55 protein-coding genes and 3 pseudogenes (1 of these 58 running past the window's edge) are annotated in these 57,671 nt (G+C 54.2%); 25 read left to right on the top strand and 33 right to left on the bottom strand.

The genetic code is table 11. The annotated features are described in order from the left end of the window. The 3 genes and pseudogenes from ACUTSU_RS17230 to ACUTSU_RS17220 form a co-directional block, all read left to right on the top strand. A protein-coding gene (locus tag ACUTSU_RS17230) for a helix-turn-helix transcriptional regulator (protein ID WP_445654436.1) crosses the window boundary here: on the top strand, positions 1-429 show its 3' portion. Its footprint begins 177 nt before the window's first position; the window shows 429 of its 606 coding nt (coding positions 178-606); its start codon lies beyond the left edge, outside the window; its stop codon occupies positions 427-429. Continuing rightward, positions 426-1,394 (top strand): threonine/serine dehydratase, encoded by a 969-nt coding sequence (locus ACUTSU_RS17225; protein ID WP_445652621.1) that lies wholly within the window; start codon positions 426-428, stop codon positions 1,392-1,394. The genes ACUTSU_RS17230 and ACUTSU_RS17225 overlap by 4 nt, the downstream gene beginning before the upstream one ends. Next, a pseudogene (locus ACUTSU_RS17220) lies at positions 1,381-1,491 on the top strand (ornithine cyclodeaminase family protein); the annotation flags it as partial. The gene ACUTSU_RS17225 and the pseudogene ACUTSU_RS17220, both read left to right, overlap by 14 nt. A gap of 156 nt (positions 1,492-1,647) precedes the next feature. On the opposite strand, the gene yidA reads toward ACUTSU_RS17220, so the two are convergent. The 5 genes from yidA to dnaA all read right to left on the bottom strand — a co-directional run bounded on the left by yidA (position 1,648) and on the right by dnaA (position 8,761). Further along, the gene (gene yidA / locus ACUTSU_RS17215) at positions 1,648-2,463 is read right to left on the bottom strand and encodes a sugar-phosphatase (RefSeq protein WP_445652620.1); all 816 of its coding nucleotides are present in this window, start codon (positions 2,461-2,463) and stop codon (positions 1,648-1,650) included. Positions 2,464-2,584: 121 nt separating this feature from the next. Continuing rightward, positions 2,585-4,999: a DNA topoisomerase (ATP-hydrolyzing) subunit B gene (gene gyrB / locus ACUTSU_RS17210; RefSeq protein WP_445652619.1), complete on the bottom strand. Its 2,415-nt coding sequence runs from the start codon at positions 4,997-4,999 to the stop codon at positions 2,585-2,587. An 18-nt stretch (positions 5,000-5,017) separates the two neighbouring features. Beyond that, positions 5,018-6,103: a DNA replication/repair protein RecF gene (gene recF / locus ACUTSU_RS17205; RefSeq protein WP_445652618.1), complete on the bottom strand. Its 1,086-nt coding sequence runs from the start codon at positions 6,101-6,103 to the stop codon at positions 5,018-5,020. 161 nt (positions 6,104-6,264) lie between these two features. Then, on the bottom strand, positions 6,265-7,365 hold the full coding sequence (gene dnaN, locus ACUTSU_RS17200) for a DNA polymerase III subunit beta (RefSeq protein WP_445652617.1): 1,101 nt from the start codon (positions 7,363-7,365) through the stop codon (positions 6,265-6,267). 4 nt (positions 7,366-7,369) lie between these two features. Further along, a complete protein-coding gene (dnaA, locus tag ACUTSU_RS17195) occupies positions 7,370-8,761 on the bottom strand; it encodes a chromosomal replication initiator protein DnaA (RefSeq protein ID WP_445652616.1) in 1,392 nt (463 codons plus the stop codon). Between the two features lie 682 nt (positions 8,762-9,443). Between dnaA and rpmH the strand changes: the two genes are divergently transcribed. From rpmH to ACUTSU_RS17135, 12 genes and pseudogenes are all read left to right on the top strand, one after another. Further along, entirely contained in the window at positions 9,444-9,584 is a 141-nt protein-coding gene (gene rpmH, locus ACUTSU_RS17190; RefSeq protein ID WP_000831330.1) for a 50S ribosomal protein L34, read from the top strand. An 18-nt stretch (positions 9,585-9,602) separates the two neighbouring features. Continuing rightward, entirely contained in the window at positions 9,603-9,962 is a 360-nt protein-coding gene (rnpA, locus tag ACUTSU_RS17185) for a ribonuclease P protein component (protein WP_025123954.1), read from the top strand. Next, positions 9,926-10,183 (top strand): membrane protein insertion efficiency factor YidD, encoded by a 258-nt coding sequence (yidD, locus tag ACUTSU_RS17180; RefSeq protein WP_012004505.1) that lies wholly within the window; start codon positions 9,926-9,928, stop codon positions 10,181-10,183. The genes rnpA and yidD overlap by 37 nt, the downstream gene beginning before the upstream one ends. A gap of 2 nt (positions 10,184-10,185) precedes the next feature. Further along, entirely contained in the window at positions 10,186-11,823 is a 1,638-nt protein-coding gene (gene yidC, locus ACUTSU_RS17175; protein WP_445652615.1) for a membrane protein insertase YidC, read from the top strand. 104 nt (positions 11,824-11,927) lie between these two features. Next, positions 11,928-13,292, top strand: a complete 1,365-nt coding sequence (gene mnmE / locus ACUTSU_RS17170) for a tRNA uridine-5-carboxymethylaminomethyl(34) synthesis GTPase MnmE (RefSeq protein WP_445654435.1) — start codon at positions 11,928-11,930, stop codon at positions 13,290-13,292. A 29-nt stretch (positions 13,293-13,321) separates the two neighbouring features. After that, positions 13,322-14,122, top strand: a complete 801-nt coding sequence (locus ACUTSU_RS17165; protein ID WP_445652613.1) for an MBL fold metallo-hydrolase — start codon at positions 13,322-13,324, stop codon at positions 14,120-14,122. A gap of 133 nt (positions 14,123-14,255) precedes the next feature. After that, positions 14,256-14,321, top strand: a pseudogene (locus ACUTSU_RS17160) (SidA/IucD/PvdA family monooxygenase); the annotation flags it as partial. Positions 14,322-14,372: 51 nt separating this feature from the next. Further along, positions 14,373-14,558 (top strand): annotated as a pseudogene (locus ACUTSU_RS17155) (SidA/IucD/PvdA family monooxygenase); the annotation flags it as partial. A 14-nt stretch (positions 14,559-14,572) separates the two neighbouring features. Continuing rightward, positions 14,573-14,695: a hypothetical protein gene (locus ACUTSU_RS17150; RefSeq protein ID WP_445654434.1), complete on the top strand. Its 123-nt coding sequence runs from the start codon at positions 14,573-14,575 to the stop codon at positions 14,693-14,695. Between the two features lie 108 nt (positions 14,696-14,803). Then, complete coding sequence (locus ACUTSU_RS17145; protein WP_445652611.1) at positions 14,804-15,529, top strand: 4'-phosphopantetheinyl transferase family protein; 726 nt, start codon at positions 14,804-14,806, stop codon at positions 15,527-15,529. Between the two features lie 174 nt (positions 15,530-15,703). Continuing rightward, positions 15,704-16,270 (top strand): NADPH-dependent FMN reductase, encoded by a 567-nt coding sequence (locus tag ACUTSU_RS17140; RefSeq protein ID WP_445652610.1) that lies wholly within the window; start codon positions 15,704-15,706, stop codon positions 16,268-16,270. 94 nt (positions 16,271-16,364) lie between these two features. Continuing rightward, positions 16,365-17,417 (top strand): hypothetical protein, encoded by a 1,053-nt coding sequence (locus ACUTSU_RS17135; protein WP_445652609.1) that lies wholly within the window; start codon positions 16,365-16,367, stop codon positions 17,415-17,417. A 330-nt stretch (positions 17,418-17,747) separates the two neighbouring features. Here ACUTSU_RS17135 and ACUTSU_RS17130 read toward each other — a convergent pair whose 3' ends face one another. Then, positions 17,748-19,085 (bottom strand): NCS2 family permease, encoded by a 1,338-nt coding sequence (locus ACUTSU_RS17130; RefSeq protein ID WP_445652608.1) that lies wholly within the window; start codon positions 19,083-19,085, stop codon positions 17,748-17,750. 348 nt (positions 19,086-19,433) lie between these two features. Between ACUTSU_RS17130 and yieH the strand changes: the two genes are divergently transcribed. Next, entirely contained in the window at positions 19,434-20,099 is a 666-nt protein-coding gene (yieH, locus tag ACUTSU_RS17125; RefSeq protein WP_445652607.1) for a 6-phosphogluconate phosphatase, read from the top strand. Here yieH and ACUTSU_RS17120 read toward each other — a convergent pair. The 8 genes from ACUTSU_RS17120 to pstS all read right to left on the bottom strand — a co-directional run bounded on the left by ACUTSU_RS17120 (position 20,092) and on the right by pstS (position 27,186). After that, complete coding sequence (locus ACUTSU_RS17120; protein WP_445652606.1) at positions 20,092-20,832, bottom strand: amino acid ABC transporter permease; 741 nt, start codon at positions 20,830-20,832, stop codon at positions 20,092-20,094. The genes yieH and ACUTSU_RS17120 overlap by 8 nt on opposite strands. 1 nt (position 20,833) lies before the next feature. Further along, positions 20,834-21,547 (bottom strand): amino acid ABC transporter permease, encoded by a 714-nt coding sequence (locus ACUTSU_RS17115; protein ID WP_445652605.1) that lies wholly within the window; start codon positions 21,545-21,547, stop codon positions 20,834-20,836. A gap of 78 nt (positions 21,548-21,625) precedes the next feature. Next, positions 21,626-22,465 carry an ABC transporter substrate-binding protein gene (locus ACUTSU_RS17110; protein ID WP_445652604.1) on the bottom strand — a complete coding sequence of 280 codons (840 nt, stop codon included), beginning with the start codon at positions 22,463-22,465 and terminating at the stop codon, positions 21,626-21,628. Between the two features lie 168 nt (positions 22,466-22,633). Beyond that, positions 22,634-23,368 carry a phosphate signaling complex protein PhoU gene (gene phoU / locus ACUTSU_RS17105; protein WP_085120124.1) on the bottom strand — a complete coding sequence of 245 codons (735 nt, stop codon included), beginning with the start codon at positions 23,366-23,368 and terminating at the stop codon, positions 22,634-22,636. 11 nt (positions 23,369-23,379) lie between these two features. After that, a complete protein-coding gene (gene pstB / locus ACUTSU_RS17100) occupies positions 23,380-24,156 on the bottom strand; it encodes a phosphate ABC transporter ATP-binding protein PstB (RefSeq protein ID WP_012004491.1) in 777 nt (258 codons plus the stop codon). 48 nt (positions 24,157-24,204) lie between these two features. Next, complete coding sequence (gene pstA / locus ACUTSU_RS17095) at positions 24,205-25,095, bottom strand: phosphate ABC transporter permease PstA (protein ID WP_153858586.1); 891 nt, start codon at positions 25,093-25,095, stop codon at positions 24,205-24,207. A 1-nt stretch (position 25,096) separates the two neighbouring features. After that, positions 25,097-26,053: a phosphate ABC transporter permease PstC gene (pstC, locus tag ACUTSU_RS17090; RefSeq protein ID WP_135344788.1), complete on the bottom strand. Its 957-nt coding sequence runs from the start codon at positions 26,051-26,053 to the stop codon at positions 25,097-25,099. Positions 26,054-26,145: 92 nt separating this feature from the next. Next, a complete protein-coding gene (gene pstS / locus ACUTSU_RS17085; protein WP_445652603.1) occupies positions 26,146-27,186 on the bottom strand; it encodes a phosphate ABC transporter substrate-binding protein PstS in 1,041 nt (346 codons plus the stop codon). A 217-nt stretch (positions 27,187-27,403) separates the two neighbouring features. Here pstS and ACUTSU_RS17080 point away from each other — a divergent pair, with 217 nt between their 5' ends. Beyond that, positions 27,404-27,784, top strand: coding sequence for a hypothetical protein (locus ACUTSU_RS17080; protein WP_445652602.1), 381 nt, complete (start codon positions 27,404-27,406; stop codon positions 27,782-27,784). Positions 27,785-27,829: 45 nt separating this feature from the next. Here the strand turns inward: ACUTSU_RS17080 and glmS are convergent, their stop codons facing one another. The 15 genes from glmS to asnC all read right to left on the bottom strand — a co-directional run bounded on the left by glmS (position 27,830) and on the right by asnC (position 43,150). After that, the gene (gene glmS, locus ACUTSU_RS17075; protein WP_153858537.1) at positions 27,830-29,659 is read right to left on the bottom strand and encodes a glutamine--fructose-6-phosphate transaminase (isomerizing); all 1,830 of its coding nucleotides are present in this window, start codon (positions 29,657-29,659) and stop codon (positions 27,830-27,832) included. Positions 29,660-29,935: 276 nt separating this feature from the next. Continuing rightward, the gene (gene glmU / locus ACUTSU_RS17070; RefSeq protein ID WP_445652601.1) at positions 29,936-31,309 is read right to left on the bottom strand and encodes a bifunctional UDP-N-acetylglucosamine diphosphorylase/glucosamine-1-phosphate N-acetyltransferase GlmU; all 1,374 of its coding nucleotides are present in this window, start codon (positions 31,307-31,309) and stop codon (positions 29,936-29,938) included. A 296-nt stretch (positions 31,310-31,605) separates the two neighbouring features. After that, positions 31,606-32,025 (bottom strand): F0F1 ATP synthase subunit epsilon, encoded by a 420-nt coding sequence (locus ACUTSU_RS17065; RefSeq protein WP_445652600.1) that lies wholly within the window; start codon positions 32,023-32,025, stop codon positions 31,606-31,608. Between the two features lie 20 nt (positions 32,026-32,045). After that, positions 32,046-33,428 (bottom strand): F0F1 ATP synthase subunit beta, encoded by a 1,383-nt coding sequence (gene atpD, locus ACUTSU_RS17060; RefSeq protein WP_012004485.1) that lies wholly within the window; start codon positions 33,426-33,428, stop codon positions 32,046-32,048. A 32-nt stretch (positions 33,429-33,460) separates the two neighbouring features. Further along, a complete protein-coding gene (gene atpG, locus ACUTSU_RS17055; protein ID WP_174354830.1) occupies positions 33,461-34,324 on the bottom strand; it encodes a F0F1 ATP synthase subunit gamma in 864 nt (287 codons plus the stop codon). 58 nt (positions 34,325-34,382) lie between these two features. Next, positions 34,383-35,924, bottom strand: a complete 1,542-nt coding sequence (atpA, locus tag ACUTSU_RS17050) for a F0F1 ATP synthase subunit alpha (RefSeq protein ID WP_012004483.1) — start codon at positions 35,922-35,924, stop codon at positions 34,383-34,385. Between the two features lie 12 nt (positions 35,925-35,936). Further along, positions 35,937-36,470 (bottom strand): F0F1 ATP synthase subunit delta, encoded by a 534-nt coding sequence (atpH, locus tag ACUTSU_RS17045; protein ID WP_445654433.1) that lies wholly within the window; start codon positions 36,468-36,470, stop codon positions 35,937-35,939. Positions 36,471-36,484: 14 nt separating this feature from the next. Beyond that, complete coding sequence (gene atpF / locus ACUTSU_RS17040) at positions 36,485-36,955, bottom strand: F0F1 ATP synthase subunit B (protein ID WP_004950476.1); 471 nt, start codon at positions 36,953-36,955, stop codon at positions 36,485-36,487. Between the two features lie 57 nt (positions 36,956-37,012). Beyond that, complete coding sequence (atpE, locus tag ACUTSU_RS17035; protein WP_004093904.1) at positions 37,013-37,252, bottom strand: F0F1 ATP synthase subunit C; 240 nt, start codon at positions 37,250-37,252, stop codon at positions 37,013-37,015. 49 nt (positions 37,253-37,301) lie between these two features. Beyond that, positions 37,302-38,078, bottom strand: a complete 777-nt coding sequence (atpB, locus tag ACUTSU_RS17030; RefSeq protein ID WP_445652598.1) for a F0F1 ATP synthase subunit A — start codon at positions 38,076-38,078, stop codon at positions 37,302-37,304. A gap of 21 nt (positions 38,079-38,099) precedes the next feature. Next, a complete protein-coding gene (gene atpI, locus ACUTSU_RS17025) occupies positions 38,100-38,483 on the bottom strand; it encodes a F0F1 ATP synthase subunit I (RefSeq protein ID WP_445652597.1) in 384 nt (127 codons plus the stop codon). A gap of 640 nt (positions 38,484-39,123) precedes the next feature. Continuing rightward, positions 39,124-39,744, bottom strand: coding sequence for a 16S rRNA (guanine(527)-N(7))-methyltransferase RsmG (gene rsmG, locus ACUTSU_RS17020; protein WP_445652596.1), 621 nt, complete (start codon positions 39,742-39,744; stop codon positions 39,124-39,126). 135 nt (positions 39,745-39,879) lie between these two features. Next, the gene (mnmG, locus tag ACUTSU_RS17015) at positions 39,880-41,769 is read right to left on the bottom strand and encodes a tRNA uridine-5-carboxymethylaminomethyl(34) synthesis enzyme MnmG (protein ID WP_445652595.1); all 1,890 of its coding nucleotides are present in this window, start codon (positions 41,767-41,769) and stop codon (positions 39,880-39,882) included. Between the two features lie 381 nt (positions 41,770-42,150). Continuing rightward, entirely contained in the window at positions 42,151-42,591 is a 441-nt protein-coding gene (gene mioC / locus ACUTSU_RS17010) for an FMN-binding protein MioC (RefSeq protein ID WP_445654432.1), read from the bottom strand. Positions 42,592-42,688: 97 nt separating this feature from the next. Beyond that, the gene (asnC, locus tag ACUTSU_RS17005) at positions 42,689-43,150 is read right to left on the bottom strand and encodes a transcriptional regulator AsnC (RefSeq protein WP_004950461.1); all 462 of its coding nucleotides are present in this window, start codon (positions 43,148-43,150) and stop codon (positions 42,689-42,691) included. 155 nt (positions 43,151-43,305) lie between these two features. Here asnC and asnA point away from each other — a divergent pair, with 155 nt between their 5' ends. Further along, entirely contained in the window at positions 43,306-44,298 is a 993-nt protein-coding gene (gene asnA, locus ACUTSU_RS17000) for an aspartate--ammonia ligase (protein ID WP_261152985.1), read from the top strand. Between the two features lie 3 nt (positions 44,299-44,301). Here the strand turns inward: asnA and viaA are convergent, their stop codons facing one another. Continuing rightward, a complete protein-coding gene (viaA, locus tag ACUTSU_RS16995) occupies positions 44,302-45,765 on the bottom strand; it encodes an ATPase RavA stimulator ViaA (protein ID WP_445652593.1) in 1,464 nt (487 codons plus the stop codon). A gap of 2 nt (positions 45,766-45,767) precedes the next feature. Then, positions 45,768-47,276, bottom strand: coding sequence for an ATPase RavA (ravA, locus tag ACUTSU_RS16990; protein WP_445654431.1), 1,509 nt, complete (start codon positions 47,274-47,276; stop codon positions 45,768-45,770). 283 nt (positions 47,277-47,559) lie between these two features. Between ravA and kup the strand changes: the two genes are divergently transcribed. From kup to rbsR, 7 genes are all read left to right on the top strand, one after another. After that, positions 47,560-49,428, top strand: coding sequence for a low affinity potassium transporter Kup (gene kup / locus ACUTSU_RS16985; protein ID WP_445652591.1), 1,869 nt, complete (start codon positions 47,560-47,562; stop codon positions 49,426-49,428). Positions 49,429-49,618: 190 nt separating this feature from the next. Continuing rightward, positions 49,619-50,038, top strand: a complete 420-nt coding sequence (rbsD, locus tag ACUTSU_RS16980) for a D-ribose pyranase (RefSeq protein WP_445652590.1) — start codon at positions 49,619-49,621, stop codon at positions 50,036-50,038. A 7-nt stretch (positions 50,039-50,045) separates the two neighbouring features. Further along, a complete protein-coding gene (gene rbsA, locus ACUTSU_RS16975; protein ID WP_445652589.1) occupies positions 50,046-51,551 on the top strand; it encodes a ribose ABC transporter ATP-binding protein RbsA in 1,506 nt (501 codons plus the stop codon). Between the two features lie 6 nt (positions 51,552-51,557). Continuing rightward, the gene (gene rbsC / locus ACUTSU_RS16970) at positions 51,558-52,523 is read left to right on the top strand and encodes a ribose ABC transporter permease (protein WP_442232695.1); all 966 of its coding nucleotides are present in this window, start codon (positions 51,558-51,560) and stop codon (positions 52,521-52,523) included. A 23-nt stretch (positions 52,524-52,546) separates the two neighbouring features. Continuing rightward, a complete protein-coding gene (gene rbsB, locus ACUTSU_RS16965) occupies positions 52,547-53,434 on the top strand; it encodes a ribose ABC transporter substrate-binding protein RbsB (protein ID WP_445652651.1) in 888 nt (295 codons plus the stop codon). A 67-nt stretch (positions 53,435-53,501) separates the two neighbouring features. Continuing rightward, on the top strand, positions 53,502-54,428 hold the full coding sequence (rbsK, locus tag ACUTSU_RS16960) for a ribokinase (RefSeq protein ID WP_445652588.1): 927 nt from the start codon (positions 53,502-53,504) through the stop codon (positions 54,426-54,428). 5 nt (positions 54,429-54,433) lie between these two features. After that, on the top strand, positions 54,434-55,435 hold the full coding sequence (gene rbsR / locus ACUTSU_RS16955; protein ID WP_445652587.1) for a ribose operon transcriptional repressor RbsR: 1,002 nt from the start codon (positions 54,434-54,436) through the stop codon (positions 55,433-55,435). Here the strand turns inward: rbsR and mdtD are convergent. Continuing rightward, positions 55,432-56,847 (bottom strand): multidrug transporter subunit MdtD, encoded by a 1,416-nt coding sequence (gene mdtD / locus ACUTSU_RS16950; RefSeq protein ID WP_445652586.1) that lies wholly within the window; start codon positions 56,845-56,847, stop codon positions 55,432-55,434. The genes rbsR and mdtD overlap by 4 nt on opposite strands. Positions 56,848-56,905: 58 nt before the next feature. Continuing rightward, positions 56,906-57,595, bottom strand: coding sequence for a FadR/GntR family transcriptional regulator (locus ACUTSU_RS16945; RefSeq protein ID WP_445652585.1), 690 nt, complete (start codon positions 57,593-57,595; stop codon positions 56,906-56,908). Between the last annotated feature and the right edge of the window lie 76 nt (positions 57,596-57,671).

Genomic DNA, 57,671 nt, shown 5'->3' with positions numbered 1-57,671 from the left:
CAGGTGATCGGCCCCTATCTGAAGCGCAATTGGGATGGCAGCCAACTGCGTTCTATCAGTGCGGTATTGCGCGACGATAACGGTGCCCCCATTGGCCTGTTGTGCATCAATCTTGATATCACCGTGCTGGAAAGCGCCAAAGCCGCGCTGGAAGTCTTCCTGGGTGGCAATGCCCTGCAACCACAGCCGGACGTGCTGTTCCAGGATGACTGGCAGGAACGCATCAACACCTTCATTCACCAATGGTTGCAACAACGTCAACAAACGCTCGGTACCCTTAACGGTGCGGGCAAGCGGGCAATGGTGGAGGCGCTCTATCACCAGGGGGCTTTCAAAGGAAAAAACGCCGCCGGCTATGTCGCCAAGATCCTTGGTATCGGCCGTGCTACCGTTTACAACTATTTGAAAAATATAAAGGAGTCTGTATGAGTCAGCTATTTGACGCGATTGTTTCCGCCCATCAGCATTTGCGCCCGCAGGTTCGCGTGACCCCGCTGGAACACAGCGTATTGCTGTCACAGCAGTTGGGTTGCGAGCTATATCTGAAATGCGACCATCTGCAGCATACTGGCTCTTTCAAATTTCGTGGTGCCAGCAACAAACTGCGGTTGCTGAATGAGCAACAGCGCAGCCATGGAGTGATCGCCGCCTCGACCGGGAACCACGGCCAGGCCGTCGCGCTGGCAGGCAAACTGATGGGTGTCAGCGTGACGGTGTATGCCCCGGAAACGGCGGCAGCGATCAAACTCGAGACCATCCGTGCGCTGGGTGGCAAAGTGGAACTGATACCGGGCGACGCACTGAATGCTGAGCAGGCGGGAGAAAAGGCAGCCACTGAGCAAGGCAAAGTCTATATCTCACCCTATAACGACCCACAGGTGATTGCCGGTCAGGGCACCTGCGGCATGGAGTTGGTAGAGCAGCAAGCAGATTTGGATGCGGTGTTTGTTGCCGTGGGTGGCGGTGGTTATATTTCAGGAATTGGTACCGTTTTGCAGCAATTGTCGCCGAAAACCCAACTGATTGCCTGCTGGCCGGAAAATGCCACCAGCATGTATAGCGCACTGCAGGCGGGCCATATCTATCCGGTGGAAGAACAGGACACGCTGTCAGATGGAACCGCTGGCGGCGTTGAGCCTGGAGCGATCACCTTCCCACTGTGTCAGCAGGTGATTAACCGCAAAGTATTGGTCAGTGAAGCGGAAATCAAACAGGCCATGCGCCAGATTGCCACCAGCGATCGCTGGATTATTGAAGGTGCTGCCGGAGTGGCCTTGGCCGCTGCCATCAAACTGGCACCGGAATTCCAGGGCAAAAAAGTGGCGGTGGTACTGTGCGGGAAAAACATTGTGCTGGAGAAATACCTCAAGGCAATCGCCGATGAAAATCATTAATAAACGGCAGATCCTTGAAGCTTTCGATGCAGATGCCGTCACATTGTTACTAAAACAGGGATTTATTGCCTATTCCCAACAGCAGGTGCAGTACCCACATCACCGCCGTCGTCGCTGACGCCCAGGGCAAGCAGGAGCTGGCGGCCGATCTGACCGGGCTGGCGATTCAGGACGTACAGATTGTGAAGGGTATTTTGGCTTGGATATAGAATGTTTTTAGGGCGCGACTGCGCCCCTGTAAATCGAATCACTGTCAGGCATTCAGCACAAACTTCTCGATCGCGCGGGCTACACCGTCTTCAGTATTGGTGCTGGTAACAAACTGCGCTACCGCTTTCAGTTCCGGGATAGCGTTACCCATCGCTACGCCAACGCCGGCGTATTCGATCATCGCCGTGTCATTGGCCTGATCGCCCAACGCCATCACATTTTCCTGCGCAATACCGAGGTGTTCTGCCAGCATTCTGACTCCGGCACCTTTATCGACGTTTTTGTGCAGAATTTCCAGGTAATAAGGCGCGCTTTTCATGATGGTGTAACGCTCCCGAGTCTCAGGAGGAATGCGCGCAATAGCGCGATCCAAAAGTTCCGGCTCGTCTATCATCATCACTTTCGGGAAACGAATCTGACGATCCATTTCTTCCACGCTGCGGTACTTCAGCGGAATACCGGTCATCTCCGACTCATGCACGGTGTATTTGCCGATATCCTTGTTCGGGGTGTACAAAGTGTCAAAATCAAATGCCTGGTAATGGACGCCCAGTTCGCGGGCCATCTGCTCGAAATAGAGATAATCCTCAAAACCCAGCGTTTCCTGCAGGGTACAGGCACCGTCTGCCGCCTGTAAAACCAGTGCGCCGTTATAGGTAATACAGAAATCACCGGGCCCCTGAATATCCAACTGTCGCAGATAGTCCTGCACGCCGACATAGGGCCGCCCGGTTGCCAGCACCACATGCACCCCTTTGCGGCGCGCCTCGGTAATGGCCTGCTTCACCGCAGGCGTTATCTGGTGCTGCGGATTAAGCAACGTGCCATCCATATCAATCGCGATCAGTTCAATAGCCATTCGAGCTTCTCCCAGTGGTTTTTCCCATGCTAACGCGTTTCAGCCCACGCTGTCAGCGCCAAAAAGGCGTAAAAAAATCCGCGCAAGTCACCCGGCGCGGATTTTCATGGCCATCAATGCGTTAGATATCGATATTTGCCGCTTTCAGGGCATTTTCTTCGATAAAGGCCCGGCGAGGCTCAACTGCATCACCCATCAGGGTGGTAAACAGTTGGTCAGCAGCAATGGCGTCCTTCACGGTCACGCGCAGCATGCGACGACTTTCCGGATCCATGGTGGTTTCCCACAGCTGCTCTGGGTTCATTTCACCCAGACCTTTATAACGCTGTACTGCCAGCCCACGGCGTGACTCTTTCACCAGCCACTCCAATGCCTGCTCGAAGCTTTCAATCGGCTGACGACGCTCACCACGTTCGATGAAGGCATCTTCTTCGATCAGGCCGCGCAGTTTCTCACCCAGCACGCAGATTTTGCGGTATTCGCCGCCGTGGATGAAATCGAAGTCCAGCGCGTAGTCGGTATCCACACCGTGGGTACGGATGCGCAGTACCGGCTCAAACATCTGGCGCTCACGGTTCTCAAAGAGAACCGAGTCATAGCTGCTGCCGTGCTGTTCTTTGTCGTTCAGCAATTTCACCAGTGAATCAATCCAGGTCTTAACCTTGGTCTGATCGCTCAGATCGCCCTCTGCCAAAGTTGGCTGGTAGATCAGGTTGTTCAGCAGTGCACGCGGGTAGCGGCGCTCCATACGACCGATCAGCTTCTGCACACTGTAGTGCTCCGCAACCAGTTTTTCCAATGGCTCACCGGCAAGTGCTGGGGCGGCTCCGTTGGTGTGCAGGGTTGCGCCGTCCATCGCGATGGCGATTTGGTACTGATCCATCGCTTCGTCATCTTTGATGTACTGTTCCTGCTTGCCTTTTTTCACCTTGTACAGCGGCGGCTGAGCAATGAAAACGTGGCCGCGCTCGATGATTTCCGGCATCTGACGGTAGAAGAAGGTCAACAGCAGCGTACGGATGTGCGAGCCATCGACGTCGGCATCGGTCATGATGATGATGTTGTGGTAACGCAGTTTGTCCGGGTTGTACTCATCGCGGCCAATGCCGCAGCCCAGCGCGGTGATCAGCGTCGCCACTTCCTGCGAAGACAGCATCTTGTCGAAGCGTGCTTTCTCAACGTTAAGGATTTTACCTTTCAACGGCAAGATTGCCTGGTTCTTACGGTTACGCCCCTGCTTGGCAGAGCCGCCCGCTGAGTCCCCTTCCACCAGGTACAGTTCGGACAGCGCCGGATCGCGTTCCTGGCAATCCGCCAGTTTGCCCGGCAGGCCAGCCAAATCCAATGCGCCTTTACGACGGGTCATTTCACGCGCTTTACGCGCCGCTTCACGGGCACGAGCCGCATCGATGATTTTACCGACGACAATTTTCGCATCGCCCGGGTTTTCCATCAGATAATCGACCAGCTTTTCGTTCATCAGTGTCTCAACCGCGGTTTTTACCTCGGAAGAAACCAGCTTGTCTTTGGTCTGAGAAGAGAACTTGGGATCCGGAACTTTCACCGAAACCACGGCAATCAAACCTTCGCGCGCATCGTCACCGGTGGCACTGATTTTGGCTTTTTTGCTGTAGCCTTCTTTATCCATGTAGCTGTTCAGGGTACGGGTCATCGCGGTACGGAAACCGACCAGATGGGTACCCCCATCACGCTGTGGGATGTTGTTGGTGAAGCAGTAGATATTTTCCTGGAAACCGTCGTTCCACTGCAGCGCCACTTCTACACCGATATCGTCTTTCACGGTTGAGAAATAGAACACGTTTGGATGAATCGGGGTTTTGTTTTTGTTCAGGTACTCAACAAACGCCTTGATACCGCCTTCGTAGTGGAAGTGGTCTTCTTTGTCCGTGCGTTTGTCTTTCAGGCGGATAGACACGCCAGAGTTCAGGAATGAGAGTTCGCGCAGGCGCTTGGCCAGAATGTCGTACTCAAATTCGGTATTGTTGGTGAAGGTTTCATAGCTCGGCCAGAAACGCACCGTGGTACCGGTCTGATCGGTTTCACCGACCACTTTCAGCGGCGCCTGTGGTTCGCCCATGGCGTAGGTTTGTTCGTGCACCTTGCCTTCACGACGGATAACCAGTTCCAGCTTCTCGGACAGGGCGTTAACGACAGAAACGCCCACGCCGTGCAGACCGCCGGAAACCTTGTAGGAGTTGTCATCAAATTTGCCGCCGGCATGCAGCACGGTCATGATCACCTGCGCCGCAGAAACCCCTTCCTCTTCGTGAATACCGGTCGGGATACCACGACCGTCATCCTGTACCGAAACGGAGTTGTCGGCATGGATGGTCACCTGGATGTCACTACAGTGGCCAGCGAGTGCTTCGTCGATAGCGTTGTCCACAACCTCGAATACCATGTGGTGCAGACCGGTGCCATCATCGGTGTCGCCGATATACATGCCCGGGCGCTTACGCACCGCGTCCAGCCCTTTTAATACCTTGATACTTGAGGAGTCATAAGAATTCGACATCAACGTTTCTCGCTCATTTTAGTCCTGTGGTTGAACCTCTATTTTACCTTGTTCCACGCGGAACATCTTGCCCTTTTCACCGGCCATATCGGTCACTTGTTCAGCACTTACGGCACTGACAAAGACCTGGGCCTGGGTGGCTTTCAGGCGATCGGCCAGCAACCGGCGACGGCCGGTGTCCAGCTCGGAGGCAAAATCATCAATCAGATACAGGCAACGCCGCCCGCTCTGCCGGGTGAGAAACTCACCCTGCGCTAAGCGCAACGCGCACATCAGCAACTTCAACTGACCGCGCGATAACAAATCCTCTACCGGCGTGCCGTCGGCACGAATGCGAAAGTCCGCTTTATGCGGCCCCACCGCGGTATAGGTTAACGCTCTGTCACGCTCAAACTGGCGCTCCAGCAGCTCTCCGTAGTCGCTCTCTTTGTCCCAGCCACGCTGGAAAGAGAAACTCAGGGCAAATTCGGGCAAAAACTGCGCGCACGTCGCGGTAATATCCGCGGCAATCGCGTCGCTGTATGCTGCCCGCCACTCGCTGATACGCTCGGCCAACGGGATCAATTCCTGATCCCAGGCGCGGATCTGCGCATAGCGACTGACCTGGCGCAGCGCGGCATTGCGCTGCTTCAGTAACCGTTTCAGGTTGCTCCAGGCGGTGAAAAAACCGGGTTCGTTATGAAAACAGCCCCAGTCCAGGAAGGCACGCCGGAATTTCGGCCCACCGTTTAGCAGGGTAAAACCTTCGGGGGTAATCAGTTGCATCGGCAATAGCTGCGCCAGTTCAGCCACTTTGTGGCCGTCGCTGCCATCGATACGCACCTTGCTGTCCCCCTGACGGCTCTTGCTTAATCCTACGGATATTTCACGCTCTGCACCGTCAATACGGCCGTGCAAAATAAACTCAGGCTTGTCGTGGCGGATCACCCGCCCAGCCTGCAGGCTGCGAAACGCCCGCCCGTGCCCAAGGGTATACACCGCCTCAAGCACGCTGGTCTTTCCGCTGCCATTGGCACCCACCAGGAAGTTGAATCCCGGCGCCAGAGCCAAATCCGCCGCTTCAATATTGCGGAAATCTTTAATCAGTAAACGCGTTAATGCCATGCCAATTCCATCACCGGGAAATTACGCTCAATGTGAGGGCGTTATCGGCGCTGGCAGTTTACGTGCGGACAGCGCACAGCAACCGGAGCGTACACAGAGTACGTGAGGATTGCGAGCACTGCCCAAGCGTAAAATGGCAAGCAAGATAGCCCGGATATCGATCACAACCGCATTGGCATGACGACATAGGCCGCAGACTTACTGGCACCGTCTTCGATCTGCACGCTGGAAACCGAGTCGGTCAGCAGCAGGCGCACATCTTCACACTTGAGCGCGTTCAATACGTCCAGCACGTAGCTGACGTTGAAACCAATTTCCATCTCGGTGCCGTCGTAGCTGACATCGAGGATCTCTTCCGCCTCTTCCTGTTCAGGGTTGTTGGCGGTGATCTTGAGTTGGTTTTGACTGACATACAGGCGCACGCCACGGAACTTCTCGTTCGACAAAATGGCCGCACGAGCAAACGCCTGCTTGAGCAGATCGCAACCGGCTTCCAGCGTTTTGTCCGGGTTCTTCGGCAATACGCGACGATAGTCAGGGAAACGGCCATCAACCAGCTTGGAGGTGAAGATAAAGTCACCGACGTGGGCGCGAATGTTGTTACTGCCGATCTGCAGCTGCAGCAGCGTATCGCCACCGTCCAGCAGACGCACCAGCTCCATCACCCCTTTACGCGGCACGATCACCGAATGCGATGGCAATTGCTGACCGATCGGCATTGAGCACACCGCCAGGCGGTGACCATCAGTCGCCACGGTACGCAGTTCTTCACCTTCGGTTTCGAACAACATGCCGTTTAAGTAGTAGCGCACGTCCTGATGAGCCATCGAGAACTGCGTGGCTTCGATCAGGCGCTTCAGGGTCGCCTGCGGCAGAGAAAATTCAACTTCACTCTGCCAGTCGTCCAGGTTCGGGAAATCCACCGCCGGCAACGTAGAAAGAGAGAAGCGACTGCGGCCGGAACGCACCAGCATACGCTCGCCTTCCAGCGTCACAGTGATCTCAGCCCCTTCGGGCAAGCCACGGCAGATATCAAATAATTTACGCGCGGGGACGGTAGTCGCGCCCACCTCATGAGGTTGGGACAGGGCAACGCGTGCCACCATCTCCATCTCCAGATCGGTGCCAGTCAACAGCAGGCTGCCTTCCGTCACCTGCAACAGCAGGTTACCCAGAATTGGCAGCGTTGGGCGGCCGCCCAGCGGGCTGCTCACCTGTTGCAGTGGTTTTAGCAGATGCTCACGTTCAACGATAAATTTCATAGCGCTAGGAAGATAATGTTCTGATTAAATTGGAGAAATCTTCTTTGATGTCGTGACTTTCCTCACGCAACTGCTCGATCTTCCGGCAGGCGTGCAACACCGTGGTATGGTCGCGGCCACCAAACGCATCGCCGATTTCTGGCAGGCTGTGGTTGGTGAGCTCTTTTGCCAGCGCCATCGCCATTTGGCGGGGACGGGCAACGGAACGCGAGCGCCGCTTGGACAACAAATCAGCGATTTTAATTTTATAGTATTCTGCCACCGTCTTTTGAATATTATCGATGGTGACCAGCTTTTCCTGCAGTGCCAGCAGATCGCGCAGCGCTTCACGCACGAAATCAATGGTAATGGCACGGCCGGTAAAGTTTGCGTTGGCGATCACGCGGTTCAACGCCCCTTCGAGCTCACGCACGTTGGAACGCAGGCGCTTGGCGATAAAGAACGCCACTTCACCTGGCAGACGGATATTATTCTCGTCGGCCTTTTTCATCAGGATCGCTACGCGGGTTTCCAGCTCCGGCGGTTCGATCGCAACCGTCAGTCCCCAACCGAAGCGGGATTTCAGACGATCTTCCACGCCGTTAATCTCTTTCGGATAACGGTCTGAGGTCAGGATAATCTGCTGATTGCCTTCCAACAGGGCGTTAAAGGTATGGAAGAACTCTTCCTGCGAACGCTCTTTGTTGGCAAAAAATTGGATGTCATCGATCAGCAGCGCATCGACCGAACGGTAATAACGCTTAAATTCTTCAATGGCATTGTTCTGCAAGGCTTTGACCATGTCCTGCACAAAGCGTTCAGAGTGCATATAGACCACTTTGGCGTTGGCCTTGCGTGCCATGATGCCGTTACCCACCGCGTGCAACAGGTGAGTTTTACCCAGACCGGTGCCGCCATAAAGGAACAGCGGGTTATAGGCACCACCCGGGTTATCGGCCACCTGACGGGCCGCCGCGCGCGCCAACTGGTTGGATTTACCCTCAACAAAGTTATCAAAGGTGTGCTTTGGATTAACGTTGGAGCGGTAAGAAAGTTCAGGTTGCGGCGCTGCGTTGTCCCAGCTTGGGCGGGAAGGCGCGGCAACACGCACTATGGGCGCGCTGGGTGCACTGACGCTGGCAGCGACGGTCTGGCTGATGATTTGGGAGAGAGGTTTACTGCCCACTTCAAAACGCAACAATGGGGCATCCGTACCGCAGAAATCATTCAACAGGCCATTGATATTGTTTAAGTACTTATCGCGAACCCAATCCAGCACAAAACGATTGGGCGCATAAAGCGCCAGGGTGTTGTCACTCAGTTCCGCCTGCAATGGGCGTATCCACATACTAAATTCTGTGGCAGGTAACTCATCCTGCAATCGGGCAAGACACTGCTGCCAAAGCGAAAGTGACACGGCGGACTCCACTCGAACAAGATCAATAAAAGAAAAGAATCAGGCTAATTTTTTATAACTCATGATTTTTGACACATACCCGGCATCGGCTGTTTGCCTGTGGGGGATGCGAACCGCCTTTCACGGTTTATGTCCCTCACGATCCCCGCTTGAGAGATCGCGATCGGAATGACGGATCATAGCGCAATCCGCGCAAGAGATCCTCCTCTTCATCACAGATTAGATCCATTTTATCCACAGGCCCCGGCCTGCGGCGATCTTTTCGCCAGCCTCGCTCAATTGCAGGCAAAAACCCGTCTGCGGAAAGGTATTTTTTACATTGTCAACCGGTTATACCCTGTTATCCACGCCGGATCCTTGGCTTTACCCCCAAGGATCGCATCGGGATCCTTGCGATTTACCCCCGAGTCCGTATAATCTTCGCCCTACGTGTGTACCTGGTTCCTTAATGGTGTGTCATTAACCGGACAGGATTCTGCGGTGACCACGGGCCAATACCGGATTTTACTCCAAATTGGCAGACAACCAGGTAGGCTAGCGCAATGTGAATTGACTCAGGACTGTACAATTATTACAATCCCGCCTCTTTATATATTGCGATTGAGGCGTCGGTGGTCTTCACGCCGAATAGCCAAACGCGTTTACTGATCAGTAATTATTTTAAGTTTAGGTAGAAATCGCCATGAAACGCACTTTCCAACCGTCCGTATTGAAGCGTAACCGTAGCCACGGCTTCCGTGCTCGTATGGCCACCAAAAATGGTCGTCAAGTTCTGGCCCGCCGTCGTGCGAAAGGCCGTGCTCGTCTGACTGTTTCTAAGTAATAAAAGCTAACCCGCTGAGTGGTTAAGCTCGCTTTTCCCAGGGAGTTACGTTTGTTAACTCCCACTCACTTCACTTTCGTCTTCCAGCAGCCACAACGGGCTGGCACGCCGCAAATCACCATCCTCGGCCGCCTGAACCAGCTGGGGCATCCCCGCATCGGTCTTACCGTCGCCAAAAAACACGTCAAACGCGCGCATGAACGCAACCGGATCAAACGCCTAACCCGCGAAAGCTTCCGTTTACTTCAGCACGAATTACCGGCGATGGATTTTGTCGTGGTGGCCAAAAAAGGGATAGCGGATTTGGATAACCGTGCACTGACGGAAGCTTTGGAAAAATTATGGCGTCGCCACTGTCGCCAGGCTCCCGCATCCTGATCGGGCTGGTGCGGGCTTACCAGCTCGTCATCAGTCCGCTGCTTGGGCCTCGTTGTCGCTTCCAGCCGACATGCTCTCATTACGCAATTGAGGCATTAAGCAGGTTTGGCATGATAAAAGGCAGTTGGTTAGCATTGAAACGCGTATTAAAATGCCACCCCTTGAACCCAGGTGGCGATGATCCCGTGCCGCCGAAACCCGACGATAACAGAGAACACTAACGATGGATTCGCAACGCAATCTTCTCCTCATCGCTCTGCTGTTCGTGTCTTTCATGATCTGGCAAGCCTGGCAAACGGACAACGCTCCGCAACCAGTCGCGCAGACCACGCAACAGACTTCGAACCCTGCTACCGGTGATGCCGCAAGCTCAGCAGTTCCAGCCAGTGGCCAAGGTAAACTGATTACCGTAAACACTGACGTGCTGTCGCTGACCATCAACACCCGTGGTGGTGATATCGAGCAGGCTAAACTGTTGGCCTACCCGGACACTCTGGGTTCATCGACGCCATTCCAGCTGCTGGAAACCACACCGGCATTTGTTTATCAGGCGCAAAGCGGCCTGACCGGCAGAAACGGTCCGGATAACCCGGCAAACGGCGAACGTCCTCTGTTCCAGGCGGCGCAGGACAGCTACACCCTGCCGGAAGGCCAGGAAGAGTTGCGCATCCCACTGACCTTTACCGGTAAAGACGGCGCAATCTACACCAAGACTTTCGTGCTCAAGCGTAATCATTACGCGGTTGCCGTTGACTACAACATCGACAACAAAAGCACCACTCCGCTGGAACTGACCCTGTTCGGCCAACTGAAGCAGACCACTGAGCTGCCTAAGCACCGTGATACCGGCAGCAACAACTTTGCCCTGCACACCTTCCGTGGCGCGGCGTACTCTTCCAGCGAAGACAAATATCAGAAGTATGCGTTCGATAAGGACGAGAACCTGAGCGTGACCACCCAGGGCGGTTGGGTTGCAATGCTGCAACAATACTTCGCCACCGCGTGGGTGCCGGCAACTCAGGGTAGCAATACCTTCTATACCGCCAAGCCAGGCGACAACCTGTCTACCATCGGCTTCAAATCTACTCCGGTAGTGGTGCAGCCTGGTGCGCAGCAGCAACTGAACGCCACCCTGTGGGTTGGCCCGGAGCTGCAGGATCAGATGGCCCAACTGGCGCCGCACCTGGACCTGACCGTGGATTACGGTTGGTTGTGGTTCATCTCCCAGCCGCTGTTCAAACTGCTGAAGTTCATCCACGGCTTTATCGGTAACTGGGGCTTCTCAATTATCATCATCACCTTCATCGTGCGCGGCATCATGTACCCGCTGACTAAAGCGCAGTACACCTCGATGGCGAAAATGCGCATGCTGCAGCCAAAACTGCAGGCGATGCGTGAGCGTATCGGTGATGACAAACAGCGCATGAGCCAGGAAATGATGGCGCTGTACAAGTCTGAGAAAGTGAATCCGTTGGGGGGTTGTCTGCCGCTGGTTATCCAGATGCCAATCTTCCTGGCGCTGTACTACATGTTGATGGGCTCAGTTGAGCTTCGCCATGCGCCGTTCGCTCTGTGGATCCACGACCTGTCGGCGCAAGACCCGTACTACATCTTGCCAATCCTGATGGGCGTGACGATGTTCTTCATTCAGAAGATGTCGCCGACCACCGTGACTGATCCGATGCAGCAGAAAATCATGACCTTCATGCCGGTGATCTTCACAGTGTTCTTCCTGTGGTTCCCGTCCGGTCTGGTGCTGTACTACATCGTCAGTAACCTGGTGACCATCCTCCAGCAGCAGTTGATTTACCGCGGCCTGGAAAAACGTGGTTTACACAGCCGCGACAAGAAAAAGACCTAAGCGTATTGTAAGGGTTCGGCGCGCTGAACCCTTGCTGCGATAGAATAGGAGGCGGTCATTAGACCGCCTTTTTGCATATTGAATTGTCAGAGAAGAGAATCACTATGAGCACCACCGATACCATCGTAGCCCAAGCCACCCCGCCGGGACGCGGCGGCGTCGGCATTCTGCGTATTTCCGGCCGTGGCGCCAAAGACGTCGCCCAGGCTTTGCTCGGTAAGCTACCCAAGCCACGTTACGCCGATTACCTGCCATTCCGAGATGCCGCAGGTGCCACCCTGGATCAGGGCATCGCACTGTGGTTCCCGGGCCCTAATTCGTTTACCGGCGAAGACGTGCTGGAGCTGCAAGGCCATGGCGGGCCGGTGATCCTCGATCTGCTGCTCAAACGCGTGTTGGCGCTGCCAGGCATGCGTATCGCGCGGCCCGGCGAGTTTTCCGAACGCGCATTCCTCAACGACAAGCTGGATTTGGCACAGGCCGAGGCGATTGCCGACCTGATCGATGCCAGTTCCGAGCAGGCGGCGCGCTCAGCCATGAACTCGCTGCAGGGGGCTTTTTCCACCCGCATCCACCAACTTGTGGAAGCACTTACTCACCTGCGAATCTACGTAGAAGCGGCCATCGACTTCCCCGATGAGGAAATCGACTTCCTGTCTGACGGTAAAATCGAAGCGCAGCTCAACGGCGTTATGGCCTTTCTTGCCAGCGTCCGCGCCGAAGCGCGCCAGGGCAGCCTGCTGCGTGAAGGGATGAAGGTGGTGATCGCCGGGCGGCCAAACGCCGGTAAATCCAGCCTGCTGAACGCATTGGCCGGCCGCGAAGCGGCGATTGTTACCGATATCGCCGGTACCACCCGCGACGTCTTGCGCGAACATATTCACATCGACGGCATGCCACTGCACATCATCGACACCGCCGGCCTGCGTGAAGCTATCGACGAAGTTGAACGCATTGGTATCGAACGTGCATGGAATGAGATCGAACAGGCGGATCGCGTACTGTTTATGGTCGACGGCACCACCACCGCAGCCACCGAACCGGCTGAGATTTGGCCAGAGTTTATGGCCCGCCTGCCAAATCGTCTACCGATCACCGTGGTGCGCAACAAAGCCGACATCACTGGTGAAACACTGGGCATGACAGAAGTGAATGGTCACTCACTTATTCGCCTTTCGGCACGTACTGGTGAAGGCATCGATCTGCTGCGTGACCACCTGAAGCAAAGCATGGGCTTCACCAGCAATATGGAAGGCGGCTTCCTGGCACGCCGTCGCCACCTGCAGGCGCTTGAGCAAGCGGCTCAGCATCTGGTTGAGGGCAAAGAACAGTTAGTGAGCGCTTACGCGGGGGAGCTGTTGGCCGAAGAATTACGCCTGGCGCAGCAAGCGCTGAGTGAAATCACCGGCGAATTTACCTCTGACGACCTGCTGGGACGCATTTTCTCCAGCTTCTGTATCGGTAAGTAAACCATCATCCCTCTAAGGAAAGAGCATACATGGCATTAACTCTCAGGGTGTTACTGGAAAACCGCCGCGCCACCGGCATGGATAAATCGCTGCTGGTGAAGGCCGGGCTCAGCCTGTTGATTGAGGATGAAACGGACTCGGTTTTGTTCGATACCGGCCCCGATGGCAGTTTTCTGCATAACGCAGAGCTGATGGGCGTCGATCTTTCCGGGTTAACCGCTACGGTGCTGTCGCATGGCCATTATGACCACTGCGGCGGCGTCCCCTGGCTACCCGATAACAGCCGCATCATTTGCCATCCGCAAATCGCCGATGAGCGCTATTCGGCGGTGAAACTGCTTGGCCATAGTCAGAAAATCAAAAAGTTATCGCTGGATATCGATTACTCCCGCCATCGTATGGAGTACAGCCGTAAGCCGCTGCATATCAGCGAACGCTTTATGTGGTCAGGGGAGATCGCGGTGGCCAAGCCGAAAGCCTATGGCGTGATAGGAGGTAAAACTGAGGCTGTAGATTACGTTATCGACGAGGGAGTGCTGATTTATAAGTCCGATCGTGGGTTGGTGATAATTACCGGCTGTGGACATCGTGGGATCATTAACATCGTGCGTCACTGTCAAAAGATAACCGGGGTCAATAAGATCCATGCGTTGATCGGTGGTTTCCATCTGCGCTGCGCCTCACCGCGCCTGATATGGCAGGTCAGGCAATTTCTGAATCAGCAAAAACCCGATAAGCTCATGGGCTGCCATTGTACTGGCACATGGGGGAAGCTGTGGTTACCGGAGGGGGTAGCGCCGGCGACGGGCGATACCTTGGTTCTGGGATAAACGCCAACAAGCACATTCGTTTTCACCGCCATACCGCAGAACAAGGTCCGCTATCTCCCCTACCTTGTCAAAACTCACCTAAGCTTATCTCAGCGATTTTTATCGGGAGAGATAAGAAAAAATGAACTAACCACTGGATTTACTGGGTGTCGGCCTTGGCCCTTTCAACCTCAGTCTGGCCGCCCTGGCCTATGAAAGTGGCATACTCAATTATACCTTTCTCGATCGAAACGCCAGCTTCCGTTGGCATCGCAACCCGGATCTGACCGGTAAGCGGGTAACCGTTGTCGGGGGAGGCCAAAGTGGTGCAGATATTTTCCTGAACGCACTACGCGGCAATTGGGGAGAAGCCGCACAGCTGGACTGGATTTCTCGTCGGCCGAATTTCCAGCCGTTGGACGAGTCCGCCTTCACCAATGAAGACTTCACTCCGGAGGAGGACTCAGCCTGATGGCCTGGCGCTCGGCCCGCATCCTCAATCACCTGCTCGGCAAACCCCATTTTGATTTGACGCCGAACGCATCGATGATCCAATGGTGGAGTGATGCATCTCCGGACAATGATATTGCTTAGTCAGATAAATAGGATAAAACGCATACTGTTTTTTAATGATAAATCCTCGACTTATGCTTAATCTAACTCCCTAGCGTTTTCAGCGCCCCCTCTGTCACGGAGTGAATAATGGCATGTCATTTTGCCCGATGGATCCCCACATCCCCCGCACTGGATACCCGGAGATTATCCGCCGAGGTCGTTGCTGCAACCGCTGCTTTTTCCGTTAAACGCCGCCAGCGCTTCCTACAGGGGCGCATCCTGCTCGCAGAGCTGATGTTTTATCTTTATGGCTTTTCGACATTGCCGGCTCTCGCCACCACCCCCACCGGACGCCCCTGTTTCGTCGATAATCACCTGCCCGATTTCAGCCTGGCCTATGCCAGCGATACGGTGGGGGTTTTACTCAGCCAGGAAGGCAAGGTAGGTCTGGATATCGAAGTGATGCGTGCCCGTGCTGGGCAACATAGGGAGCTGCAACACCAATACCAAACGCCGGCAGAAAACGCCTGGATCAACGCGCAGTACGACCGGCTGGAGGCGGAAACCCAACTGTGGAGCATTCGCCAGAGCGTGCTGAAGCTTTCCGGCCTGGGTAACAGCGGGCAATCGACGCTGCTGCTGCACCCTTTTTCCGGTCATTTGCGCTCCAGCATCACTCCTCAGGTTCATGTGATGAGCGATGCCGACGAATACCTGAGTTGGGCTTGCGCACGTGAACCCAGCCTGGAGCGCTTAATCTGCTGGCAATACGAAGCGGGTAAAGGCCTGCATAGGCACGGCGAAATCTCCCCGCGAGCCCCTGCGCTCTCCACCCGCTTTGTAAAACTAACCAGCCTGGCGCTCCAACGCTAACATCCGCGTTTTATGGCTAATCTGTAAGATAAAACTTTCTTTAACGAATAAATTTCTGCATAAAAATGCAAATTCAGCCAATTATTCAGTAATCATCTATTATCACCGCTCTCTTTGCCTTAGTATCTCAAGGTGTTCCAGGCTGAATCTGTTCATTCGAAAGGGAGAATCACCATGTCAGACCAAGCATTAAAAATCGTCACCCTGCTCGGCAGTTTGCGCAAAGGCTCTTACAACGCCATGGTAGCCCGCGCCTTGCCCGGTCTTGCGCCACAGGGTGTCACCATCGAAGCACTTCCCTCTATCCGTGATATTCCGCTGTACGATGCCGATGTACAACAAGAAGAGGGTTTCCCCGCCTCGGTGGAAGCCATTGCCGAGCAAATCCGCCAGGCCGACGGCGTGATCATCGTGACCCCGGAATATAACTATTCGGTACCTGGCGGGTTAAAAAATGCCATCGATTGGCTGTCCCGCCTGCCGAATCAGCCGTTAGCCGGTAAACCGGTGGCGATCCAGACCAGTTCCATGGGGCCGATTGGCGGCGCGCGCTGCCAATATCATCTGCGCCAGATCCTGGTGTTCCTCGATGCGATGGTGATGAACAAGCCGGAGTTTATGGGCGGCGTGATCCAGAACAAAGTGGACGCGCAGGCTGAGGAACTGATCGATCAGGGAACCTTAGACTTCCTGACCGGACAACTGTCCACCTTCAGCGACTATATTCGTCGTCTGAAATAAATGTCTTTTTTGACGCCTTCATTAAAAATCGAATGAAGGCGTCATTTCAATCAGAGAGTCACTGCCAACCCATTAAAAATAAAGTCATTAAATTATGTATTTTTTCATTTTAGCCATCTTACTGGCTTTCACCACCAGACCACTATTAGCCACAGAAATGCGTTATCCCGCCGGAGAAGAGCCGATCGAGCTACCGGTACATAGCCCACTAAGCACCCAACTGCCACGCACCACCCAGAGCCAGGAAGATAAAAAGATCGCAGCCATGTCGTTGTATCTGACGCTGATGCGTGAAGACGGCCGTAACATATGGGCGCCTTATCAACTGGCGGCTTCCTCAGCGGAAAAGGGCCAGACCGAACTGGCAGAGCGCTATCTGCAACTGAGCGCCGATCGCGGGTTATGGTATTACTACAATCTGCTGGAGGATGACGCCTTCAACAACATCCAACACGGCAGTACCTACCAGTCGATTCTGGCGGTAACCAAAGCCCGTTACCTGCAACATGCTCATTGGTTCGAAGGCAAAGCCAGCTATGCCATTCCGAACGGCACACCGCCGCCCGGAGGCTGGCCAACGGTGGTGTACCTGCACGCCTATGGCAAAAGCGCCGGTATCACACCGGAAGAACGCCTGTTTTTTAGTGAGATCGGCGTCGCCTATATAGAGCTCAACGGCACCCAGATGCTGTCGGAAAACAGCTTCCGCTGGTCAAATTACAGTGACGAAAGCACCCAGAGCGCGATTCAGCGAACCCTGCTGTCATCCACCGAAGAATTAAAGCTCAATCCGCAGAAAATCTACCTTGCCGCCCGCGGACAGGGGGCGCTGCATGCCGCCAATCTGTTAGCCAAATACCCGCAACTTTATGCCGGCGCACTGCTGATTGCCCCCAATGGCGGGATCAAGCAGGCACGGCAATCGCTGGCGACCCATAAGCGGCTGGTAGTGGCCTACTACGAACGGCAAAACTTCAGCGATCAAGCACTGGCAATGCACTTTGCCAATCTGTTCAGCAAGAATAATCAGGTAGAGGCTTTGCATTTTGCCCAAGGCGAGAGCCCCGATGGCGGCTGGCAGGCACGTTTTAAACGGCCCTTGCAGTGGGTGTTGCATCAGGTGCCCGACGCAACGCCGGGCGCCTGATATGACTACGCGCATTGGCTTGCAGGCTCTGAGAAAGTTGATTATTAGGGAGAGCGTGCCGAAGAGGTCGTAGCAGCTTCAGCTGCCGGAGCGCCCATCGGTGCGCTAGGCCCGAGTATCTCAGGCTAAAAGCAAACCCAGGGCCGACATTTGTCGGCCCTCAGACTGATGACAAACCTCATTCCTGCCCAGAGCGAGTAGAGGCCGATAAATAAAAATCAGGAAAATCAATTTATTGATTTTCGGCTGCTCACCACAAAGCAGGAAAAACCACGCTTTTTCCTGCTTTGTCAGCAACCTAAGGGCCGACATTTGTCGGCCCTATTCGCATTAATGACCGTCTACAAAGACAATCTTCAGCACAAACAGCACCGCAACCACCACCACGCATGGGCTGATTTCACGCCAGCGGCCGGTACCCAACTTCATTACACAGTAAGAAATAAAGCCGAGCGCGATACCTTCGGTAATTGAGAAGCTGAACGGCATCATCACCGCCGTCACAAACGCCGGTACGGCTTCGGTCAGGTCATCCCACGTCACCCGCGCCAGGCTGGATGTCATCAGCACGCCCACGTAGATCAACGCACCGGCAGCGGCATAAGCCGGCACCATGCCCGCCAATGGCGACAGGAAAATCACCAACAGGAACAGAATACCGGTAACCACCGCGGTCAGACCGGTACGGCCGCCGACGGAAACCCCGGCGGAGCTTTCAATGTAGGCGGTTACAGAAGAGGTGCCGACAAACGAACCGGCCACCGAACTGATGCTGTCCACGTACAGCGCTTGCTTCATACGCGGGAACTTGCCCTTATCGTCGGTCAAACCCGCCTTGTCGGTCACGCCAATCAAAGTGCCGGAGGAGTCAAACAGATTCACCAGCATAAAGGAGAAAATCACCCCTGCCAGGCCAATGTTCAGCGCACCCGCCAAATCAACCTGACCCACCACCGAGGTAATGTTCGGAGGCATGGAGAACACGCCGCCGTATTTCACATCGCCCAGCGCCCAGCCGATCAGGGTAGTTACCACGATGGAAACCAACACCGCCGCATGGAAATTACGTGACGACAGTACGGCAATAATAAAGAAGCCCAGCGCGCCCAACAGCACGTTGTGTGAGGTCAGGCTACCTATGGTCACCAGCGTATCCGGGTTAGCCACCACGATGCCGGCATTTTTCAGCCCCATCATGCCGATAAACAGGCCGATACCGCTGGTGATCCCCACCCGCAGGCTCATGGGTATATTGGCAATCATCCAGTAGCGGACGCGGAAAATAGTCAGCAGTAACAAACCGACCGCGCCCCAGAAGATGGCTCCCATGCCGACCTGCCATGAAATACCCATTGCGCCCACCACCACAAAGGCGAAGAACGCATTGAGGCCCATAGCCGGTGCCAGCGCCACCGGCAGATTCGCCAGCAGGCCCATAAAAATACTGCCGAAAGCGGCAATCAGGCAGGTGGTTACGAACACCGCCTGCGTATCCATGCCCGCCGCACCCAGAATTTGGGGGTTAACGAACACGATATACACCATGGTCAAAAAGGTAGTAATACCGGCAATCGTTTCCGTACGCACCGTGGTGCCATGTTGCTTGAGTTTAAACACACGCCCAAGCAAGCCTTGCTCAACGTCAAGGCCAGTGACTTGTTTGTTCATTTTCAGAAATTCCGAAGAAGGGAATGGACCGTCGCCGGCTATCCTATACCCAAAATAATTGGAGTCGCATCACGGCGGCAAGAACGCTCACCCCAGTCACTTACTCAAGTAAGTGACTGGGGTGAGCGTTCGCAGCCAACACAGATGCGGTTTCAAGTATGCCGGGTATATAACAAAAAGTCAGGGTTTTGATGCTGATCACAGGTTTTTTTCGCCGTCTTTACGGCTATAAACCCCAACAGGTTGTATTTACTGAGATTGATCGGCAATCGGTGATTCTGGGGTCGCAATCCGGCCTGATGCGGTTAAAGTGGCATTATCACGCATAATCTAAGGACACGGCCCCTGATGAACCAAATTGACTGTATTTTGTTTGATTGCGACGGCACGCTGGTGGACAGCGAAGTTCTTTGTAGCAAAGCCTATGTGCACATGTTTGCCCACTATGGCATTCACCTTTCGCTGGACGAGGTATTCCGGAAATACAAAGGGGTAAAGCTGTACGAGATTATCGAACAGGTTAATGCGGAGCACGGCGCCGCCTTGCCGAAGGAAGAACTGGAGCCTCTATACCGTCAGGAAGTGGCCCGACTGTTTGACCGCGAACTGCAGCAGATTGCCGGTGCGCGCGAACTGCTGGCGCAGGTGACAGTACCAATATGTACTGTGTCTAACGGCCCGGTCAGCAAAATGCAGCACTCGCTCGGCCTGACCGACATGTTGCACTATTTTGATGATCGGTTGTTCAGCGGCTATGACATTCAGCGCTGGAAACCGGACCCGGCGATCATGTTTCACGCCGCCGAAAAAATGCAGGTTGCCGTGGAGCGTTGCATTCTGGTGGACGACTCCGCTGCCGGTGCTCAGGCAGGGATTGCCGCCGGGATCCCGGTATTTTACTTCTGCGCCGATCCGCATAACAAGCCGATCGACCATCCGCTGGTCACCGCATTCGACGATTTGGCGCAATTACCTGCGCTGTGGCGTGAACGCGGCTGGCAGTTAACTAACTAGCCGGCAACGGCGGTTTATTGCGCCACCAGCGCCATGAGCGTTTCAACTCCCGGGTCTGCGGGCTAAAGCGGCAGTTGACCGCATTGGCCAGCAGATCCAGTGCCAGACAAAACACAAAGTACACCAGCGCGATAAACAGGAAGACTTCCATCGGGTACACCATGCTGCGGTTGTTGACCTGGGTCGCCAGAAACGTCAGTTCGCCAACCCCGACGATATAGGCCAGGGAAGTGTCCTTGATCAGCGAAATCCACTGGTTGATAAACGAAGGCACCATCATCCGCAACGCCTGCGGCAACACGATCATCCGTAGCGTTTGCCAACGGGTCAATCCCAGAGACAAACCCGCCTGCCACTGGCCTGGGCCGATGGCGATAATCCCCGCCTTCACCGCATGCGCCAGATAGGCCGAGGCGATCAGCGCCAATGCGCAAACTACGGTGGTGATTTCCGGAATATCCACACCAAAAACGATAGGCAGCAGGAAATAGGTCCAGAAAATCAGCATGATCACCGGGATGGCGCGGAAAAAACCCAGCAGCATGGCCAGTAACCCGGCTGCCACGCCACGCGACATCGCCAGGGCCACCCCCAGCAAGGTGCCGATAATGGCCGAAACCACGCCGGCCATCAGGCTGATCGCCAACGTCAGCGCTGCGCCCCCCAGCGGCCCGTCCGGCCAGGTTCCCCACAGCAGATAACCCAGGTTGTCGTAGATGACGCTGAAATCCATATTAATGTCCTCTCAGCGGTTTACGTTGCTGTCGCCACATACCCCAACCTTCCAACAGGGCAATGATGGCGATGTACAGCACCGTCGCCACGCCAAACGCCTGGAAGGTTCGCAGCGTCTCGGTTTCCACCTGACGCGAAGCATAAGACAGTTCGGCAACGCCGATCGCCATGGTCAGCGAGGAGTTTTTTATCACGTTCATATACTGGCCCAGCAGCGGCGGCATGGCGATTTTCAGCGCCTGCGGCAGCACCACATAGCGCATCGCCTGCCAGCCGGTTAATCCCAGCGCGTTGGCCGCATATTTTTGCCCGTTAGCGACACCACGGATGCCGGAACGGATCTCTTCGGCGATAAAGGCACTGGAGTACAGCGTCAGGCCGAAAAAGCCGGCGAGAAATTCAAACGACGGCCACTCAAGCGGACCGATTTGATGCGAAGTGTTGAGCCACTGCATGGCGGCAGAAGGCAGGATCTGCCCGGCGGCGAAATACCAAAAGAACAACTGCACCAGCAACGGCGTATTGCGAAACAACGAGCTATACCCCACCGCCAGCCAGCGCAGTGTCCACAGGCGGCTGTCACGCATCGCGGTCAGTAAAAATCCCAACAGCGTGGCGGCCAGGCTCGCACAGGCGGAAAGCCACAGCGTCAGCAGGAAGCCCCGCCATAGCCAGCTCAGATACTCCGGCGCCAGCAGCCAATCCAGGTTCATGGTCAATCCTTGTCTTGCAAAATGCGTCAGGGGCGCAGCAAGCTACGCCCCTCCATACAGATTTCAGCCCCACAGAAATCAGGCCTTCGGCTGTTGATCCAAAGGCGCGATTTTGAAGTCGCCGCGTGGCTGTGCGGTTTTGGTTTCCGGGCCAAACCAACGATCGTAGATCTTCGCCGCTTCACCGTCTTTTTCCAGCTTGATCAAAGTGTCGTTAACATTGGCGGTCAGGCGGTCTTCACCCTTGGGAATACCCACCCCCTGATACTCTTTGGTAATGCTGAACGGCGATATTTCGAAATCTGCCTTTTGCGCCGCCGGCAGGTTGCCGAGCAGGCCCACCAGCTTGGCATCATCCTGGGTGATCGCCTGTACGTTGCCGTTGCGCAGTGCTACGAACGCCAGCGGAGTGTCGTCGTAAGAGATCACTTTGGCCGTCGGGTAATGTTCACGCAGGGTAATCTCCTGCACCGTGCCTTTGTCCGCACCGATGCGCAGTTTTTTGATATCTTCCGGGGTTTTCAGCACGCCTTTATGGGCGATAAATTTCTGGCCGGTAGCGAAGTACGGCACGCTGAAGTTCACTTCCTTGGTGCGCTCGTCAGTAATGGTGAAGTTGGCGGCGATCAAATCGACCTTTTTCGCTACCAGCAAAGGAATACGGTTGGCCGGGTTAGTGGCACGCAGCTCCACCTTCACCCCCAGCGCCTTACCGATCGCATCGGCCACATCAACGTCATAGCCCACCAGTTTTTTGCTTTGCGGATCGATATAACCGAACGGAGGATTGCTGTCGAACACCGCGATACGCACTACGCCGGCTTTCTTGATGTCGTCGAGTTTGTCCGCATGCGCAGCACCGGTGGCGAGGCTGGTCAGGCTGGCTAACAAAGTTAAGGCCAAAACGCGATGTTTCATGAGTTGCTCCTAAGGGGTTGATGTCCTGCTGGCTGCTACGCTAGCAAGACCCGCTTAGGTCAGGAAATAATATAAAAAGCTATATTTATAACCTTTTTATCTTTGAGGATTTTAAACAGCATAAAGGCGCAGTTTTCTGCGCCTTTTAAGAGGTAACTCGAGGGGATATTACTCTTTTTTCTCGTCTTTACCGTCGGAGGACAACAGCTTTTCCAGCGCATCGCCACCAATATGACGGAAGTCCTGACCTTTCACGAAGTAGAAGATAAATTCGCAGATGTTCTGGCAACGGTCACCGATACGCTCGATTGAACGGGCGCAGAACAACGCAGTCAGCACGCTGGGAATGGTGCGCGTGTCTTCCATCATGTAAGTCATCAACTGACGCACGATGCCTTCATACTCCTGATCGACCTTTCTGTCTTCGCGATAAATTCGGATCGCCTCATCCAGATCCATACGCGCGAAGGCGTCCAGCACGTCATGCAGCATCTGCACGGTGTGGCGGCCCAACGACTCCAGGCTCACCAACAGTGGCTGATGCTGGTGCGAGAACTTTTCCAACGCGGTACGGCAAATCTTATCCGCCACGTCGCCGATACGTTCCAGCTCGGAGATGGTTTTGATGATCGCCATCACCAGGCGCAGGTCGCTGGCGGTCGGCTGGCGTTTGGCGATGATCCGCACGCAGGCTTCGTCGATCGCCACTTCCATCATATTGACCTTGGCATCGCCTTCGATCACCCGCTTGGCCAACTCACCGTCCTGGTTATGCATCGCAGTAATGGCGTCGGTTAGTTGCTGCTCCACCAGCCCGCCCATGGTCAGCACCTGGGTGCGGATGTGCTCAAGTTCTGCGTTGAACTGGCCGGAAATGTGTTTATTTAAATTCAGGTTATCCATGATGCATCCTATCAACCATAACGGCCAGTGATGTAGTCTTCGGTCTGTTTTTTCTGTGGCGCGGTGAACAGGGTATCAGTATCACTGAACTCGATCAGTTCGCCCAGATACATAAAAGCCGTGGAGTCAGAGCAACGTGCGGCCTGTTGCATGTTGTGGGTTACGATCACCACGGTGTAGTCAGACTTCAGTTCGCTGATCAACTCTTCAATTTTACCGGTGGAAATCGGATCCAGCGCCGAGCAAGGCTCATCGAGCAATAAGACGTCCGGACGAATAGCGATACCGCGGGCGATACACAGGCGCTGCTGCTGGCCGCCGGACAGGCTGTAACCGCTCTGGTGCAGCTTGTCCTTGGTTTCGTTCCACAATGCCGCCTTGGTCAGAGCCCACTGCACGCGCTCATCCATGTCGGCACGCGACAGCTTTTCAAACAGACGTACACCGAAGGCGATATTGTCGTAAATCGACATAGGGAATGGCGTCGGCTTCTGGAACACCATGCCGACCTTGGCACGCAGCAGGGCGATATCCGAGTTGTCGGTCAGAATGTTCTGCCCATCCAGCAGAATGCCGCCTTCTGCACGCTGCTCAGGGTACAACTGATACATCTTGTTGAAAGTGCGCAGCAGCGTTGATTTGCCACAACCGGATGGGCCGATAAACGCGGTGACCTTGTTCTTGGCGATATCCAGCGTGATATTTTTCAGCGCATGGAATTTGCCATAGTAGAAGTTCAGATCGCGTACCTGAATTTTGCTGCTGGAAGCGTCGTTAACCATACTCATCAAGACTTCTCTCTTTTCATCAGCGCCGCCTGGGCCGCGCTCAAAATTTTATGAATGCTTTTGCTTGGCGAAAACTACGCGCGCCAAGATATTCAGTACCAGTACACACAGGGTAATCAACAGCACCCCGGCCCAGGCCAGCTCTTGCCATTCGGCGAACGGGCTCATGGCGAATTTGAAAATGGTCACCGGCAGGTTGGCGATCGGCTGCATCAGGTCGGTGCTCCAGAACTGATTAGACAGCGAGGTAAACAGCAGCGGTGCGGTTTCCCCGGCGATACGCGCAATTGCCAGCAGCACGCCGGTGATAATGCCGGAGACCGAGGCTTTCAGCGTGATGGCGGAAATCATGCGCCATTTCGGCGTACCCAGCGCGTAAGCAGCTTCACGCAGCGTATCCGGCACCAGTTTCAGCATGTTTTCAGTCGTTCGAATCACGATTGGCACCTGTAACAGCGCCAGTGCGATGATCCCGGCCCAACCGGAGAAATGCTGCATCTTCGCCACCACAATGGTGTAGACGAACAGGCCCACGACAATCGACGGTGCTGATAACAGGATGTCGTTAATAAAGCGGATGACTTCCGCCAGCCAGGATTTACGGCCGTATTCCGCCAGGTAAATGCCGGCCATAATGCCCAGCGGCGTACCAAACACCGTAGCCCACATGATCAACAGCCCGCTACCAGCGATGGCGTTAGCCAGGCCGCCACCCGCGGTGTTCGGCGGCGGGGTCATTTCGGTGAACAGCGCCAGCGACATGCCGTCGATGCCTTTGGTCACGGTGGAAAACAGGATCCACACCAGCCAGAACAGGCCAAACACCATGGTCGCCATCGACAAGAACAGTGCCAGACGGTTTTTCTGACGGCGCCAGGCCTGCATTTTGCGACGGCTTTCCAACAGCGCCAGGTTGTTTTGCATTTCCATAGTCGCCACGTTAGCGTCCCTCCTTCTTGGCCAGACGCATCACCATCAACTTCGACAGCGCCAGGACGATAAAGGTGATAACAAACAGGATCAGGCCCAGCTCCATCAACGCTGCGGTGTGAACCCCAGACTCCGCTTCGGCGAATTCGTTGGCCAGCGCAGAGGTAATACTGTTGCCCGGCATATACAGTGAAGCGCTGTCGAGCTGGTAGGTGTTACCGATGATAAAGGTCACCGCCATGGTTTCCCCCAGCGCGCGGCCCAACCCCAGCATCACACCACCAATCACGCCATTTTTGGTAAACGGCAGCACGATACGCCAGATCACTTCCCAGGTGGTGCAGCCAATGCCATAGGCCGACTCTTTCATCATCACCGGGGTCTGTTCGAACACATCGCGCATCACAGCGGCGATGTAAGGAATAATCATAATCGCCAGGATCACCCCGGCAGCCAGAATACCGATACCGAATGCCGGGCCAGAGAACAGCTCACCGACAATCGGAATGCCGGACAGCACATCGCCAACCGGAGTCTGGAAATATTCGGCAAACAGCGGAGCAAACACGAACAGGCCCCACATGCCGTAAACGATACTTGGGATTGCCGCCAGCAGCTCAATGGCGATACCCAGTGGGCGTCGCAGCCAGTTTGGTGCCAACTCGGTCAGGAACAGGGCAATACCAAAGCTGACGGGTACGGCGATAATCAGTGCGATCAGCGAGGTCACTACGGTGCCGTAGATGGGCACCAGCGCACCGAACTGTTCGGCAGGCGCGTCCCACTCTTTGGTCCACAGGAAGGAGAAACCGAATTTCTGGATGCTCGGCCAGGAGGCGAAGACCAGCGAAACAATAATGCCGCCCAGCAACAATAAGGTAATCAGCGCTGCCAGTTTAACCAGCGCGCTGAAGATGACGTCACCATTTTTACTCGGTGCTTTCATGGTCGGCTTGTACTCAGCCATAGATCACTCTCTGTTTTAACCCTGGCAGGCCTAACATGAGTCAGGCCCTGAAAAACTGAGTGGGGCGCGCCGAATCACGCGCCCCTGCGTTGTTAGTACAGCGCTTTACCAGAACTGTCTTTTACGTTGGTTTTCCATGCTGCACGCACCTGCTCGATCACTTCTTTCGGCAGAGTGGCGTAATCCAGGTCATTAGCCTGCTTGGCGCCAGTTTTGTACGCCCAGTCAAAGAACTTCAGCACTTCGGTACCCTGAGCCGGGTTTTTCTGCTCTTTGTGCACCAGGATGAAGGTGGTAGAAGTGATTGGCCAGGCGTTATCACCTTTCTGGTCAGTCAGGTCCTGTGCGAAGGTCTTGCTCCAGTCCACGCCTTTAGCCGCGTTGCTGAAGCTCTCTTCAGTCGGACTGACCGGCTTGCCATCGGCAGAAATCAGCTTGGTGTAAGCTAGGTTGTTCTGCTTGGCGTAAGCGTATTCCACGTAGCCGATAGAGCCTGGCAGACGTTGTACGAAGGCTGCGATGCCGTCGTTACCCTTGCCGCCCAAACCGGTTGGCCAGTTAACGGTAGAGCCTGCGCCGATTTTCTCTTTCCACTGCGCGTTGGCTTTAGACAGGTAGCTGGTGAACACGAACGAGGTGCCTGAACCATCAGCACGACGGACAACGGCAATGTTCTGATCCGGCAGCTTAACGCCAGGGTTGAGCTTGGTGATCGCCGGGTCGTTCCATTTCTTCACGTTACCCAGATAGATATCGCCCAGAGTTTTACCGTCCAGGGTCAGCTCACCGGATTTGATGCCCGGGATGTTAACTGCCAGCACCACACCACCGATCACGGTAGGGAACTGGAACAGGCCATCAGCAGCCAGTTTTTCTTCAGTCAACGGCGCATCAGAAGCACCAAAGTCAACGGTGTTGGCGATGATTTGCTTCACGCCACCAGATGAGCCGATGCCCTGATAGTTAACTTTGTTGCCGGTTTCTTTCTGATAAGAATCTGCCCACTTGGCATAAACCGGAGCGGGGAATGTCGCACCTGCACCGGTCAGGCTAGCAGCAGCGAACGCGGACACGGCGGTCAGGGAGAAAGTCGCTGCCACAATACTGGCGACGGTGGTACGCATCAGTTTCATAATCCCTCCTAATGGGATATTCAAAAATCGACTTCAAGTCGTTTTCATCAGAGTAAGTATTGCTGCAGGAGGGAAAATAGGACAGTTTGGTGACAGTAAAATGTACGAAATGTGACAGTTATATTACAAAAAACCAAAAGTGCAATTAACATCTTGATTAGGCTATTATTTCACCTGAAACATTCTGTTATACCTCATCCAGGCAAAGGGACTGCATATGAAAAAAATACTTATCTTGTCAACGGTTAGCCTTTATTTTCTGGCTATGGCCAACGCCACGGCGGCGGATGGATTACAGCGCAGCAAGCAATCGAGTGGCAGTACCGATAACATCCTTCTTTGGAGCCATTACGACCAAGGTTACATTATTTCTAATTATGAGCTCAGAGATTTAGACGGATTCAAAGAACAATTAAGGCTTCAGGAACAGACCATCAAGAAACTGCAAGACAAGCTGAGCGATATGGAACGCGAGAATCGAAATCAAAACAGCGAGATCGACAATCTGAAACGTAAGTTACAAGGGCAAGACAATGCCCAAAGCGAAATCAGCGATCTGAAACGCTCGGTACAAGAGCTGCATAACAAGATTAAATGATAAAAAAGCCGGCGCTCAGGCCGGCTTTTCGAACATAACAGCGAGTTACTCTACCGTGACAGATTTCGCCAGGTTGCGCGGCTGGTCAACGTCTGTGCCTTTGATCAGTGCCACGTGGTAGGACAGCAGCTGCAACGGCACGGTGTAGAAGATCGGAGCCACGATTTCTTCGACGTGCGGCAACGGGATGATAGTCATGCCTTCGCTGCTGACGAAACCCGCATCCTGATCGGCGAACACGTACAACTGGCCACCGCGCGCGCGCACTTCTTCAATGTTGGACTTCAGCTTTTCCAACAGTTCATTGTTCGGCGCCACCACGATCACCGGCATATCGGCATCGATCAACGCCAGCGGACCATGCTTTAGCTCACCAGCCGCATAGGCCTCTGCGTGAATATAGGAGATCTCTTTGAGCTTCAGTGCACCTTCCATAGCGATCGGGTACTGATCGCCACGGCCGAGGAACAACGCGTGATGCTTGTCGGAGAAGCCTTCCGCCAACGCTTCAATGTTTTTGTCCAGCGACAGCATCTGTTCGATACGCGCCGGCAGCGCCTGCAGGCCGTGCACGATTTCATGCTCCACGCTTTCCGCCATGCCTTTCAGACGACCCAAACGTGCCACCAGCATCAACAGCACCGCAAGCTGGGTAGTAAACGCCTTGGTGGAAGCAACACCAATTTCGGTGCCGGCTTTGGTCATCAGAGCCAGATCGGATTCACGAACCAATGAAGAACCGGCCACGTTACACACGGCTAGTGAACCGAGGTAACCCAGCTCCTTCGATAGGCGCAGTGCCGCCAGCGTATCGGCAGTTTCACCGGACTGCGACAACGTTATGATCAGACTGCCCGGACGCACGGCAGATTTGCGATAGCGGAATTCTGACGCGATTTCCACGTCGCAAGGCACGCCGGCCAGCGATTCGAACCAATAGCGGGCAACCATGCCGGAGTGGTAAGAAGTCCCACAGGCAATGATTTGCACGTGCTGTACCTTCGCCAACAGTTCGTCAGCACGCGGACCCAGCTCGCTCAGGTTGATTTGGCCATGGCTGAAACGCCCTTCCAAGGTGTTCTTCAACGCGAGTGGCTGTTCGTAGATCTCTTTTTGCATGTAGTGGCGGTAAGCGCCTTTGTCACCGGCGTCGTACTGCACCTGAGATTCGATTTCAGGACGCTCAACGGCGTTGCCCTGTTTATCGAAAATGTTGACGGTGCGGCGAGTCATCTCCACCACATCACCTTCTTCCAGGAAGATAAAACGACGGGTTACCGGCAGCAGTGCCAGTTGATCGGAAGCCAGGAAGTTTTCACCCACGCCACGGCCGATAACCAATGGGCTGCCGGAGCGTGCTGCCACCAGCACGCTTGGGTCACGGCTGTCCATCACCACAGTGCCGTATGCACCACGCAACTGAGGGATCACGCGCTGAACCACTTCCAGTAAGGTGCCCCCCTGACGCTGTTCCCAATGCACCAGGTGAGCAATCACCTCGGTATCGGTTTCAGAGCTGAAGTGATAACCGCGTTCGATCAGCAGTTCACGCAGCGGCTCGTGGTTTTCGATGATGCCGTTATGCACCACCGTAATGTAATCAGAAACATGCGGGTGCGCGTTAGCTTCGGTAGGTTCACCGTGCGTTGCCCAGCGGGTGTGAGCAATACCGGTGCCCCCATGCAATTCATGTTGTTCAGCGGCTTCGGCCAGTTTATTGACTTTGCCGACGCGACGTAAACGGCTGACGTTACCTTCAGCATCCACCACCGCCAAACCGGCTGAGTCGTAGCCACGGTATTCAAGACGGCGTAACCCTTCCAACAGAATCTCTGCAATATCACGTTGCGCTACTGCGCCTACAATTCCACACATCAGTTGTATTCCTAATTAAACGCCTTTCGGGGCGCTTTCGATGTCTTGACCTGATTTTGCCGGTTTTTACCGTGCAGCCCCGAGCCTGTAGATAGTGGGGCTTATCCTCTTCATCTTTCGAGCTGCTGCGTTGTTGGCTGCGAGTGCTTATCCCAGTCACTTAGTGAACTAAGCTCCAGGGAATTCACACTCTTGCCGCCTAGCAGCAACTCGAAATCTATTGAGGACTTTTATGTTTTGTATTGGGCTCGTGAATGGAGCCCAACGCAAAACACACTATGACTTCTTTTTCACCGGACGTTGCCAGCCCTGGATATGCACCTGCTTGACGCGGCTCAGTACCAGTTCATCTTCACCGATATCACGGGTTACCGTAGTGCCGGCGGCAATGGTAGAACCTTTGCCGACAGACACTGGCGCCACCAGCTGGGTGTCGGAACCGACAAACACGCCGTCGCCGATAATGGTTTTATGCTTATTGGCACCATCATAGTTACAGGTGATGGTACCGGCACCGATATTCACATCGTCGCCAATCTCGGCATCACCCAGGTAGCTCAGATGACCCGCTTTAGAGCCTTTGCCCAAACGCGCCTTTTTCATTTCGACGAAGTTACCAACATGGGCGCCCACCGCCAGCTCGGCACCTGGACGCAAGCGGGCAAAGGGACCCACGGTGCATTCCGCAGCCAGCACGGCATCTTCCAGCACGCTGTACGGGCTGATTTCGCAGTCATCGCCGATCACGCAGTTTTTCAACACGCAGCCAGCACCGATTTTCACCCGATCCCCGAGCTTGACCGTGCCTTCAATAATGACGTTGGCATCAATAGAGATGTCGCGGCCGTGCACAAGTTCCCCGCGCAGGTCAAAACGCGCCGGATCCAGCAGCATTACGCCGGCCAACAGTAATTTTTCAGACTGTTCTGCCTGATAGATACGCTCAAGCCGCGACAGTTGCAGGCGGTTATTCACGCCTTCCACTTCACTCAGGCGTGATGGATGCACGGCTTCAATTTTCTTGCCGTCGGCATGGGCCAGCGCAATGATATCAGTGATGTAGAATTCACCCTGCGCGTTGTCGTTGTTCAACATCCCCAGCCAGCGCTTGAGATCGCGGCCGTTGGCCACCAGAATACCGGTGTTGATTTCATTGATTTGGCGCTGGGCCTCGCTGGCATCTTTATGCTCAACAATCCCCACCACCTGGTCGTTCTCACGCACGATACGACCGTAACCACTCGGGTCAGCCAGCTTCACCGTCAGCAGACCAATACCGCCCAGGGGCTTCGCGGCCATCAGACGCTGCAAAGTATCGACAGAAATCAGCGGGACGTCGCCGTACAGCATCAGCACGTCTTCATCATCGGCAAAATGCGGGGCAGCCTGCTGCATGGCATGGCCGGTACCCAATTGCTCGGCCTGCAGCACCCAGTTCAGTGCACCATCGGTCAGGGTATTTTTCAGCAAGTCACCGCCATGGCCGTACACCAGATGGACGTTTTTCGCGCCCAGTTTCATCGCGGCATCAATGACGTGCTGCACCATCGGCTTGCCGGCCAACGGATGTAACACCTTGGGAAGATCGGAATACATGCGTGTTCCCTTGCCCGCGGCGAGGATCACCACACTCATTGCGCTGTTCGACATAAGCAACCTGATAACTCCATTTTAATAGACGAAAGTAGAACCCTTTAGTGACGATATTACTACATATTTCTCTGCACGAACCCAGCTCAGGCCTTGGGGCACTAGGCATGCCGAAGTTAACGATCCAGTAACCCGACGGTGGGGATAACTGTCGGCGATCGGCGACATTTCCAGCCGCTATTGAAGGTTATACCTCACAATGCCTGCCGGGGTATCAGGCTTATTTTAAAACAAAAAAAAAGCGACCCAATAGGCCGCTTTCTTAATTTTGGCTGCGTTATGCACGCGCCAAAATATTACATCGATCTTCTGGTGAGCTCGATAACGCGCAGTTTTGCGATCGCTTTCGCCAGTTCTGCAGATGCCTGAGCATAGTCGACATCGCCATGAGAGCTACTGATATGTTCTTCAGCTCTACGCTTAGCTTCCAGCGCTCTCGCTTCGTCGAGGTCCGTTCCACGGATAGCAGTGTCAGCCAGCACGGTGACCACGCTCGGTTGTACCTCAAGGATACCGCCGGACAGGTAGATGAACTCTTCTTCACCGTGTTGTTTAACAATACGCACCATGCCAGGCTTGATGGCAGTCAGCAGCGGCGCATGACCAGGGAAAATCCCCAGTTCGCCTTCGCTACCTGTCACCTGGATCTTTTGCACCAGGCCGGAAAACATATGTTTTTCCGCGCTGACTACATCCAGATGGTAAGTCATAGCCATATCACCCTCCTCTCAAGACGTTACAGTTTCTTGGCTTTTTCCACTGCTTCTTCAATGGTGCCAACCATGTAGAACGCTTGTTCAGGCAGGTGGTCATAGTCGCCGTCCATAATGCCTTTGAAACCACGGATGGTGTCTTTCAGCGATACGAACTTGCCCGGAGAACCGGTGAAGACTTCTGCCACGAAGAACGGCTGAGACAGGAAGCGTTGGATTTTACGCGCACGGGATACAACCAGTTTGTCTTCTTCAGACAGCTCGTCCATACCCAGGATTGCGATAATATCTTTCAGTTCCTGATAGCGTTGCAGAATCGACTGCACGCCACGCGCTACATCGTAGTGCTCCTGGCCAACTACCAGCGGATCCAGCTGACGGCTGGTAGAATCCAGCGGGTCAACGGCCGGGTAGATACCCAGAGAAGCGATATTACGGCTCAGTACCACAGTTGCATCCAAGTGAGCAAAGGTGGTGGCTGGTGACGGGTCAGTCAAGTCATCCGCAGGGACGTAAACGGCCTGTACGGAAGTGATTGAACCGGTCTTGGTAGAGGTGATACGTTCTTGCAGAACACCCATCTCTTCCGCCAGCGTTGGCTGATAACCTACCGCCGATGGCATACGGCCCAGAAGTGCGGACACTTCGGTACCGGCCAGGGTATAACGGTAGATGTTATCAACGAACAGCAGAACGTCACGGCCTTCGTCACGGAATTTCTCCGCCATGGTCAGACCGGTCAGAGCAACGCGCAGACGGTTACCCGGTGGCTCGTTCATCTGGCCGTAAACCAGGGATACTTTGTCCAGTACGTTGGAGTCGTTCATTTCGTGGTAGAAGTCGTTACCCTCACGAGTACGCTCACCCACGCCCGCAAACACAGAATAACCGGAGTGCTCGATCGCGATGTTACGGATCAGCTCCATCATGTTTACGGTTTTACCAACACCAGCACCACCGAACAGACCGACTTTACCCCCCTTGGCGAACGGGCAGATCAGGTCCATTACCTTGATACCGGTTTCCAGCAGATCCTGGGAGTTGGCCAAATCTTCGTAGCTTGGCGCCGGACGGTGAATCGCCCAACGTTCTTCTTCGCCGATATCGCCCTTCATGTCGATTGGTTCACCCAATACGTTCATGATACGGCCCAGGGTAGCTTTACCTACCGGTACTTCAATTGGGTGGTCCAGGTCAGTAACTTTCAGACCGCGACGCAGACCATCAGAGGTCCCCATTGCGATACAGCGAACCACGCCACCGCCCAACTGTTGCTGAACTTCCAGCACCAGCTTATTGGCACCGTTTTCTACCTCAAGAGCGTTGTACACTTTTGGTACGGCATCCTGAGGGAACTCGACGTCCACTACGGCGCCGATTACCTGGATAATCTTTCCAGTAGCCATCTTGAATCCTCTACGTAATTCGTAAACCTAGCTTAAACCGCGGAGGCTCCCGAAACGATCTCGGTGAGTTCCTGAGTGATGCTGGCCTGACGAGCCTTGTTGTATACCAACTGCAGCTCTTTGATCAGGCTACCGCCGTTATCGGTTGCGGCTTTCATCGCTACCATTCGTGCGGCCTGCTCGCTGGCCAGGTTTTCCACGACGCCCTGATAAACCTGAGATTCCACATAGCGACGCAGCAAGGTATCAAGCAGCACTTTTGGATCGGGTTCATACAGGTAATCCCAAGATTTTTTCTTCAGCTCACCGTCATCGGCAGGCGGCAACGGCAGCAACTGAACGATCTGTGGTTCTTGGGACATCGTATTGATAAATTTGTTACTGACAATGTACAACTTGTCCAAACGACCTTCGTCGTAGGCTTGCAGCATCACTTTCACCGGTCCGATCAGCTCCGACAGGGAAGGGTTATCCCCCATGCCGGTGACCTGGGCAACCACGTTGCCACCCACGGAACCAAAGAAAGAAGCGGCTTTAGAGCCAATCAGTGCCAAATCAGTTTCGACACCTTTTTCGGACCAGCCTTTCATCTCTGCCAACAGCCGCTTGAACAGGTTAATGTTCAAGCCACCACAGAGACCACGGTCAGTAGACACCACCAGATACCCGACGCGCTTAACATCACGCTCATCCAGGTACGGGTGCTTATATTCCAGATTACCCAACGCAAGGTGACCAATCACTTTGCGCATGGTCTCTGCATAAGGACGGCTGGCCGCCATGCGTTCCTGCGATTTACGCATTTTGGAGGCGGCGACCATTTCCATCGCTTTAGTGATCTTTTGCGTGTTTTGCACGCTCGCGATCTTACTACGTATCTCTTTTGCGCCGGCCATGTCTGCTTCTCCTCATTGCCAGACGGCCTGCTGTCTTTCAACTGCAGGCCGCTGAGCGTTACCAGGACTGGGTTTTCTTGAAGGTCTCGAGGATGCCTTTCAGCTTGCCCTCGATCTCATCGTTGAAATTGCCAGTTTGGTTGATGTGGTTCAGCAACTCGGCATGCTCGCGGTCTGCGTAAGCAACCAGCGCGGCTTCGAAGCTCACGACTTTCGCGACTTCAACGTCGTTCAGGAAGCCACGTTCTGCGGCAAACAGCACCAGAGACTGTTGTGCGACGGACATCGGCGCATACTGTTTCTGTTTCAACAGCTCGGTCACTTTCTGACCGTGGCTCAGCTGTTTACGGGTCGCATCATCCAGATCGGAAGCGAACTGAGAGAACGCAGCCAGTTCACGATACTGTGCCAGCGCGGTACGAATACCACCGGACAGTTTTTTCATGATCTTGGTTTGCGCTGCACCGCCCACACGGGATACGGATATACCCGGGTTAACCGCCGGACGAATACCGGAGTTAAACAGGTTGGATTCCAGGAAGATCTGACCATCGGTAATCGAGATTACGTTAGTCGGAACGAACGCGGAAACGTCACCCGCCTGAGTTTCAATGATCGGCAGAGCAGTCAGTGAACCGGTTTGGCCTTTGACTTCACCTTTAGTGAAGGCTTCAACATATTCGGCGTTAACACGCGCAGCACGCTCCAGCAAACGGGAGTGGAGATAGAATACGTCGCCTGGGTAAGCTTCACGACCTGGTGGACGACGAAGCAGCAGGGAGATCTGACGGTAAGCAACGGCCTGTTTGGACAGGTCATCATAAACAATCAGCGCATCTTCACCGCGGTCACGGAAGTATTCACCCATAGCACAACCAGCATATGGTGCCAGATATTGCAATGCAGCGGACTCGGACGCGGTAGCAACCACAACGATGGTGTTTGCCAGTGCACCGTGCTCTTCCAGTTTGCGCACCACGTTAGCGATGGTGGACGCTTTCTGGCCGATAGCCACGTAAACACACTTGATGCCGGAATCGCGTTGGTTGATGATCGCATCGATCGCCAGGGCAGTTTTACCTGTCTGACGGTCACCGATCACCAGCTCACGCTGGCCACGGCCGATTGGGATCATGGCGTCAACAGATTTGTAGCCAGTTTGAACCGGCTGATCTACGGACTGACGCTCGATAACACCAGGGGCAATAGCTTCAACCGGGGAGAAACCGTCGTTATCAACCGGGCCTTTACCATCGATAGGTGCGCCCAGGGTGTTAACTACACGACCCAGCAGGCCACGGCCAACCGGTACTTCCAGAATACGGCCGGTACATTTTACCTTCATGCCTTCGGCCAGATCCGCGTACGGACCCATGACCACAGCACCTACGGAGTCGCGCTCCAGGTTCAATGCGATTGCGTAACGGTTGCCTGGCAGTGCGATCATTTCGCCCTGCATAACTTCGGCCAGACCGTGTACGCGGATGATCCCGTCACTGACGGAAACAATAGTACCTTCATTGTGAGCTTCGCTCACCACATTGAACTGAGCAATGCGCTGCTTGATCAGTTCGCTGATTTCGGTGGAATTCAGTTGCATGCTCCAGTCCCCTTAAGACTGCAAGACGTCTGTCAGGCGTTCAAGACGACCGCGAACGCTGCCATCAATCACCATATCGCCAGCACGGATAATTACGCCGGCCAGTACAGACTTGTCAATTTTGCAATTCAGCTTAACTTTGCGTGACAGACGCTTTTCCATCGCAGCGGCAATATTAGCCTGCTGTTTGTCGCTCAGTGCGCTCGAAGAGAGCACGTCGACTTCGACGGTGGATTCCAGCAAAGCGCGCAGTTCGATGAACTGCTGCAGCACCGCAGGAAGAACCAGTAAACGTCCATTTTCGGCCATTACACGGATAAAGTTCTGGCCATGTTCGTCGAGTTGTTCGCCACATACCGCGATGAACGTTCTGGACAGCGTCTCCGGTGCGACAGCACCAGCCAGCAGTTCAGAAATCTGTTCATTGCGAGTGACAACAGCCGCAAACTCCAGCATATCCTGCCAGCGATCCAAGCTTTGATGCTCAACGGCAAAGTCAAAAGCTGCTTTGGCGTAGGGGCGAGCTACAGTTACAAATTCAGACATCAGCCCCTCCCTCCTTACAGTTCAGCGACCAGTTTATCAACGATGTCGCTGTTAGCAGCTTCATCCACGGAACGTTCGATGATCTTCTCGGCGCCGGCAATTGCCAGCATCGCGACTTGCTTACGCAACTCTTCACGAGCGCGCTTACGTTCGGCTTCGATCTCAGCCTGAGCCTGCGCCACGATTTTGTTACGTTCCTGCTCGGCTTCGGCTTTCGCTTCATCCATGATCTGAGCTTTGCGTTTGTTTGCTTGCTCGATGATCACCTGAGCTTCTGCCTTGGCAGTTTTCAGCTGGTCGGTCGCATTGGCTTGCGCTAAGTCCAAATCTTTTTTGGCACGTTCTGCAGAAGCGAGACCGTCAGCAATTTCTCCCTGACGCTTCTCGATGGCTGCCATGATCGGCGGCCATACGTACTTCATGCAGAACCAGACAAACAGAACGAACGCGATGGCCTGGCCGAGGATTGTTGCGTTAAGATTCACAGCACAATGCCTCTTTAATAGTTAATAGTGTGGTTTCAGTGTAGAGAAGATCTCTACTTACGCGACAGCAAACATCACGTACAGACCCAGACCAACAGCGATCATCGGGATGGCGTCAACCAGACCCATAACGATAAAGAACTGTGTACGCAGCAAAGGAATCAGGTCAGGCTGACGTGCAGCGCCTTCCAAGAATTTACCACCCAGGATGCCGATACCGATCGCAGCACCGATTGCCGCTAAACCCATCATCACAGCGGCAGCCATGTACAGCAGATCCATACTCAGGTTTTCCATGACAGTCTCCAGTTTGTTTCAGTTTAAAAGTACAAGTGTTTTAAGAAAATCAGTGCTCTTCAGATGCCATCGAGAGATAGACAATCGTCAGAACCATGAAAATAAAGGCTTGAAGCGTAATAATCAGGATGTGGAAAATAGCCCAAGGCAAGCTCAGAAGCCACTGTGACCACCACGGCAACAAACCGGCAATCAGGATGAAGATCAACTCACCCGCATACATGTTGCCGAACAGTCGCAGGCCGAGAGAAACAGGCTTGGACAGCAGGCTGACACCTTCAAGAATCAGGTTGATAGGAATGAATACTGGGTGGTTGAACGGCTGCATGGTTAACTCTTTAACGAACCCACCAACGCCTTTCATTTTAATGCTGTAGAACAGAATCAGGATAAATACGCCCAACGCCATCGACAGGGTGACGTTCACGTCAGCCGTTGGCACCACACGCAGTGCCGGCAGGCCGAGCCAGGTCCCGATGGTCGGCAGGAAGTCGACCGGGATCAGATCCATCATGTTCATCAGGAACACCCAGACGAACACCGTCAGCGCCAGAGGAGCAATGACCTTGCTCTTGCCGTGATACATATCACGCACGCTGCTATCGACAAATCCGACGACCAGTTCCACTGCGGTTTGCAGTTTACCCGGCACGCCACTGGTGGCGTTTTTAGCCACCCGACGGAACACCACTAGGAACAGAACCCCGAGGACAACGGAGAAAAACATCGAGTCGAGGTTAATCGACCAAAAACCAGTCCCGACCTGAAGTTGCGTCAGGTGGTGACCGATATACTCCTGTGGACTGTTGTATCCCTCTGCAGACATGATGCCTCTACCCTTATTGAGTTAATTTCGGTAACTGTTAATCACGGCGGGTGCCACTATCTGCACCACTAACACCGCTAAATAGGTCAGGCCAAGCGGTATAAACGCCGCTTTAAACACCCCAAGCGCCACGATCAGCAAAACTATGGTGATCAGGACCTTCAATCCCTCGCCGATGGCGAACGACCAGGCAACCCGACCGGGTGCCGGCGTCTGCGCCTGATGGCGCAAGGCAAACAGCATAAACATGGTGCTCGGCAACCAGGCGGCGAGACCACCAGCCAGTGCCGAACCGCTCCATTCCAGACTTTTCAGACCGAAAGCAGCGCTGATCAGAACAAAAGTCATTAACTGCAGAAACAGCAATTTGCGAGCAACTTTTCCGCTGTAAAGGGACCCAGACATGACGTTTGTTCTCTCCGTACCCCTGAGGAGGTATGCTGAGTGACGTATAAAACTTTCTTTACTGCTCTGAGTCAAGCAGCAAAAAACGAGCAAATTATACGGGGCATACCAACGAATTCAATCGATAAGTAGCGAAAAGGTGAACAATTATTTAAATTTCCCCATTTCAGGCTATTTTCACAAGAAAACGGTCGGAATAATAGGGCTCATTTAATTGTCTGATTATTCCAGTATTACAGTAAGAAACGTGTAGTTGCTCACAATAATACCTATTCCTGATTTATAGCCCATGCCCAGCCAAAGCGTCTTTAGCAAATCGAGCGATAAAAAAGATATTATAAATCAGAATATTACAAGTTAACTGTTCAAAAACAATCCGTCTACCCGCTTAAAACCTTTTATTGACAGCTTCAGGGATAATATTCCAACAGCTAATTAACATTAGCAGCAAAGCGAGATCCTTCACTTATGGTTGCTAACGCAACTATTACGATCTGCAATTACCCTATTATCGCCAATTGGCGGCTATTTTTTTGTTAATAAAAAGTAAATTAACTAAAAAAACCACCCATTAATTAGCCCGCTTACTTTAACTATCGGCACTATGTTTTAATTCACCCTTAGTTGATCAAAAACAAACTCAGTTTGCCTTAAGGACTACCAGATGACGTTCACCTTCGAGTTCCGGTACCTGCAGACGTACTACCGATTCCAACTCGATGCCTTCCGGCAACTGCGTCAGCTCTTCGTCTGGGCGCATCCCTTTCAACGCGTAGAAGCGCCCCTGCCCTTTTGCCGGCAAATGATGACACCAGGACAGCATATCCTGCAGTGAGGCGAAAGCGCGACTGATGACGCCGTCAAACGGTGGCTCCGCAGGAAACTCCTCAACGCGGCTCTGAACCGGTTCAACGTTGGTCAACCCCAGTTCATGCTGCACCTGACGCAGGAAGCGTACACGCTTACCCAGGCTATCTAGCAAGGTGAAATGGGAATCAGGGCGAACAATTGCCAGCGGAATGCCTGGCAAGCCGGGGCCGGTGCCCACGTCGATAAAACGCTTCCCCTGCAGATGCGGGTTGACCACGATGCTGTCGAGAATATGGCGAACCAGCATTTGCTGCGGGTCACGCACCGAAGTGAGGTTATAAGCCTTGTTCCACTTATCCAGCATGCCAACATAGCCCAGCAACTGCTGCTTTTGCTGATCGGGAAGCGTAATGCCTGCCGCTTTGAGCAACGAATCTAATTTTTTCTGCACAATGAGTCCTTAGACTGGCGCACAACGGCAAGCCAGGTAGGGGCTGCCCAAGAAGGTGACCATAATAATTCAGGCCAGAAACGATGTCAGCGGCCGTTTGCCGATCAAATAATCAAACGGCCGCAAAAACAGGATTTATGCGCTGCGGCGCAGCAGCCCTTGCTTTTTCAGCCAAATCAGTAGAATTGAGATCGCCGCCGGCGTAATGCCAGAAATACGTGAAGCCTGGCCGATCGAATTCGGCTTGTGGTCATTTAACTTGGCAATCACTTCATTCGACAGGCCAGAAACCTGCTGGTAATCGAGATCCAACGGCAGCACGGTGTTCTCATTGCGCTGCTGTTTTTCGATCTCTTCCTGCTGACGAGCAATATAACCTTCGTATTTTACCTGGATCTCAACCTGCTCGGCGGCCTGAGTGTCGGCCAGCGGCGGCGCAAATGCTGCAACGGAGGTCAATTGGGTGTAATCCATTTCCGGGCGACGCAGCAGTTCTTCACCGTTGGCTTCACGCGACAGCGGTGCTTTCAGCAGTGCATTCACCTGCTCGACGTTTTCAGCATGCGGGTGCATCCAGATATCGCGCAGGCGCTGACGTTCCTGTTCGATGTGCTCGAGTTTTTCGCTAAAGCGTGCCCAGCGGACATCGTCCACCAGGCCCAGTTCACGGCCTTTTTCAGTCAGGCGCAGATCGGCGTTGTCTTCACGTAACATCAGGCGGTATTCGGCACGGGATGTGAACATGCGGTACGGCTCTTTGGTGCCAAGGGTGCTGAGGTCGTCCACCAGCACGCCCAGATAAGCCTGATCGCGGCGTGGCGACCAGCCTTCGTCTTCATTGGCATAGCGTCCGGCATTCAGACCGGCCAACAGGCCTTGTGCGGCAGCCTCTTCGTAACCGGTGGTGCCGTTGATCTGGCCGGCGAAGAACAGGCCCTGAATAAATTTGCTTTCCAGTGTCGGCTTCAAATCACGAGGATCGAAGAAATCGTATTCGATGGCATAGCCAGGTCGAATGATTCGGGCATTCTGCATCCCTTCCATCGAACGAACGATCTGCATCTGTACATCAAACGGCAGGCTGGTGGAGATGCCGTTTGGATAAATTTCATTGCTGGTCAGGCCTTCCGGCTCGAGGAAGATCTGGTGTGCATTACGATCGGCAAAGCGCATCACCTTGTCTTCGATCGACGGGCAGTAACGCGGACCGATCCCTTCGATGATCCCGGCATACATCGGGCTACGATCGAGGTTATTACGGATTACATCATGCGTTTTTTCATTGGTGTAGGTGATGTAACACGCCATTTGCTCAGGATGTTCCCCGGCGTTGCCCATGAACGAGAACACCGGGATCGGCGTATCACCGTGTTGAGGTGCCAGTACGCTGAAATCTATGCTACGGGCATCGATACGCGGCGGTGTGCCGGTTTTCAGTCGGTTAACACGCAAAGGCAATTCTCGCAGTCGCTGTGAAAGCGAGATCGATGGTGGATCTCCGGCACGGCCACCGCTGTAGTTCTCCAGGCCAATGTGGATCTTGCCGTCCAGGAAGGTCCCTACGGTCAATACCACCGCCTTGGCGCGGAATTTCAGTCCCATTTGGGTCACGGCACCGACAACGCGATCGTTTTCCACGATCAGATCTTCGACTGGCTGCTGGAAGATCATCAGATTGGGCTGGTTCTCCAGGGCAGTACGTACCGCTTGGCGATACAGTACCCGGTCAGCCTGAGCTCGGGTGGCTCGTACCGCAGGGCCTTTGCTGGCGTTTAGTATCCTAAACTGGATACCCGCATGGTCGATCGCCGTGGCCATCAGGCCGCCAAGTGCATCAATTTCCTTAACCAGATGTCCCTTACCAATACCGCCAATCGCCGGGTTGCAAGACATTTGCCCCAGCGTATCGATATTGTGAGTCAGTAATAAAGTCTGACGTCCCATACGTGCCGCAGCCATAGCGGCTTCGGTACCGGCATGGCCACCACCGATGATGATGACGTCAAATTGCTCTGGATAAAACATGGAACTGCACCTCGTCGTATTGCGAACGATCGTTGTTTGCCCTGGGGTGGAGGATTCTACTCAAGTTTAGTCGATCGACCAAGTGGTCAGGATCCTTGAGTAATTAAAAGAAGATCTTTTTATTTAAAGATCTCTTTATTAGATCTCTTATTAGGATCGCGATCTTCTGTGGATAAGTGATTATTCGCGATTGAGATCAGCTAATTAAGGAGGATCGTTAGCTGTGAATGATCGGTGATCCTACGGCTTATAAGCTGGGATCTAAATGGCATGTTATGCACAGGACAAAAAGCGACCTAAGGTTGTTATTGGGATAACTACCGGTTTTACCCTGCTTTTAAGTATAGTTATCCACAATCGTTCGGGTGATCTTTGAACGAATTAGAGTAAATTAATCCAATTTTTCACCCATTTCTCGGCAGGATCCTCAGGAATTTCGTGTTCAGTCACGTCGATCTCGAGCCGATCGCCTATCCTTTTTGCTCCACGAGCAATCAGAAGATCGTCGATCCGTTGGATCGCACCACAGAAAGTATCGTATTCAGAGCTGCCCAAACCGACTGCGCCGAACTCCACCTGAGATAAATCAGGAAGCTGTTCTTCTATTTGTTCCAGCAGCGGTTGCAGGTTATCCGGTAAATCCCCGGCGCCATGGGTCGAAGATACCACCAGCCAGCGTCCGGACAGGGTCAGTTCATCCAATTCAGGGCCGTGCAGCGTCTCGGTAGTAAAGCCTGCGGCTTCCAGCTTTTCAGCCAAGTGCTCGGCTACATACTCGGCGCTGCCAAGCGTACTGCCACTGATCAGAGTAATGTCTGCCATGAAATGAATGATCCCAACCTTCTCAAAGTGGCAGCATTGTACGCTGTGAATCGGCTGGGATCTACCTGTGGATAATATGGGTATAGTAAATAGTTGGCTAAGGGGTAATGGTACGCATGATGGGGTTCTGCAGCGAGATCAGGGTTTCAGTTGACTGGATCTCGTCAATCGTCTGGATCTTGTTGATAAGTACTTGTTGCAGCGCATCTATCGAGCGGCACATCACTTTGATAAACACGCTGTAGTGGCCGGTGGTGTAATAGGCCTCAACCACTTCCTCCAGGCTTTCGAGCTTTTTCAATGCAGAAGGATAGTCTTTGGCACTCTTTAATATAATGCCGATAAAACAGCAGACGTCGTAACCCAGGCGTTTGGGGTTCACGTCTACCCGCGCACCGGTGATGATACCGGCCTGTTTCATCTTCTCTACTCGCACATGAATGGTGCCGGGGCTGACGGCAAAATTTTTCGCCAGTTCGGCATAAGGCGTGCGCGCGTTTTCCATCAAGGCATTAAGAATGCCGCGATCGAGATTATCGATCTGATAATTTTCAGCCATTTAATCCCTCACTAATTGCTGATTGTTGAATTATTACCGCATCAAAATGAACGATTAAAATTGAAAAGACAATATTGATTATAGGATATTGAATTGTAGTGCCATTCTGTTGCTTAATCGTTATCAACAGAGACAGGTTTATAAGAGATACGGCAATGAAAAAACAATTTATTCAAAAACAACAACAAATCAGCCTGGTTAAATCCTTTTTCTCCCGCCAGTTGGAGCAACAGCTTGGCCTGATTGAAGTGCAGGCGCCGATCCTCAGCCGTTTGGGAGATGGTACCCAGGACAACCTGTCCGGTAGCGAGAAAGCGGTACAGGTAAAGGTGAAAACCCTGCCGGACGCCACCTTCGAAGTGGTGCACTCACTGGCCAAATGGAAGCGTAAAACACTGGGTAGCTACGACTTTGGCGCCGGTGAAGGCCTGTATACCCATATGAAAGCACTGCGTCCGGACGAAGATCGTCTGAGCGCCATCCATTCGGTCTACGTTGATCAATGGGACTGGGAGCGGGTGATGGGCGATGGCGAACGCAGCCAGGATTACCTCGAAAGCACCGTGCGCAGCATTTATGCGGCGATTAAGGCTACAGAAGGGGAAGTGAGCCGCGAATACGGCTTAACGCCGTTCCTGCCGGAGCAAATCCATTTTGTGCACAGCGAAACCTTGCTGCAACGCTACCCTGAACTGGATGCCAAAGGCCGTGAGCGGGCGATTGCCAAAGAGCTGGGCGCGGTATTCCTGATGGGGATTGGTGGCAAATTGTCGCACGGCAAATCACACGATGTACGTGCGCCGGATTATGATGACTGGACCACTCCAGCAGCCGAAGGGTTGGCCGGCCTGAACGGTGACATCCTGGTATGGAACCCGGTGCTGCAGGACGCCTTCGAACTTTCTTCTATGGGGATCCGCGTTGACGCCAGTGCGCTGAAACGTCAATTGGCACAGACCGGTGATGAAGATCGTCTGGCGTTGGAATGGCATCAGTCACTGCTGCGTGGCGAGATGCCGCAAACTATCGGTGGCGGTATCGGTCAGTCACGCCTGGTGATGCTGTTGCTGCAACTGTCGCACATCGGGCAGGTACAGTGCGGCGTGTGGTCACCTCAGGTACGTGAGGCGGTAGAAGGGCTGCTGTAATACTCAGCGCCGCCAGCGGCGCATCAAGCGGCTTTTTAACCCGGTATCAAAGCGCCAGATATGATCGAAGATGCGCATGATACCGGGCTTGCCGTAGTTGGACATCGCCACTGCGTGAAAGCGCTGCTGGTGGTTTTGCTGCTGTTGTTTAACCTTCTTTATTATCTCTTCCGGCAATCGCTGGGCAATAAAGTCAGAAATGATCACCGCGTCGGCGTCGAACCAGCCGCTTTCCGTCATTTTGCTCAACGTGGCATTCAGGCAGGCCGCTAGATCGGTGCCGCCGCGAAAATGCTGGCCGAGAAAGCGCACCGCCTGCTCAATACCGCTGGCGGCAGTCAGTTCGTAATGCACTATCTGGTTGGCGAATAGCATGATGTAGCAGCGGCGGTTATCCGCCAGCGCAATGCGCAACAGCGCCAGACAGAAAGCCTTGGCGCACTGTTCGTTGAAACCGCCCATCGAACCTGAGGTATCCACACAGACAATAAACGGCCCGCGAGGTTGTTGATCCTGCTGCTGATAAGTAACCTGACGGATATGGATCTGTTCCTGCCAGACATCGCCCTGCAGGCGATAACTCAATAGCCGTTTTTCCAGCAGGCGGCGGTAAAACTCAAATTCCAGCTCTTCAATGCCCAGCGTGACCAACTCGGGTGGCAGCAGACGCAGAATATCGTCGCTCTGGTGAATGCCGCTGACCTCTTCCGGCAGTGTGGCCGGTACCTGTACCATCACGCGGAACGGTTCCGGCAACGCGTCCTGCTGTTGCACCGCCTTGGCCTGATAGCTGCGCCCAAGCTGCTGTGCCAGTTTTTTCAGTTCTGGTTGCTGCTGCAAGAAATTGCCGTATTCCACCAGCCGTTGATAGTCACCCCGTTGCAGATGGCCTTTACTCATATCCCACAGTCGCCCGGCAGCGGTGTCGTTTTCCGACAACAGCGGCTCCAGTGCACCACTCAACGCCAGACGTTCCTGCAGCTCCGCCATCAGCTGTTCGCGTTCCTGTTCCAGCAGTTGGTGATGCATCATGGTGGCCTGAAGCGTCAGGCTGATGCGCCAGCGCTGCAGAAACAGGGTTTGGAAGCTGTCGTCCAGCGGATGATTGGGCAGATCGGCGGCGTCCACCAGTGAGCGCGCCTGCTCATAAAAGGGGGAAACCAGCTGGCGCAGCAGATCCAGGGTGTCGTTAAGGTTATGGAAGAACTGGGTGTTGTTCTCTAGCTGGCACTGTTGATAACGATAGAATTCCTGTGCCAGCGCGGGTGGTACCATGGCCTCATGGAGGCGTTCTTTCAGCTGTAGCTTCCAGCGCGGCAGGTCGCGATCCAGCGCCCGGCGGATGGCCGGAAACTTTTTGAAGAAAATCGACAACTGCGGCGCCGCCAGCATGCCGATGATCATCTCCTCGATCAGCTCACCTTCGGTGATCGCCAGCAGCAGATCGAGAGTTTCCAGGCTGAGCATAATTACTGGCCGCGCATTTGCTGGTGCTGTTGTTTGATTTGTTCCGCCACCTGCAACAGGCTGGCCTCAATTTTTGCCAGCCTGGCGGCAGGGGTAAACAGGCAGGGCTGATGCTGGCTGAACAAACGACGCTGTTCTGCCAGGCGCTGCGCCAACTGGTCCATTTCGTCCAACATTGCCTGCGGCGTGCCGCTGGTCTGCTTACCGGGTTGGGCCAGTAGAGAGGGCTGGCGGCTAACGTCCAACACCGTCAGATGCAGTTGCTCGTCGACTTCCAGGTCAATCTGCTGAGCAAAACCAATGCCGTTCAGCTTGGCGCGTACGTCGCCGCCTTTTTGCAGCCAGTTTTCCAGCGCGCTGTTTTCAATACTCAGATGGTTGACCTGAATATCATGCAGTTGCAGCGGTTTTTGCAGCAACAGGGTCAGGGTGCCGGTACCGAGTGGCGTTGCCAAGGCAAACTGGGGCTTTCTGCTGAACATGCCGCCCTTTTTTACCAATGTAATAGCCTGACTATCGCTCTGCTGTTGTTGATGCTGTAGCCAGCGGGTATGGATCTGTTGCAGTTGGATCAGCAACGTTTGCTGTTGATAGGCCGACTCGTTCAGCAATAGCTCAACTTGCTGTTGCAGCAGTTTCAGTGAGCTGAGGTCGTGCCACAGGCAGTCTTTCAGCAGCAGCAAATCGATCGGGGCCACGGCATCGCGACCACTGAAGAAAGCACAGGCCTGCAACAGCCGCAGCGCTTTTTTCCAGCGACGATCGGAAACGTAAGGGGCACTTTCCAGTGCATCGAGCCGCTGGCGCAGTTGGAATATCAGTTCAAAGCAATTTTCAGGCAGTTTGATTTTGTCGATCTGCGGTTGCCACTGGTGATATTCCTCGTCACTGATGCTCAGTGCTTCGGGCACAGGGTTTTCATTCTCGTTCTGGCGGCTGACCAGCAGTGAGCGGAAATTCTGTTTATCCTGCACTTTATCCAACCACAGGCGTATCAACATACGGTCATATAAAGCTTCCAGACTGTTGTCGGCTTCCGGCAGTTCGTTGGAGGCGGTGACCAGCAGCCGCAGTGGGATAGGTTCTTCATTATTACCGTTACGGAAACGGCGTTCGTTAATCGCCGTCAGCAGGGTATTGAGGATCGCCGGACCGGCCTTCCAGATTTCGTCCAGAAAGACGATTTCCGCCTCGGGCAGATAGCCGGCGGTCAGGCGCTGGTAGCGCCCTTCATCTTTTAAAGCCTGGATCGATAATGGGCCGAAGACTTCTTCCGGCGTTGAAAAGCGCGTCATTAGATATTCAAACGAGCGCGCGCTGCGAAAGGCGAATTTTAACCGACGGGCAATCAGGCTTTTGGCAATGCCCGGTGGGCCAAGCAGAAACACGCTTTCACCGCTTAGCGCCGCCAGCAAACACAGGCGAATTGCTTCCTGCCTTTCATAAAGACCGCTCTCCAGTGCGCTGCTGAGGCGGGAAATCCGTTCTGCCAGAAGTGATGAGGGCGCCATATTATTGTCGTGTTGTCCGAGAGTTAGCCAATCTTGGTGGATAATCCGATGATAAACCACCATTATTTTTAATGGTATAGCTTGTTGATTAGTAAAATTTTTCTATTATCAAAAGGGTGGCTGGTTCACATTTTGTTTATTTTTAAGGTCTGATATAAGGATAGGCAAGCAGTATAAATCGTGCATACTGTGCGCCTTTTAGTGGGCGTAACGGATCTTAGAGCCCGTATCTCTGGCTGATGCGGATGCATCGCTAACGGATGTTCTAATAAAGAAACGAATTATGAGCACAGAGCATAAACAGTCCTTATCGGCGGTAACCCTGGCGGCAATTGGGGTGGTTTACGGTGATATCGGCACCAGCCCTCTCTATACTCTCCGAGAGTGTTTCTCCGGCCATTACGGCTTCGATGTTCGTCCAGACGTGGTTTTTGGTTTTCTTTCGCTGATCTTCTGGATGTTAATCATCATTGTTTCCCTCAAGTACCTCACCTATGTCATGCGCGCGGACAACGCCGGTGAAGGGGGGATACTGACGCTGATGTCGCTGGCCGGGCGCCAGACTTCGGCGCGGACAACGTCCATATTGGTGATCCTGGGTCTGATTGGCGGCAGCTTCTTCTATGGCGAAGTGGTGATCACCCCGGCGATATCGGTGATGTCGGCGATAGAAGGCTTGGAAATTGCTGCGCCGTCGCTTGATGGCTATATCGTCCCCTTATCCATTCTGGTGCTGACGTTGCTGTTCGCTATCCAAAAACACGGTACCGGCAGCGTCGGAAAACTGTTTGCCCCGGTGATGCTGTTGTGGTTTATCGTGTTGGCGGTGCTGGGTGCGCGCAGCATCATCGCTAACCCGGAAGTGCTGCAGGCGATGAACCCGAAATGGGCGCTGAACTTCTTTATGGAATATAAGAAGGTCTCGTTCTTTGCGTTGGGCGCGGTGGTGCTGTCGATTACCGGCGTTGAGGCGCTGTATGCCGATATGGGGCACTTCGGCAAATTCCCTATCCGTCTGGCCTGGTTCACCGTGGTGTTGCCTTCGCTGGTACTAAATTATTTCGGCCAAGGTGCCTTGCTGCTGAAAAATCCTGAGGCAATTAAAAATCCGTTCTTCCTGCTGGCACCGGATTGGGCGCTGATCCCGCTGTTGATTCTGGCGACGCTGGCTACGGTTATCGCCTCACAGGCGGTGATCTCCGGCGTGTTCTCACTGACTCGCCAGGCGGTGCGTCTGGGTTACCTGTCACCGATGCGCATCATCCATACTTCGGAGATGGAATCCGGTCAGATCTATATTCCGGTGATTAACTGGACGTTGTATATATCGGTCGTGCTGGTGATTATTGGTTTCGAACACTCCAGCAATCTGGCGGCGGCATACGGTATTGCGGTGACCGGCACTATGGTATTGACCAGTATCCTGGTGACCTCGGTGGCGATCAAAAATTGGCACTGGAACCGTTTCTTCGCCGTCGGCATTCTGGTTGTCCTGCTGATTATCGACATCCCGATGTTCTCCGCCAACGCCCTGAAACTGTTCTCGGGTGGTTGGCTGCCGCTGATGTTGGCGCTGGTGATGTTCATCATCATGACCACCTGGAAAAGCGAACGTTTCCGCCTGCTGCGCCGCATGCACGAGCACGGCAATTCCCTGGAGGCGATGATCGCCTCGCTGGAAAAATCACCGCCGGTACGGGTGCCGGGGACTGCGGTCTTTATGTCGCGTGCCATCAATGTGATCCCTTTTGCGCTGCTGCATAACCTAAAGCACAACAAGGTGCTGCATGAGCGAGTGGTGTTGTTGACGCTGCGTACCGAGGATGCCCCTTACGTCCATAACGTGCGGCGGGTGACCATCGAACAGCTTTCGCCGACCTTCTGGCGGGTGGTGGCCAGCTACGGCTGGCGTGAAACGCCGAACGTGGAGGAAGTGTTCCACCGCTGTGGGCTGGAAGGGCTGCCGTGCCGGATGACGGAAACCTCATTCTTTATGTCGCATGAGTCGTTAATCCTGACCAAACGGCCGTGGTACCTGTTCCTGCGTGGCAAGCTGTTTATCGCGTTGAGCCGCAACGCGCTGCGTGCGCCGGACCAGTTTGAGATCCCACCTAATAGGGTGATCGAGCTGGGAACCCAGGTCGAGATTTAACTTCCCCCCAAGGGCTCAGCAACCGCTGGGCCCTTTCTGTTTATGTTCTTGGTAACTATGTTCTCGGTAACACCAGCGAAACGTTTCGATGGCGATCACAATTCTGCGCTGTCCCGGTTGCCTTCTGTTGGCGTTTTTTTAAACTCCAGACACAAGCGAAACGTTTCGCTGGTGGAGTGAGAAGAAAAAGATGAAAAAAGGCGTGCTACTCAATGCTGATGTTTCTGCCGTGGTTTCTCGCCTCGGTCATACCGACCAGATCGCCATCTGTGATGCGGGGTTGCCTATTCCGGCAGCAACGCAGCGTATCGATCTGGCGCTGACCCAGGGGGTGCCGACGTTTTTGCAGGTGGTCGGGGTGGTGACACAGGAAATGCAGGTAGAAAGCGCCATTCTGGCTGAAGAGATCGTTAAACAAAATCCGCAGCTCCATCGTGCGTTGTTGGCTCAACTGACCGAACTTGGCCAACACCAGGGCAATACTATCAGCGTGAGCTATATCAGTCACAGTGCGTTCAAAGCGCAAACTGAACATAGCCGGGCAGTGATCCGCAGCGGGGAATGCTCGCCGTATGCGAATGTGATCCTCTGCGCCGGCGTAACTTTCTGAGGCATTTATGCAACCTTTATTGCAACTGAAAGGGATCGATAAAGCCTTTCCCGGCGTGAAGGCGCTTTCCGGCGCCGCACTCAGCGTTTATCCCGGCAAGGTGATGGCGCTGGTGGGGGAAAACGGTGCCGGGAAATCCACCATGATGAAAGTGCTGACCGGGATTTATAACAAAGATGCCGGCAGTCAGTATTTTCTCGGTAAAGAGGTGGTATTCAATGGGCCAAAGGATTCGCAAGAAGCAGGTATTGGCATTATCCATCAGGAACTGAACCTGATCCCGCAGTTGACGATCGCGGAAAACATCTTCCTCGGGCGCGAATTTGTGAACCGTATTGGCCGCATCGACTGGAAGCGCATGTATGCCGAAGCCGACAAGCTGTTGGCGCGGTTAAACCTGAGTTACAGCAGCCACCGGCTGGTGGGCGAGCTGTCGATCGGCGATCAGCAGATGGTGGAAATCGCCAAGGTGCTGAGCTTCGAATCCAAAGTGATCATTATGGATGAACCGACGGATGCGCTAACCGACACTGAAACCGCCTCTTTATTTAAAGTGATCAACGAGCTGAAGGCCGAAGGGCGTGGCATTGTTTATATCTCGCACCGGCTGAAGGAGATCTTCGAAATCTGCGATGACGTCACGGTGTTTCGTGACGGTCAGTTTATCGCAGAGCGGCCAGTCAGCGAGCTGCATGAAGATTCGCTGATTGAAATGATGGTCGGCCGCAAGCTGGAGGAACAGTACCCACGCCTGAATCTACCGCGCGGTGAAAAGCGGTTGGAGGTCAGCCAGGTTTCCGGCCCGGGTGTGGATGATGTCAGCTTTACCCTGTACCGGGGCGAAATTCTTGGTGTGGCCGGGCTGATGGGCGCCGGGCGTACCGAACTGATGAAAATTATCTACGGTGCCGCGCCGCGCAAATCCGGAACCGTCAGCCTCGATGGCCGCCCGGTGGTTACCCATTCTCCGCAGGACGGCCTGGCGAACGGCATTGTGTATATCTCCGAAGACCGCAAGCGCGATGGCCTGGTGCTGGGGATGTCGGTGAAGGAAAACATGTCGCTGACGGCACTGCGCTATTTCAGCCGTGCCGGTGGCAGCCTGAAACAGGCGGAAGAGCAACAGGCGGTGGGCGACTTCATCCGTTTGTTCAATATCAAGACTCCCTCGATGGAACAACCGATTGGCCTGCTCTCCGGCGGTAACCAACAGAAAGTGGCGATCGCCCGTGGCCTGATGACGCGGCCAAAGGTGCTAATCCTCGATGAGCCGACACGCGGTGTCGATGTTGGCGCAAAAAAAGAAATCTATCAGTTAATCAACCAGTTCAAGCAGGAAGGGCTGAGCATCATTCTGGTGTCTTCGGAAATGCCGGAGGTGCTGGGCATGAGTGACCGCATCCTGGTGATGCACGAAGGACATCTCAGCGGTGAGTTCCCGATTGAACAGGCCACCCAGGAAGCGTTAATGGCTGCGGCCGTTGGCAAGCAATACGGCGTAAAGCAGGAGTAATCAGATATGAGTTCCCAGAGTGTGGCAAAGCGCTGGTTCAGTAAAGAGTGGCTGTTAGAGCAAAAATCACTGATTGCTCTGCTGGTGCTGATCGCAGTGGTCTCTTCAATGAGCCCGAATTTCTTCACCCTAAACAACCTGTTCAATATTCTGCAGCAAACCTCGGTGAACGCTATTATGGCGGTGGGGATGACGTTGGTGATCCTCACTTCCGGCATCGATTTGTCGGTGGGATCGCTGTTGGCGCTGACCGGCGCGGTGGCGGCATCGATCGTCGGTTTCGAAATTAACGCGGTGGTAGCCGTGGCGGCTGCTCTGGCATTGGGGGCGGCAGTCGGTGCCTGTACCGGGGTGATCGTAGCCAAAGGTAAAGTGCAGGCGTTTATCGCTACTTTGGTGATGATGCTGCTATTGCGCGGTGTCACCATGGTGTACACCAACGGCAGTCCGGTGAATACCGGCTTTACCGACGTGGCCGATACCTTCGGCTGGTTCGGTATCGGCCGCCCGCTGGGGGTCCCCACCCCAATCTGGATCATGGCGATCGTGTTTATCGCCGCCTGGTACATGCTGCACCATACCCGTCTGGGCCGTTATATTTATGCCCTGGGCGGTAACGAAGCGGCGACCCGTCTGTCCGGCATCAGCGTCGATAAAGTGAAGATTATCGTTTATTCGCTTTGTGGATTACTGGCGGCTCTGGCGGGGGTGATCGAAGTCGCGCGCCTATCTTCCGCGCAGCCAACCGCCGGTACCGGCTATGAGTTGGACGCCATTGCCGCGGTGGTGCTGGGGGGTACCAGCCTGGCCGGTGGCAAGGGCCGCATTGTGGGTACCTTGATCGGGGCGCTGATCCTCGGCTTCCTGAACAACGGTCTGAATTTACTGGGTGTTTCTTCGTACTACCAAATGATCGTGAAGGCAGTGGTGATACTGCTGGCGGTTCTGGTAGAGAACAAAAGCAACAAATAACCTCCCCTACAGGAATCACGATGATGAAAATGAAAAAACTGGCAATTTTGGCTTCAGCCTTCGCGCTGAGCGCCACCCTGAGTGCTAACGCATTGGCTAAAGACACCATTGCGCTGGTGGTTTCTACCCTAAATAACCCGTTCTTTGTCTCAATGAAAGAGGGCGCACAGCAGGAGGCCAATAAGCTGGGTTACAACCTGGTGGTGCTGGACTCGCAAAACAACCCGGCGAAAGAACTGGCGAACGTGCAGGATCTGATGGTGCAGGCACCCAAGTTGCTGCTGATTAACCCAACCGATTCCGATGCGGTCGGCAACGCCATCAAGATGGCCAACCAGGCCAAGATCCCGGTCATCACCCTGGACCGTGTCGCGAGCAAAGGTGAAGTGGTCAGCCATATCGCTTCGGATAACCGCGTCGGCGGTAAAATGGCCGGTGACTTTATCGCTAAAAAAGTGGGCGCAGACGCTAAAGTGATCCAACTGGAAGGGATCGCCGGTACCTCTGCCGCCCGTGAACGTGGCGAAGGCTTTAAACAGTCGCTGGATCAGAACAAATTCAAACTGCTGGCCAGCCAGCCGGCAGACTTCGACCGCACCAAAGGTCTGAACGTGATGCAGAACCTGCTGACTGCTCATCCGGACGTGCAGGCGGTGTTTGCCCAGAACGATGAAATGGCGCTGGGTGCACTGCGTGCGCTGCAAACTGCCGGTAAAACCGACGTGGTCGTGGTAGGCTTCGACGGCACCGCTGACGGCGTGAAAGCGGTTGAAGGCGGCAAACTGGCGGCGACCGTGGCACAGCGCCCGGATCAGATCGGGGTGATTGGTGTTGAAACGGCGGATAAAGTGTTGAAAGGCGAAAAAGTGCCGGCCACTGTCCCGGTTGATCTCAAGCTGGTCACCAAATAACACTCTGTAGCACCAGCGCCATCAAAACGGGGCGTTTATGATGGCGCGCAATTCAGGAATCAATGCGATGGCAACAGGTAAGCTGGTGGTTCTGGGCAGTATCAATGCCGACCATATCCTCAATATTGAGCAGTTTCCCCAACCGGGCGAAACGGTGATCGGGAAGCAGTATAAAGTGGCGTTTGGCGGCAAAGGTGCCAACCAGGCGGTGGCGGCAGGACGTAGCGGCGCGGATATCGCTTTTATCGCCTGCGTGGGCGCTGATGACATTGGCGAACGCATTCGTCAGCAGCTGGCGACCGATCGCATTGATACCCAACCAATAGAAGCGATTGCCGAAAACACTACCGGCGTCGCGCTGATTTTTGTTAATGCTGAAGGCGAGAATGTGATCGGCATTGATGCCGGCGCCAATGCGGCAGTGACTCCTGACTATCTGGCTCGCTATCAGCAAAATGTGATCGATGCCGACGCGCTGCTGATGCAGCTCGAGTCGCCGCTGGAGACGGTTATCGCCGCCGCCGGCCTGGCGAAACAGCATCAGACTCAGGTGATCCTCAATCCTGCGCCGGCACGTGAACTGCCGGACGAATTATTGGCGATGATCGATATGATTACGCCAAACGAAACTGAAGCCCAACGCCTGACAGGTATTGCAGTCAACAATGATAATGATGCCGCACGTGCCGCACAGGCTTTGCATAATAAAGGCATTGCCAAGGTGATTATCACCCTTGGCAGCCGTGGCGTTTGGTTGAGTGAGAATGGCAAGGGTAAGTTGGTGCCCGGCTTCAAGGTTAAAGCGGTAGACACCATCGCCGCTGGCGATACCTTCAACGGGGCGCTGGTCACTGCGCTGCTGGAAGGTAAAGTGATGGCAGATGCCGTGCGCTTTGCCCATGCGGCGGCGGCCATTGCGGTGACCCGTCCTGGCGCGCAGCCTTCCGTACCCTGGCGCGAAGAGATCGACACTTTCTTGCAGCAGCAGGAGTAATCCCTTTGGCCACCATGAAAGACGTCGCCCGCCTGGCGGGCGTTTCAACTTCGACTGTCTCGCACGTCATTAATGACAATCGCTTTGTCAGCGACAGCGTGCGAGCCAAAGTCATGGCGGCCGTTGAACAACTGAACTATGCGCCTTCTGCGCTGGCGCGCAGCCTCAAACTAAACCAAACGCGTACCATCGGCATGCTGGTGACCTCCAGCAATAACCCGTTTTATGCCGAAGTCGTGCGTGGCGTTGAGCGCAGTTGCTATGAACGGGGTTACAGCCTGATCCTGTGCAATACCGAAGAAGATGCCGCACGCATGAATCGCAACATGGAAACGCTGCTGCAAAAGCGCGTCGATGGCTTGCTGTTGATGTGTACCGAAAATCATCGACCATCGCAGGACGCGCTGAGCCGCTATCCTTCGCTGCCGATAGTCATGATGGATTGGGCGCCGTTCGAAGGGGCCAACGATATCATTCAGGATAACTCGCTGCTGGGCGGTGAGATGGCGACCGATCATCTGATCGCCCGTGGGTATCGCAAGATTGCCTGTATCGCCGGCCCACAGGATAAAACTACCGCCCGCCATCGGCTTGAGGGCTACCGTCGAGCCATGCAGCGCGCCGGGTTGGCCGTTTTGCCGGGGTACGAAGTGCACTGCGATTTTGAATTTGAAGGCGGCGTGGATGCCATGAAGCAACTGCTGGTACTGGCTGAACCCCCGCATGCGGTATTCGCCGGTAACGATGCGGTAGCTGTAGGTGCCTATCAGGCGCTTTATCAGGCCGGCTTGTCGGTGCCGCAGGATATGGCGGTGATGGGCTACGATGATATAGAACTGGCCAAATATCTGGCGCCACCGTTAAGCACCATTCACCAACCGAAAGATTCACTGGGGGAATTGGCGATTGATACACTGATTAACCGCCTGCAGAATCCGGAACGCGCAGCCCAGGTTCTGGTGTTGACCCCTGAGCTGGTGGAGCGTGCTTCGGTCGGTCACCGTTAGCCCGCAGTTTTAACCGGTTTTTTCGGGTCCTGGCCACTGATCAGGTTACGGCCGTCCTTTCTTCTCAGCAGCATAAACACAAACGCCGAGGTCACGGTGACAATCCCCATGGTAATAAAGGTGTAGTGGAAGTGATCGACCATGGTCCCCGGTGACATGGTTTGATAGAAACGCAGCACCGCCGCGCTGATCGCCACCCCGAAACTAATTGAAAGCTGTTGAGTCACTGCCAGCACGCTGTTGCCGGAGCTGGCATTGGCATCGTTCAAATCTGCCAGGCTGATGGTATTCATGGCGGTGAATTGCGTAGACATCGCCATCCCCAGCACGAACAACGGCAGGATCATCAGCCACAGCGGCATCCCCGGGCTTTGCAGCGCGAACTGGGCAATCAGCACGCCGATAATCATGGTGATGCCTACCAGAGTTTTACGATAGCCGAACCAGCGCAGCACCTGAGTGACGGTGGATTTCGCCATCAATGAGCCGACCGCGGTCGGCGCCATCATGCAACCAGCAATAATCGCCGAGTAACCGAAACCCACCTGCAACATCAGTGGCATCAGGAATGGCACGCAGCCGGTCCCCAGCCGTGAGGCTACGTTACCGGCAATCCCCACCGAGAAGGTTCGGGTCTGGAACAGGTCCAGGCCAATCAGCGGTTGAGGGTGCCTGCGAGCATGAACGATGTAGCCGAACAGCATCACTACACCACTGAGTAAAATACCCAGCGAGATATAGCTGGCCAGTACCTGCTCGCCAAACAGCTCAAGCCCGGTGGAAACCAGTACCAGACTCAGCCCAAACAGCATAAAGCCCATAAAGTCGAAGCGCCGTTTGGGGGTAGTAAAGTCCGGCATATATTTACGCGCATAGAAGATACCGAGCAGGCCAATCGGGATATTGATAAGGAATATCCAGTGCCAGGTGGCGTAGGTCACCAGCCAGCCGCCCAGCATCGGCCCCATGATTGGCCCAACCAGCCCAGGCATGGTTACGAAGTTCAGCACCGGTAACAGCTCGCTGCGTGGGTAGGCGCGCAGCAGAGCCAGGCGCGCCACCGGCATCATCATTGCCCCGCCGACCCCCTGAATGACTCGTGAAGTTACCAACAGGCTTAACGTCGGAGAAAGCGCGCACAGCAGCGAACCGAGAGTAAACAGAGAAACCGCGATGATAAACACCCGGCGGGTACCGAAGCGATCCGCCAGCCAGCCGCTGACCGGGATCAGCATCGCTACCGTCAGGGTGTAGCTGATAACCGCCGACTGCATCGCCAACGGCGAGCGCTCAAGACTTTGAGCTATCGCCGGCAATGCCGTATTGAGGATGGTGGCATCCAGAGCCTGCATAAAGAATGCCATGGCGGCGATCCAGGGTAGCCCTGCCATACTGCGCGCGGATCTGGTCATTGTGAGTCCCGGTTAACTGTCGTCTTCGTCCCTTTCTTCTATATATAAGCAGGGGGCGTTAGTCTTTATCTCTGAGCAAAACCTGGCAGGCGGTTAATGCCGCTGCGCTGTCACCGGCGAGTATTGCATCGACGATGGCCTGATGGTGCTGGAGCTTAATCACTTCGTTGCCGGTGATGGCGCGGAAGTAACTTTGATATACCGAACTGAACAGATTGGCAAATGAGGTTAGAAATGGGTTGCCGCTGGCTTCATAGATCAGCTGGTGGAATTGGGTATCCACCTGGATCCAGTGCTCTCGGTCGAACTGGATATGCAGGGCGCGCATTTCCGCCATCAGTTCAGCCAGTCGTGCGGTTTGCTGATGGCTGGCATTGGCCGCCGCCAGTGAGCAGGCCTGAGGTTCCAGAGAGGTACGCAATATAAGGAAGTGCTGCATGACCTGATCGAAGTTTTCTTTGGTCATCCACCAGGTCAGTAAATCCTGATCGAGAAAGTTCCACTGGCTTTGTGGCATCACCCGGGTCCCAATGCGTGGCCGGGGTAACAGCATACCTTTGGCTGCCAGCATCTTCACGGCTTCGCGTACCGCTGTACGGCTAACGCCGAATTGCTCACCCAGTTCCATCTCTCCAGGCAGGATGCTGCCAGCCTGATAATCGCCAGCCAGAATTTGTTGGCCGAGTTTTTCTGCAAGCAGATAAGAAAGATTGCGTTGGGCGGCCTGTTGTTGAGCATTAAATTGCATGGCTGCGAGTCCTTAACTGACATTGTTACTCTTATTTTACTCTACGGATCGCCAGCTTTTGCGGCTGTTTACCGGA

This window comes from Serratia sp. NA_13, from assembly GCF_052691735.1.
The sequence above is the reverse complement of the archived record's forward strand: the minus strand, read 5'-3'. Positions and strand labels throughout refer to the sequence as shown.

Bases quoted from the DNA above. Each gene is read 5' to 3' on its own strand.
- glmS (WP_153858537.1), bottom strand. From the start codon at position 29,659: ATGTGTGGAATTGTAGGCGCAGTAGCGCAACGTGATATTGCAGAGATT.
- pstB (WP_012004491.1), bottom strand. From the start codon at position 24,156: ATGAGTATGGTTAACGACGCTTCCAGCAGCAAAATTCAGGTACGCGAT.
- asnA (WP_261152985.1), top strand. From the start codon at position 43,306: ATGAAAAAACAATTTATTCAAAAACAACAACAAATCAGCCTGGTTAAA.
- mnmE (WP_445654435.1), top strand. From the start codon at position 11,928: ATGAGCACCACCGATACCATCGTAGCCCAAGCCACCCCGCCGGGACGC.
- glmU (WP_445652601.1), bottom strand. From the start codon at position 31,309: ATGTCGAACAGCGCAATGAGTGTGGTGATCCTCGCCGCGGGCAAGGGA.
- rbsA (WP_445652589.1), top strand. From the start codon at position 50,046: ATGCAACCTTTATTGCAACTGAAAGGGATCGATAAAGCCTTTCCCGGC.
- ACUTSU_RS17145 (WP_445652611.1), top strand. From the start codon at position 14,804: ATGGCATGTCATTTTGCCCGATGGATCCCCACATCCCCCGCACTGGAT.
- rbsB (WP_445652651.1), top strand. From the start codon at position 52,547: ATGAAAATGAAAAAACTGGCAATTTTGGCTTCAGCCTTCGCGCTGAGC.
- mnmG (WP_445652595.1), bottom strand. From the start codon at position 41,769: ATGTTTTATCCAGAGCAATTTGACGTCATCATCATCGGTGGTGGCCAT.
- phoU (WP_085120124.1), bottom strand. From the start codon at position 23,368: ATGGATAACCTGAATTTAAATAAACACATTTCCGGCCAGTTCAACGCA.
- atpH (WP_445654433.1), bottom strand. From the start codon at position 36,470: ATGTCTGAATTTGTAACTGTAGCTCGCCCCTACGCCAAAGCAGCTTTT.
- yidC (WP_445652615.1), top strand. From the start codon at position 10,186: ATGGATTCGCAACGCAATCTTCTCCTCATCGCTCTGCTGTTCGTGTCT.
- atpB (WP_445652598.1), bottom strand. From the start codon at position 38,078: ATGTCTGCAGAGGGATACAACAGTCCACAGGAGTATATCGGTCACCAC.
- yieH (WP_445652607.1), top strand. From the start codon at position 19,434: ATGAACCAAATTGACTGTATTTTGTTTGATTGCGACGGCACGCTGGTG.
- dnaN (WP_445652617.1), bottom strand. From the start codon at position 7,365: ATGAAATTTATCGTTGAACGTGAGCATCTGCTAAAACCACTGCAACAG.
- mioC (WP_445654432.1), bottom strand. From the start codon at position 42,591: ATGGCAGACATTACTCTGATCAGTGGCAGTACGCTTGGCAGCGCCGAG.
- atpG (WP_174354830.1), bottom strand. From the start codon at position 34,324: ATGGCCGGCGCAAAAGAGATACGTAGTAAGATCGCGAGCGTGCAAAAC.
- pstS (WP_445652603.1), bottom strand. From the start codon at position 27,186: ATGAAACTGATGCGTACCACCGTCGCCAGTATTGTGGCAGCGACTTTC.
- ACUTSU_RS17150 (WP_445654434.1), top strand. From the start codon at position 14,573: ATGGCCTGGCGCTCGGCCCGCATCCTCAATCACCTGCTCGGCAAACCC.
- recF (WP_445652618.1), bottom strand. From the start codon at position 6,103: ATGGCATTAACGCGTTTACTGATTAAAGATTTCCGCAATATTGAAGCG.
- ACUTSU_RS17130 (WP_445652608.1), bottom strand. From the start codon at position 19,085: ATGAACAAACAAGTCACTGGCCTTGACGTTGAGCAAGGCTTGCTTGGG.
- atpI (WP_445652597.1), bottom strand. From the start codon at position 38,483: ATGTCTGGGTCCCTTTACAGCGGAAAAGTTGCTCGCAAATTGCTGTTT.
- yidA (WP_445652620.1), bottom strand. From the start codon at position 2,463: ATGGCTATTGAACTGATCGCGATTGATATGGATGGCACGTTGCTTAAT.
- rpmH (WP_000831330.1), top strand. From the start codon at position 9,444: ATGAAACGCACTTTCCAACCGTCCGTATTGAAGCGTAACCGTAGCCAC.
- gyrB (WP_445652619.1), bottom strand. From the start codon at position 4,999: ATGTCGAATTCTTATGACTCCTCAAGTATCAAGGTATTAAAAGGGCTG.
- yidD (WP_012004505.1), top strand. From the start codon at position 9,926: ATGGCGTCGCCACTGTCGCCAGGCTCCCGCATCCTGATCGGGCTGGTG.
- ACUTSU_RS17110 (WP_445652604.1), bottom strand. From the start codon at position 22,465: ATGAAACATCGCGTTTTGGCCTTAACTTTGTTAGCCAGCCTGACCAGC.
- atpE (WP_004093904.1), bottom strand. From the start codon at position 37,252: ATGGAAAACCTGAGTATGGATCTGCTGTACATGGCTGCCGCTGTGATG.
- ravA (WP_445654431.1), bottom strand. From the start codon at position 47,276: ATGGCGCCCTCATCACTTCTGGCAGAACGGATTTCCCGCCTCAGCAGC.
- kup (WP_445652591.1), top strand. From the start codon at position 47,560: ATGAGCACAGAGCATAAACAGTCCTTATCGGCGGTAACCCTGGCGGCA.
- rbsC (WP_442232695.1), top strand. From the start codon at position 51,558: ATGAGTTCCCAGAGTGTGGCAAAGCGCTGGTTCAGTAAAGAGTGGCTG.
- ACUTSU_RS17115 (WP_445652605.1), bottom strand. From the start codon at position 21,547: ATGAACCTGGATTGGCTGCTGGCGCCGGAGTATCTGAGCTGGCTATGG.
- ACUTSU_RS17140 (WP_445652610.1), top strand. From the start codon at position 15,704: ATGTCAGACCAAGCATTAAAAATCGTCACCCTGCTCGGCAGTTTGCGC.
- ACUTSU_RS17080 (WP_445652602.1), top strand. From the start codon at position 27,404: ATGAAAAAAATACTTATCTTGTCAACGGTTAGCCTTTATTTTCTGGCT.
- ACUTSU_RS17165 (WP_445652613.1), top strand. From the start codon at position 13,322: ATGGCATTAACTCTCAGGGTGTTACTGGAAAACCGCCGCGCCACCGGC.
- asnC (WP_004950461.1), bottom strand. From the start codon at position 43,150: ATGGCTGAAAATTATCAGATCGATAATCTCGATCGCGGCATTCTTAAT.
- atpA (WP_012004483.1), bottom strand. From the start codon at position 35,924: ATGCAACTGAATTCCACCGAAATCAGCGAACTGATCAAGCAGCGCATT.
- ACUTSU_RS17225 (WP_445652621.1), top strand. From the start codon at position 426: ATGAGTCAGCTATTTGACGCGATTGTTTCCGCCCATCAGCATTTGCGC.
- rbsK (WP_445652588.1), top strand. From the start codon at position 53,502: ATGGCAACAGGTAAGCTGGTGGTTCTGGGCAGTATCAATGCCGACCAT.
- viaA (WP_445652593.1), bottom strand. From the start codon at position 45,765: ATGCTCAGCCTGGAAACTCTCGATCTGCTGCTGGCGATCACCGAAGGT.
- ACUTSU_RS17065 (WP_445652600.1), bottom strand. From the start codon at position 32,025: ATGGCTATGACTTACCATCTGGATGTAGTCAGCGCGGAAAAACATATG.
- ACUTSU_RS17120 (WP_445652606.1), bottom strand. From the start codon at position 20,832: ATGGATTTCAGCGTCATCTACGACAACCTGGGTTATCTGCTGTGGGGA.
- pstC (WP_135344788.1), bottom strand. From the start codon at position 26,053: ATGGCTGAGTACAAGCCGACCATGAAAGCACCGAGTAAAAATGGTGAC.
- mdtD (WP_445652586.1), bottom strand. From the start codon at position 56,847: ATGACCAGATCCGCGCGCAGTATGGCAGGGCTACCCTGGATCGCCGCC.
- rbsD (WP_445652590.1), top strand. From the start codon at position 49,619: ATGAAAAAAGGCGTGCTACTCAATGCTGATGTTTCTGCCGTGGTTTCT.
- ACUTSU_RS16945 (WP_445652585.1), bottom strand. From the start codon at position 57,595: ATGCAATTTAATGCTCAACAACAGGCCGCCCAACGCAATCTTTCTTAT.
- atpD (WP_012004485.1), bottom strand. From the start codon at position 33,428: ATGGCTACTGGAAAGATTATCCAGGTAATCGGCGCCGTAGTGGACGTC.
- ACUTSU_RS17135 (WP_445652609.1), top strand. From the start codon at position 16,365: ATGTATTTTTTCATTTTAGCCATCTTACTGGCTTTCACCACCAGACCA.